This window comes from Nitrosomonas sp. HPC101, assembly GCF_009833125.1.
Lineage (GTDB): Bacteria > Pseudomonadota > Gammaproteobacteria > Burkholderiales > Nitrosomonadaceae > Nitrosomonas.
In genome coordinates, this window is the sequence record NZ_QRCC01000001.1 from 287300 (window position 1) to 344970 (window position 57671).

Genomic DNA, 57671 nt, shown 5'->3' on the forward strand with positions numbered 1-57671 from the left:
TAGAAGCTCGATTACAGCAACCGGAACGCCAGCGCGGCAACAAGAGTCGGAGCTGCTGCAGTCAGCAGCAGTCTGAGAGGGCGTACTGCCTGATCATCGAAATGATGACGCAGGATGGCCACCCCTGCCGGATTGGGAGCATTCGCAATGAGAGTCAGCCCACCTCCTGTCACCGCACCACTGACGAGGGCGTATTTGAGATCATCAGATAAGCCTTCAACCAGAGAACCCAGATAGGTCAGTGCCGCGTTATCGGTCACTGCAGTCAGCAGGGTTGCACCAAGAAACATCTGGTCGGTGGTCATACGCATCAACAACGGCTGCAGCCACCACTGTTGCTGACCGCCCAGCACCACCAGACCAGCCAGAAAAAAGGCAACCAGCAGACTTTCGCGCAAGATCAGACGATCCTGATAATGCTGATAAGCGTGGGCGATTCCCAGAAAAAACAGGAATAAACCCATAAATACGGCCAGATGATGAGAAAACATCACAACACCTGCCAGAAACGCCAAATGCACTCCTGCCAGCACTGGCGGTACAGCATCATGGTGCTTGTTACCGGTAACCGTTAACAGCCGCAGCTCTTCGCGAAACAGCAGCGTCACACCCAAGGCATTCACTCCTACGGCAATGGCTGCTTTCCAGCCGAAGGTCGTCAGCATGAAAGCCGTGTCCCAGCCCCACTTGCTCGCCACCATCAGAACAGGAGGTGCGGCAAAGTGTGTCAGCGTGCCTCCGATGGAAATATTCACAAACAGCACGGCCAGGATGGCGTACTTCATGTGTGCGGAAATCCCTTTTGCAAAAATATGTTCAGCCAGGATCAACGCTGCCAGCGTCATGGCGGCAGGCTCGGTGATGAACGAACCAATCAGAGGAATCAGAGTCAGGACGGTAAAGCAGAACCCCATGCTGCCCGGGAGAGGAATGAAGCGAGTGACTTGATGAACCGCAGCCATCACCGTCTGCAGGATTGGGCGGGTGCCCGCAATCACCATAATGGCAAAAACGAACATCGGTTCAGTGAAATTGCGGGAATCGACGTAATGTATCGCTGCGGTTTCACCTTCAACAATGAACAGAATCACCACCAACACCAACGCCCAAAAACCGAATACTATCTCCACCTCGCCCAGCAGATGCCACAGCCCGGCATGCGCAGGCTGAATACGCGCCAGACGCTTGAAGAGCCCGGTGCAGAATGTGTGCAGGATAGCAATAGCAAACAACCCCGCACCCACCAGTCCAATGAGGGTCGGTGTCATGTTTTATCCTGGAATATTAATCCGCATCATCGGCACACGCAGGCGGAACAAAGATCATATCCCTTGCTTGAGGCTGGCTTCGATGAATATATCCAGATCACCATCGAGCACGGCCTGGGTATTGCCAATCTCGATATTAGTGCGCAGATCTTTGATGCGGGATTGATCCAGCACGTAGGAGCGGATCTGGTGTCCCCAGGCGATGTCGGTTTTGGAATCCTCGATGGCCTGTTTGGTCTCGTTTCGTTTTCTCAGTTCTGCTTCATACAGACGGGATTTCAATACCGTCATAGCATCGGCACGGTTGCGATGCTGGGAACGGCCACTCTGGCATTGAACAACAATACCCGTTGGAATGTGCGTGATCCGGACAGCCGAGTCGGTTTTATTGATATGCTGCCCGCCCGCACCCGAAGCACGGTAGGTATCCACCCGCAGATCAGCCGGGTTGATGTCGATTTCGATGCTGTCATCCACTTCCGGGTAAACAAATACGCTGGCGAAGGACGTATGTCGCCGATTGCCCGAATCAAACGGAGATTTGCGCACCAATCGGTGTACACCAGTTTCTGTGCGCAGATAACCATAGGCATATTCACCACTTATCTTGAGTGTGGCACTCTTGATGCCTGCTACGTCACCCGGGGATTCTTCCAGCAGTTCCACTCCCAGACCACGCCGCTCACAGTAGCGCAGATACATTCTTTCCAGCATCGACGCCCAGTCCTGTGCTTCAGTTCCGCCTGAGCCAGACTGAATATCGACAAAACAGTTATTAGGATCCATGGGATTGGAAAACATCCGGCGGAACTCCATCTCGGCCAGCACCCGATCGAGTTTCGCGACATCATCCGCAATGCTTTGCAGGGTTTCTTCGTCGTTTTCCTCTTGGGCGATCTGCAGCAACTCATGTGTATCCCGCAGTTGGCGATCAACTGATTGCAGAGTGCATACGACATTCTCAAGGGATTTTTTCTCACGCCCCAGCTCTTGGGCGCGATCCGGATCATTCCAGATAGCGGGGTCTTCAGATTGGCGTTCCAGCTCTGTCAGCCGTATTTGCTTGGTATCGAAGTCAAAGATACCTCCGCAAATCAATATTTCTTTGCTTCATGCTTTCTAGCTGGTCGGTCATTACATTGATTTGTTCAGCTTCCATGACAGTGTCTCATCCAAAACTGGTGATTATACTGCAAGTCGAATCGGCACATATATTGGAGAGATCCAGTGCTGTTGCAATAACCGTGCAATGTATCTGAAGAAGGCTGGTGTTCCATTTCCGATCCACTGAACGGTCATTCTATCTATGAAAACTATTGATCCAAAGCTCAACATCAGGATCTGCCACATATTCCAATCAGCGGATTTTCAGCACAGACTCAATGTTTGCCGGTACTGCCAAATCCCTGTTCTCCGCGCGCGCTCGGCTGGAAAGCTTCCACAACATTAAACCGGGCCTGAATTACAGGAACGATGACCAGTTGTGCGATCCGCTCCATCGGATCGAGCATAAATCCAGTCTGATTCCGATTCCAGCAGGAAACCAGGATTTGCCCCTGATAATCCGAATCGATCAGCCCCACCAGATTGCCCAGCACGATGCCATGCTTGTGCCCCAGGCCAGAGCGCGGCAACACTACGGCGGCAAACCCAGGATCTGCTAGGTGAATGGCAATGCCGGAAGGAATCAGCAGCGTTTCCCCGGGACGAATTTCAGTTCTTTCATTGATACAGGCGCGCAAATCGATGCCAGCTGATCCTGGTGTGGCATAGCCGGGTACGCAGTCCATTAAACGCGAATCAAGCAGTCTGATATCAAACTGTTTCATTATGCAGATTTTCCTTTTTGTGTTTCATGAAGACGGGCGATATGCGCCATGATTATCCGGGCCTGTGCGTACTTGTCAGCCTGGGGCAAATAATGTGTTCCTTCTTCGTCCAGCAGTACCAGTGCACTTACATCTGCCCCGATTGCTTCAGCTGCATTATTGGCGATAATCAGCGGCAGCTTTTTCCGTCTTCGCTTTTCTTCCGCATACTGTTCAACCGCTTCTGTTTCTGCTGCAAATCCCACGCAGAACGGGGGTTCCGGCAAACTAGCGACATACTGTAGAATGTCCGGGTTGGGAATCAGCGTCAGCATCATGGCGGCTTCGGTTTTCTTTAGCTTGGAAGAATGGTATTCCGCCGGACGATAATCTGCAACCGCCGCCACACTGATGAAAATGTCACTGTTATCCACTTCCGCTTTCACCGCTGCGAACATTTCATCAGCACTGATAACGTGGATACATTTTTGTACCGGCGGAAGCGGTAAACCAACCGGACCGCATATCAGTGTGACTTGCGCACCTGCTGCAAGCGCTGCCTGCGCCATGGCGATACCCATTTTCCCGGAACTGCGATTGGTCAATCCCCTAACCACATCGATGGCTTCAAAAGTCGGTCCGGCGGTAATCAGCACTCGCTTTCCGGCAAGATATTCCAGCTGAAAGAAATGTTGAATCCGATGCAGTAGATTTTCCGGTTCAAGCATGCGTCCTGCCCCGGTTTCCCCACACGCCTGATAGCCGCTATCCGGTCCAAACACGGTAATACCATCCTGCCGCAAAATATCCAGATTGCGTCGCGTGGCTGCATTTTCCCACATCTGTAAATTCATCGCCGGCGCGATCAGTAACGGGCAGTTACGTGCCAGGCAAAGTGTGGAGAGCAGATCATCTGCCAGCCCATGTGCGATCTTGGCAATAAAATCTGCAGATGCCGGTGCAATCAGCAGCGCATCTGCTTCCCGGGACAAGCCGATATGTGCCATCCCGTTTGCCATATCCGCATCCCAAAGTGCAGTAAATACCTTGTTGCCCGTCAACGCCTGAAATGTAACTGCACCAATAAACCGGCAGGCCGATTCAGTCATCACGACCTGTACGTCAATACCTGCCTTGATCAGTAATCGGGCAAGTTCTGCAGCCTTGTAAGCAGCAATCCCACCAGTCACTCCCAGCAGCAAACGTTTTCCTGCAAATGCATCAACCAGCATCATATTAAGCAATAAATATTTAGGATTCAACAGGTTAAATTAATCCGCCAATACAAGGACAAAACAGCCATTCATTTTTGGCTGGAATAACCGTTCTACTCATATTACCGGAGTCAAACCTATTCACTTTTACAGGATTCATTCCAACATGGCAATTTCTGACTGGCCGGAAGCTGAACGTCCGCGGGAGAAACTAATCATCAAAGGTGCTGCAGCCCTTTCAGATGCGGAATTACTGGCTATTTTTCTGCGTACCGGTATTACCGGGATCAGCGCTGTCGAGCTGGCTCGTAAGCTGCTAACTCACTTCGGTAGCCTGACAAAATTATGTGCGGCAAATCTGCACGAATTCAGCGAACTACCTGGAATGGGGCCGGCAAAATTCGCACAGCTTCAGGCTGTTATGGAAATGGCCAGACGCGCATTGGCAGAAGAGCTCAAGAGTGGTGATATTATGAATTCGCCACAATCCGTACGAAGTTATCTCCGGCTCAGCCTGAGCGGAAGACCACACGAAGTTTTCGTCGGTATTTTTCTGGATGCCAGACATCGAACAATCGTTACCGAAGAATTATTTAACGGCACATTGACACAAGCCAGCGTTTATCCGCGTGAAGTCGTCAAACGTGCCCTCTACCACAACGCAGCCGCCATGATTTTTGCGCATAATCATCCTTCCGGTATCGCTGAGCCCAGCAAAGCAGATGAAACGCTGACTCAATCTCTTAAACAGGCACTGGCACTGGTAGATGTCAAGGTACTTGATCATTTTGTCATCGGCGGTAGTGAAGTCGTGTCATTTGCAGAACGGGGCTTGATTTAAATTGAAAAAACATATCTCTACAAGCTATAATGCAAGGCTTCAGTATTTTAATGACAGGAGTTAGTAACATGGCGCGTGTATGTCAAGTCACGGGGAAGCGCCCCATGAGCGGCCATCATGTCTCTCATGCAAACAACAAAACAAAACGGCGCTTTCTGCCCAACCTTCAGTCGCGCCGCTTTTGGCTGGAAAGTGAAAATCGCTGGATACGTTTACGTCTTACCAACGCCGCGCTACGCACTATAGATAAAAACGGTATTGATTCAGTCATTGCCGACATGCGGGCACGCGGAGAACGTATCTGATTAACACTCGGCAAAACGACGAACCCAGAAAGGTATATTCATGCGTGAAAAAATAAAACTTGAATCCTCAGCAGGCACAGGTCACTTTTATACCACGACCAAAAACAAACGTGCCAACCCGGAAAAGCTGGAACTCAATAAATTCGACCCGGTAGCGAGAAAGCACGTCCTATATAAAGAAACTAAACTTAAGTAGAGCCGTTTTACTTGGCCAATAAAAAACCCGCCTAAGCGGGTTTTTTATTCATCTTCTTAAGAAGACATGCTTACGCGTAACAGCGGAGCCTGCGAGAAAAATTCTCCAGAAATTCGATACCACTTTCCTCCGCACGACGACACCAGTCCTCCAGCTGCTTGAGCAACTCATCCTTGGTTGCCGCAGAACGTTCCCATATCAAAGACAATTCTTCTCTCATACGATAAAGCGTATCCAGCTTTTGAGTATGACTCAACGCCTGATCCAGCTTGGTACGCTCCTCTTCCTTCAGAGTTTTCGCATCAGCCAGTATCCAGCTCTTCAGTGTTGAACCATCCACACCAAGCTCGACTGCTGCTTTCTGTAAGGATGATAGTTCATTCTTGAATGCAACTTTCAATGACTTGGTATATTTCGCCAGTACCTCATAGCGATGGGAAATAACCGCCTGCAACGTTTCCAAGTCACATTGGGTCTTGGCTTTATTAAGTTGCAGCTTGGGAGCTGTTTTCTTCACCCGCGCTAATCCCATCATTTCCAGTAACCGGATATACAGCCAACCAATATCAAACTCATACCACTTGTTGGATAATCTGGCAGAGGTCGGATAAGCATGGTGATTATTATGCAACTCTTCTCCGCCAATCAGTATCCCCCAGGGGCTAATATTGCGGCTCGCATCTCCCGGGCGAAAATTTCGATAACCCCAATAGTGGCCAATACCGTTGATAACACCTGCCGCAAATACCGGCGTCCACATCATTTGCACAGCCCAGATCGTCAAACCAATCGGCCCGAACAACACCACATTGATAATCAGCATCAATGCAATGCCTGCCACACTGTGCTTGGTATATACATGACGCTCCATCCAGTCATCCGGGGTACCATGTCCGTAACGCTCAAGCGTTTCCTGGTTTTTGGCTTCGATCTTGTAAAGCTCAGCGCCTTCACCCAGTACTTTCCTGATTCCAAAAATTTGCGGACTGTGGGGATCATCCACAGTTTCACATTTTGCATGATGTTTCCGATGAATTGCCGCCCATTCCTTGGTTACCATCCCGGACGTCAACCATAGCCAGAAACGAAAAAAATGACTGGGAATGGGATGTAAATCCAATGCCCGGTGTGCCTGATGACGATGCAAAAAAATAGTAATGCTGGCAATCGTTATGTGGGTTAGCGCCAGCGCCACAACGATATATCCCCACCATGGCAGATCAATAAGCCCGGTCAACAATACCGATGCAATATCCATATCTGTAAGTCCCCTCCTTTTATAATCATAAATTATTCTATAACAGCCCAATCTAAATAGATGTCACTTATTAGTCAAGAAGTTTCATACAATCCCTGAAAAGAAAGTGAATAAAAGTACCAGTTACCGGGGTCGATTCAACAAAAAGCAGCAAGCTAATGTGCCTGATCCCAGTTTTTTCCAGAACCAATTTCAACTTTCAGCGGCACATCCAGCTTAAGGGTGTTCTCCATTAATATCAGTAGATTTTCTTTGACCACGGATAGTTCATTCTCAATCACCTCCAGCACTAATTCATCATGCACCTGCATAATCAATTTGCTTTGAAGCCGTGCTTCCATTAGCCACTGGTGTACAGAAATCATAGCCAGTTTAATAATATCAGCTGCCGTACCCTGCATTGGGGCATTGATTGCCGCCCGCTCAGCTCCCATCCGACGATTATGCTGGCTGCTGCGAATATCAGATAGTTGCAACCTTCTTCCCAGCACGGTTTCAACATATCCGTTCTGCTTCGCAAATTCTCTGGTACGCTGCATGTAATCCGCCACACCCGGGTAGCGCGCAAAATAGCGATCGATAAAGGTACGGGCGGCAGCACGCTCTATACCCAGCTGAGTGGCGAGTCCAAACTCAGACATACCATAAATTAAACCAAAATTAATAACCTTGGCGTAACGACGCTGTTCTGCATTCACCTGATCAACAGACGTGCCGAACACCTCGGCCGCTGTCGCACGATGAATATCCTGCCCTTCCAGAAACGCCTGTATCAATCCGGCATCCCGGGAAATATGCGCCATGATACGCAACTCGATCTGGGAATAATCGGCCGAAACGATATGCCAGCCATCAGGCGCAACAAATGCCTCACGGATGCGCCTGCCTTCCGGCGTACGCACCGGGATATTCTGTAAATTGGGATCATTACTCGCCAGGCGGCCGGTAACCGCTACCGCCTGAGCATAATTTGTATGAACACGGCCAGTCTGCCTGTTCACCATCTGGGGCAGTTTATCGATATAAGTCGACCTGAGCTTGGCAAGACTCCGATAATCCAGCAATACCCTGGGCAGCGGATAATCCAGAGCGAGCTGCTGCAGCACTTCTTCATCTGTAGATGGAGCACCCTTGGGTGTTTTTTTAATGACTGGCAACTGATGCTGCCCAAACAAAATTTCCTGTATCTGTTTGGTCGAGTTCAAATTAAAAGTATGGCCTGCCAAGGAATGGGCCTGCTGCTCCAACACTACCAATTGCTGCGCAAGCTCACCACTTTGCACCTGCAAGAGGTCGGTATCGAGCAATACGCCATTACGTTCGATCCGGAACAGCACTTCCAGCAACGGCATCTCAATCTGCTGGTAAATATATCCAAGGCGAGTGCCATGACCGATGATCGGATATAAAAAATGATGCAAACGCAACGGAATATCGGCATCTTCGGCTGCATAGATCCCCGCCTGATGAATTTCCACCTGATCAAATCCAATACGTTTCGCGCCCTTTCCGGTGACATCATCATAGCTGATGGTCTGGATATCCAGGTGTCGACGAGCCAGGCTGTCCAGATCATGTGGCAGATGAGATTCGAGCACATACGATTGCAGCAGGGTATCGTGCGTGATTCCGTTCAGTGCGATTCCGTGGTTGGCAAATACATGCCGGTCATATTTCAGATTCTGCCCTACCTTGGGCTTATCCCCATTCTCCAGCCAGGACTTCAACCGTTGCAGTACCCGCTCACGGTTCAGCTGTGAAGCTACACCCGGGTAGTGATGGGCGAGTGGTATATATGCTGCACGTCCTGGCTCCATGCACAATGAAAGCCCTACCAGTTTCGCCTCCATTGAATTTAGGCTGGTTGTTTCAGTATCGATTGAAACCAGCTCGGCAGATTCACATTGTGTCAACCACTCTTCCAGTTGCAAATCAGTCAGAATGATCTGGTAGTCACGCTCATTATCATTTTTCCCTTTTGGCAACAGTGGATTGCTTGCCACTGCTGTCGCAGTACCTGACTCAACCTTTCCATTCTCCTCTATGCTGGGTTGCTTGAGTTCACGCAACCAGCTGCGAAATTCAAGGTGCTCATAAAGTTCCACCAACCTGGCCGTATCGGGTGGAGCAGCGACCAGATCCTGCCAATCCACTGCAAGCGGAACATCGCATTTGATTGTCAGTAACTCTCGTGAGACCTGCAACCAACTCAGCGCCTTGCGCAAATTCTCACCCACCACCCCCTTTATCTCATCCGCATGCATAATCAGATCATCCAGCGTGCCGTATCGATCGAGCCATTTCACCGCTGTTTTGGGGCCAACCTTATCCACTCCGGGAATATTGTCCACGCTATCCCCCACCAGTGCCAGAAAGTCGATAATCTGTGCAGGTGTCACACCAAATTTCTGCAGAACACCAGATTCATCCAGTGATTCGTTACTCATAGTGTTCACCAGCCGAATACCCGGCCTGACGAGTTGTGCAATATCCTTGTCACCCGTCGAAATTACACACTGTATCTGCCTGGCGAGTGCACGCTCCACCAACGTTCCGATAACATCATCAGCCTCGACTCCCTCTTCTATCAGCAGCGGCCAACCCATCGCCCGGATACAGGCATGCAGGGGATCGATCTGGCTGACCAAATCTTCCGGCATCGGTGGACGGTTTGCCTTATATTGCGGATAGATATCTTCCCGGAATGTTTTACCTTTTGCGTCAAACACACACGCGCTATAATCTGGCTGGTATTCTTTATACAGGCGACGCAGCATATTCAGCACGCCATAAATTGCACCAGTAGGTTCATTAAGGCGATTACGCAAATCGGGCAGAGCATGGAAAGCACGATACAGGTAGGAAGAGCCGTCGATCAGCACGAGTGTTTTCATCAAACAAGGACCTTTATGAGTTTACAAGCAAAACTGGGGGATGCCCTTACCCTGGAAAAACCCTGGTCAGCCAGGGAATCATGGCGGGTTTTCGGTATCGTGGCAGAATTTGTTGAAGGTACAGAGAGACTCGAATGTATCCAGCCTGCTATCAGTATTTTCGGCAGTGCCAGAACCCATCCCGATCATCCACATTATCAATTAACCGAAGCAGTCGCAAGACAATTGTCGGACGCCGGGTTCTCGGTCATATCGGGTGGAGGGCCAGGTATTATGGAAGCCGCCAACAAAGGCGCTTTTTACGGCAAATCCCCCAGTGTGGGCCTCAACATTCAGCTTCCACACGAACAGCGCCGTAATGTCTATCAAGATATCAGCCAGACTTTCCGCCATTTCTTTGCTCGCAAATATATGTTCATCAAGTTTGCGACCGCTTACGTCGTGATGCCAGGCGGATTTGGAACGCTGGACGAGCTGATGGAAGCATTGACTCTCGTCCAGACCGGGAAAACCCGCAAGATGCCGATTATTCTGGTTTGTTCGGACTTTTGGGCAGGAATAATCGATTGGTTTCACCAGGTACTCATCCGAGATAATTTTATCTCTCCGGAAGACATGGATCTCATTCAAATTGTAGATGAACCCGCTCAGGTAGTAGATGCAATCTTTCGCTACTATGAAACATCCGGATTTGAACCCTCAGCCGCCGAACGTAACATACAACTCAATCTTTGACACCGGCAAACCCAATCCGCCAGGAAAACACCAGAATGTTACAACTATCCGGATACATAAGGGAATCTCTGATTACGTCCCCCATAAGCCGCATTGCAGACAAAATGGCGATGATCGCAAGAAGCGCGACGAAGGTCGCAGCTATTCTACGATGCCAAAAAGTACGACATAGCGAGCGCATGATTTTTCCGCAACTCTTTGGAACACTGGTTTTACAGACGGACTGCAGCGTTAGGCTCGTTGTGAAGGGAAGTCAACCATTCACCATTTCGCCCGCCTCGCATTCCACCCGCAAAACACAGTGTGCGACCACGCAAAACTTGATCAGAGGTTTCCTAGCATGAGGTCGGCAACGCTTTTATTTCTCTGCGGAAACCTGATCTGGATATCCTCTCTGGTATCAGCGCAAACCCAGTCGCAACCGGATAACCTGATTCCGTTACCGGAAATTCCAGATCCGCCTTCAACCGGGGAAGAACACGCTCTTCCTCCCGAATTAGAGCTGGATCCATCACTGGAGCCGGAAATCACAATCCATGAAGGAAAAGATGAAACAATTGAGGAATATCGTGTTAATGGCGAACTATACATGATCAAGATCACCCCCCGAATCGGAAAACCATATTATCTTCTGAACCGGCGCAGTGCTGCCGGAACAACTCACCGAGGCGACATGGAATCGGGTGTAAGTGTCCCAATGTGGCAGATCTACCGCTTTTGAGCAGAATTTGCCGGAATCCAGGCGATCTCCAGCAAATTCACCAATTTGCCCGCCATTCTTTACAAACTGCCTTTTTAACGCTTCATTCATGTCTGTTTTTACCCCGGTTACCAAAGAGCAGCTAGCTGTCTGGCTGCAAAACTATTCACTTGGATCGCTGGTTGATTTGCAGGGCATTTCATCTGGCATTGAAAATACCAATTACTTCGTGACGACGGTACAAGGTCAATTTATTCTCACACTGTTCGAAAAACTGAGCAGCGTTGAATTGCCCTTTTATCTCAACCTGATGGCGTATCTTTCCAGGCAAGGCATTCCCTGCCCCAAGCCTGTTGAATCACACAATCACAGCCTGCTGGGACAGCTGAACGGTAAACCTGCTTCCATCGTAACCTTCCTCCCCGGACGATCCATAGTACAAGTTACAGAAAAACAATGTGCACAGGTCGGAGAAATACTCGCCAGAATGCATCTGGCAGGGCTGAACTACCGTGGTAAAAATAAAAATCCACGCGGATCGGACTGGTGGCAGGCTACAGCCGGAACAATCATGCCTTTTCTTTCCCGTTCCAGGCAAAATCTGCTCAATGAGGAATTGCAATTCCAGGCGACACAAATGACTGTCTGTCTCCCGCAAGGAGTCATACATGCCGATCTTTTCCGGGATAACGTCTTATTCACATCCACCGGCATTGGCGGAATTATCGACTTCTATTTTGCCTGTAACGACGCTTTGCTATACGATCTGGCTATTACTGCAAATGACTGGTGTACACTGCCGGACGGCGCGATGGACAAGATACGTATGCACGCTCTTGTCGAGGCCTACCAGGTTATCCGGCCACTCACGACAGAAGAATACCCCGCCTGGCCAGCCATGCTGCGAGCAGGAGCGCTGCGTTTCTGGCTATCACGTTTATATGACTATTATTTGCCTCGTCCAGGCGAGCTGACACATAAAAAGGATCCAGATCACTTCAGGAAGATTCTGGAATGCCATCTGACCAGTCCAAGTGTGCTACGACCTCCTCAGACTTGAAGCCAGATAAATTATTGTCATCCTTTTTACATGCGCTCTTCAAACAATTAAAATTCTGGCCGGGCGTACTTTAATTACGGGAGAAAACTATGGAAGCACGATATGTACGCGGCAAGCAGGGATTACAGTGGATTTTAAGTGGCTTTTATTTTTTCCGCCAGGCACCCCTTCACTGGATCCTTCTGTGTTTTACTTATTTACTGATTGGAACAACGCTGGGGCTTATCCCATATCTGGGAAGTCTTGTTGGCATATTGACTGTACCTGTCTTTGTAGCCGGAATTATGGCCGGATGCAGACAGCTGGATTTAACCGGAAAACTTGAGCTGGAGTACCTGTTTTATGGATTCAAGAAACATACTGTACCCCTTATCACGATCGGCGGAATTTACCTGATCGGTGACGTGCTGATTACTGGTTTTTTCATGTTACGCGGAGGAGATGCCGCCATTGATATGTGGCTGCATGGCAAACGATTTGATGAAACCGAACTGGCCGGAGTCATGAATAACATCTTATCCGCCGCCTTATTTTCCCTGCTGCTCAGCATACCACTACTGATGGCAATCTGGTTTGCCCCCATGCTGGTGATCTTTGAGAAGATGCCTCCCCTCATTGCCATACGTAAAAGTTTTTTCGCATGCCTGAAAAATCTTTTTGCCTTTCAGATCTACTTTATTATTCTGTTTATTCTTGCCATGCTCTCAGCTATGCTCTACGGACTGGGTTTCATTATATGGTTCCCGATTGCATTCACTTCGGCTTATGTCAGCTACAAAGATATTTTTCACTACGAACAGGACGAAAGTACTGGATCTGATCAGAACAAGGATGAAAACAAGGAAAAAATCAGCCAGGGCGAGAATGATGAATCCCAATAGCCGAACTCGCGGAATCAATACAGCGTCGTAATATAAACAGCATGGTCAGAAACCACAGTTGACGCACACTTTATCATCAGGGTTTCCAAAGACTCATATTAGCAGGGTGATCAGTTCAAGGCAGAAGTCGGCAAAAAAATGGAGTTATACGTAATAAATTGAGTATTTTGAGCCGACTTTTAACGTAAAACAGCAACACAGATCGTTTTGCAAAGACTTCCTAGGATAGGGGAACCAGTTTTGCATAGGCAAGTGAAAGCCATTTTGTACCTGCCTGACGGAAATTCACCTGAACCCGCATATCGTGTCCGCTGCCCTCGTAATTTACAATCGTGCCCGTCCCAAATTTTGTGTGTGATACCTGCTGGCCAATATGGAAGCCTGCCACGTTCAGCCCTTGCACAGCCATTCCGGTTGCAGCGACCGGTGTATTTTTTCCGCCTTGACGGGAATACGTGGTGCCGACAACATTTTGCCCCGCTCGCGGTGGCCTCTGAGCGTATCCTGATCCGGAAAACCCAGATCGTAACCTTTTCAATAAATCATTCGGAATTTCATCCACAAACCGGGAAGGCACATTTACACGCACCTGACCGTGCAGCATGCGGCTCTCCGCATGACTCAGGTACAGTCGCTGCCGTGCACGTGTCATCGCCACATACATCAAACGCCTTTCTTCTTCCAGGCCATTCGGTTCATTACGGCTGTTTTCGTGAGGGAACAATCCTTCCTCCAGACCGCTGATGAATACCGAATGAAATTCCAATCCTTTTGCTGCATGCACCGTCATCAATTGAACTGCATCCTGATAGCCTTCTGCCTGATGCTCGCCGCCTTCAAGTGAAGCATGTGCCAGAAAAGCTGTAAGACTGTCATCTTCGGATTCATGTACAAAACTGATCGCAGCATTAACCAGCTCCTTAAGATTCTCCAGGCGCTCATTGTTACCCTCACGCTCAGCCTGGTAATGCGCCACCAATCCACTTTGATCCACTACATACCGGATTATTTCCGGCAATGGCTGCTCTGCACATGCCTGTTGCATAGATAAAACCAGGCTGACAAAACCCGCTATTCCTCTTCCGGACTGCCCCCCCCTGGCAGCAGCAGCTTTCCCGCTCTCATACACCTGGAGTGCTGCTTGCCAAAGACCGATTCCAGATGTTCCCGCCTGATCCTGCAACTGCTCCAGCGTACGCGTACCAATTCCTCTGGGAGGAAAATTAATGATCCGCAGCAAGGCATTGTCATCATTCGGCAAAGCAATCAACCGCAAATAGGCTAGTGCATGCTTGACTTCCTGGCGATCAAAAAAACGCATGCCACCATAAACGCGGTAGGAAATAGATGCATTGAACAAACCATGCTCCAGTACCCGTGATTGCGCGTTAGAACGATAAAGCAGCGCCATCTCGGAAAGAGACAAGCCTTCAGCGTGCAGTGCCTTGATCTCATCAATAATAAAACCGGTCTCATCCATATCCGTAGCAGCGTGATAAACCCGCACGGATTCTCCTTTCTCCGCCGCAGTCCACAGATTCTTGCCCAGGCGCTGCTTGTTGTTCTCAATCAGTGCATTGGCAGCATCCAGAATATTGCCTTGCGAGCGGTAATTTTGTTCCAGCCTGATGATTTTCGGTACGCTGAAATCCTTTTCCAGATCACGCATATTTCCAACACGCGCTCCCCGAAATGCATAGATGCTCTGGTCATCATCCCCAACCGCAAAAAGAGCAGCATGTTGTTGTGAATTCGAACCTGCCAGCAATTTGATCCACTTGTACTGCAACTGATTGGTATCCTGAAATTCATCTACCAATATGTGTTCAAAACGGTTACGGTAATGATCACGCAGAATCTGATTGCGGCTCAACAGTTCATAGCAACGCAGCAACAGTTCGGCAAAATCAACAGTGCCCTCCCGCATGCTGATGACTTCATATGCCTGATAGCATTCAGCCAGGATCAGATTGAAACTGCCACGCGTATTAACCTGCGATGCCCGTAATCCCTCTTCCTTGGCGTTATTGATAAACCATTGCAGTTGTCTGGCTGGCAAAGCCTTTTCATCCAGCAAACGCTCTTTCAGTATCCGTTTGATGACAGCCAGCTGATCAGCCATATCCAGTATCTGGAATGCCTGCGGCAATCCTGCATCTTCATGATGGGCACGCAGCATACGATGACATAAGCCATGAAACGTACCAATCCACATATTATGGATATTGACAGGCAGCATCGCACTGATACGCGCGCCCATTTCTCGTGCAGCTTTATTCGTAAAAGTAACTGCCAGAATATTTTGCGGTTGAGTAAAACCTGACTGCAGCAAATACGCAATCCGTGTAGTCAACACACGGGTCTTGCCACTTCCTGCGCCTGCCAATACCAGAGCGGATCGGTGTGGCCAGGTGACGGCTTCCAGTTGTTCAGGGTTGAGATCGGTAAGTAACTCAGTCATATACAAAGGAACATCCCAGTTGCTGTCAGGGCAGAGGGGAGAAATATCAGAACCTGCTTAATATTCCGCTAAAGGACGCACCACAATGTTAAAACCGGACCGGAAGCCCAGCTTTTGTTCAACCTTGAACTTGTACTGCCTTTCTTTGACGAAATTTTAAACAGGCTCCCAGAAAAACTACTTCTTACTCTTTGCTACCAAATCCAGAATCAGTGGCGTCAGAATCAATTCAATTGCCATACCCATTTTGCCACCAGGCACAACGATGGTATTGGAGCGGGACATAAACGATCCACTCAGCATGTTCAGCAGGTAAGGAAAAAAATCAGCACCGTGATAATCGCGAAAGCGGATAACGACCATGCTTTCATCCAGTGTCGGAATATCCCGGGCAATAAATGGATTGGAGGTATCCACTGTTGGCACGCGCTGAAAATTAACATGCGTACGTGAGAACTGAGGGGTGATGTAATGGACGTAATCATGCATACGACGCAGAATAGTATGCGTTACCGCCTCACACGAATATCCTCTGGCAGCAGTGTCACGGTAGATTTTCTGAATCCACTCCAGATTAACAATTGGAACCACACCCACCAGCAAATCTACATACTGACTGACATCCGCTGTATCACTCTTCACACCCCCATGCAGACCTTCGTAGAACAATAGATTTGTACCGGGCACAATTGTTTTCCACGGCGTAAAGGTACCCGGCTTCTGATTATAGGGTTTGGCTTCCTCTTCATTATGCAGATAAAGGCGCGTTTCTCCGGAACCGCTTTCTCCATACGTTCGAAATAAAGTTTCCAGTTTTTCAAACTCATTGGCTTCCGGACCAAAATGGCTGATTGGCCGCCCACCGCTCTTTTCCGATTCTTCAACCGCCTGCTTCATGGATTCACGGTCGTAACGATGGAAGCTATCGCCCTCAACCACAGCGACATTCAGCCGCTCACGCCGAAAAACATGCTCAAAACTTGCCTTGACAGTGGATGTTCCGGCTCCGGAAGATCCGGTTACAGCTATAACAGGATGTTTCTGCGACATTTGCTTTTATCTCCTAAATACAAAAATAATCTCTAAAAATCAACAAACAGCTATTCATATTCAGAACTGCAAGCCAATAATTCTGCATCCGCTTACAGTCGCCAACAAATCCGGTATTCTTCATTTAGTACAATGCGGGTTCTTTCCTGCAGCATTCGCCTGTTGCTGTAATTGCTGCGTTTTTGGTAAATATGCCTGCAGATTCTGGATACGAGATGCGTGCGAAGGGTGAGTGGAAAGAAATTCCACTGGTTGCGCACCCTGGCTGGCCTGCTCCATCTTTTGCCACAGTTTTATACTTTCTGACGGATTGAAACCTGCTTTGGCCATCAAATCCAGACCAATCATATCTGCTTCGGATTCCTGCAATCTGCTATACGGCATGATAATTCCGTACTGTGCTCCAACTCCCAGCAAACCGATTGCAGTTTGCCCCAACGCAGATTCAGGCGCAGTAACTGCCTGGATAAGTGATATGCCCAGATTGGTACCCGTCTGCTGGGATAAACGTTCATTACTATGGCGAGCCATCACATGTCCCACTTCATGGCCAATGACAGTTGCCAGCTGATCCTGGTTATCCACCAGATCGAGCAAGCCGGTATGCACACCAATTTTACCGCCAGGCAACGCAAACGCATTCAGTGACTGGTCTTCGAATACAACAACCTCCCATTCACCCTCCACTTCCCGCGTAATTGCGCTGGCCACACAACTGACAAACCGGTTATTCTTCGCGTTATGACTGATCTTGTTCTCACGCTTCAAGGTGTCAAAAGCCTGCAGGCCCATGCTGTTCACCTCAGCATCCGGCATAAATACGAGTTGTGTTCGGCCGGTAGGAGAAGTCGCGCAGGCGGCCAGAACATTGACAAATAGGAAAGCGAACAACAACTTCATCCATGGTGCATTCATTCTTTTCTCCCAATTGTAAAATGTATCAATCATTCTTCTGCTCCCAACTCCAATGCTCGCTTGCGTGACTGCTCCATATCCCCTTTGGCAGGCTGTCGGGTACCCCAGCCTGTCAAATGTGATTGAATAATATCCCCGATCGTCTTAATCCATTCCGGATGTTCATTGAGACTGGGGATGTAATGAAATTCACCTCCTCCGGCCTCGATAAAGGTTGTTTTTCCTTCTATGGCGATTTCTTCCAGCGTTTCCAGACAATCTGCGACAAAACCGGGACAGACAATATCGATTCGCCCGGTTTTCTGTTTACCCAGTTCTTTCAGAATATCTGAAGTATAAGGACTCAACCACTGAGAGAAACCAAAACGCGACTGGAAACACACTTGATATTGGCCCTCTGTCAACCCCAGTGCTTCAGCCAGTAACCGCCCGGTTTTCTGGCATTCACAGTGATAAGGATCGCCCATTTCCAGAGTTTTGTGCGGCACACCGTGAAAACTGATAACCAGCTTGTCAGGTCTCCCGTGTTTCTCCCAGTAATCACAAACATTCTGTGCCAGTGCTGCAATATAGCCCGGATCATCGTGATAGTGCCTGACAGTGCGAATATCAGGAATATTACGCATCTTGCTCAGCTCAGTAAAAACGCTGTCCAGCGCGCACCCGGCACTGCTAGCAGCATACTGGGGAAACAGCGACAACACCAGAATCCGACTGCAGCCCTGCTCTTTCATCTGCTGCAACTTCTCTGCAATAGACGGGTTGCCAACAATCATCGCATATTCGATCACCGGAGCCAGATCAAACTGTTTCTTCAACAAGGCCGCAACAAGTGCTGTCTGGCGCTCGGTATGTACTTTCAATGGTGAACCTTCCGACGTCCAGATCTGTTCATACTTTCTGGCAGATTTAGCTGGCCGGATATTGAGAATGATGCCATTCAGAATAAACCACCACAGCCAGCGCGGAAACTCAACGATACGGGGCTCACTCAGAAACTGCTTCAGATAGATCCGTAGCGCTTTGGCAGTTGGAGCATCCGGTGTGCCCAGATTAATCAGCAGAACGCCAGTTTTATCAATTGAACCGTGTCGATAGGCCGGCTCCGGCAACATGACTCGTGACATAAAATAAGATACGGGATATTACGACAGGTTGTTTGAAAGCAGACGGGCGGTTATATCGACAATAGGAATAATGCGCTCATAAGCCATACGTCGCGGACCGATTACTCCCACAGTACCCACAATTTCACCTTCCATTTCATAGGGTGCGGTTACCACGCTGACTTCTTCCAGCATGGTGCCATCGGATTCTCCACCAATAAAGATTTTAACGCCTCGCGCCTGACGACTTAATTCCATTAACTGCAACAGCTTTGATTTTCGCTCAAATAACTCAAACAATTGTTTCAAACTGGACAGATTATCCGATAAATCACGGACGTCAAACAATTTATGTTCTCCCGCTATCACCACTGCCTCACTACTTTCCTGCAGAGCGTCATTCCCTATTTCTATCGCTGCATTCATAAGATCAGTCATATTCCGGCGCAACTGTGTCAATTCGTGCTGCAGCCCGGAACGAATCTCTTCCAGCGTGCAACCAGCATAGTGCTGGTTAAGAAAATTCCCGGCTTCAATCAAATCAGACTGGCCATAAACTGTTTCAGTAAAAATAATCCGATTCTGAACATCCCCTTCCGGCGTCACCAGAATCAGGAGGATCCGTTTTTCAGACAATGGTACAAATTCAATATGGCGAAAAACTGCACCTCCCACTCGCTTGGGTGTCACAACGACTCCAACAAACTGGGTCAGGTCCGACAACAAGCGAGAGGTAACATTGATCAGACGCGACGGATTATTGGGGTGCATTCGATTTTCCAGCAGCGTAATCTGTTCATTATCCAGAGATTTCACCACCAGCAAGGTATCCACAAAAAAACGGTAACCAAGTGCAGTCGGCATACGTCCGGCAGATGTATGCGGGCTGGAAACATAGCCCATTTCCTCCAAATCAGTCATTACATTACGAATCGTGGCTGGACTCAGATCCAATCCAGAAAATTTGGCGAGCGCACGCGAGCCAACAGGCTGACCTTCATGAATATATCGTTCAACCAGAGCTTTAAGCAGAATTTTCGCGCGTTCGTTAAGCATCTGTTTATTTTACACGAATCAGTCTTGCTACGAGCAGGCACCATGAGCAGAAACAACCTGAAGCTAGAATTTCAAATCCCGCATACAAACGAAATACTGTTTTTTAACTCATTTCTACTTTTCCGGGATAGGCTGCGGTAATATCCAGTACTTACAATCACTTGAATTCATCCCAATCATCTGAAGCGGAAATCCGGATATTTTTTACTGTTCCACCTCTTTTTTTCCATACATGGGCAGCACTTTATTCAAAACAATCGCATTAATCGGAAAACATAAAACTCCCGATATCATGACGCCCCTGCTGGATCTGGCAGAATATTTAACCGACCGAGGCACCTGCGTCATACTGGATGCTTTAACTGCCACACATATCGGCAAAAGCCAATATCCTGTAGCAGATCTGGAAGAAATCGGCAAACAGGCTGATCTTGCAATTGTGCTGGGAGGGGACGGTACCATGCTCAATATTGCTCGCGCACTCGTCCCATTCAGTGTTCCGCTAATCGGGATCAATCAGGGAAGATTAGGATTCCTGACGGATCTTACAGTCGATACCATGTACGAAACACTGAACGACATGCTGGCAGGCCAATTCATTGTGGAAAACAGGATGCTGCTCACCGCCGAAGTTACCCGCCATGGAAAAAGTGTCTTTAAAGAACTGGCTTTCAACGATGTAGTATTTCATCGTGGTATCAGCAGCGGAATGATCGAACTTGAGGTTCATATCAATGGAGAATATGTTTATTCTTTAAGATCGGATGGCCTCATCATTGCGACCCCTACCGGATCAACCGCCTATGCACTTTCCTCTGGCGGACCGATTCTGCACCCTGGGCTGAATCTGATGATGCTGGTTCCTGTCTGTCCGCATACGCTCAGCAACCGCCCGATCGTAATTGGCGCAGATGCAGTCATTGAAATCAAAGTACTTCACTATACAACTGAGACAAAGATCTACACAGACAGCCATTCCTGGTTTGATCTGGGCGAACATGACAGAGTACTGCTTCGGCGCTGCCCGGAAACAATAAAACTCCTGCACCCCGTCCATCACAGTTACTACCGTATGTTGCGAGAAAAACTCGGTTGGAGCAGTATTCTTCAGAAAAACAGCCGTTAGTATTCATGTTGCAAAATTTATCTATCCAGAATTTCGTTATCGTTGATCACATTGATTTGTGCTTTAAACCTGGTTTTACAGTTCTGACAGGTGAAACGGGTGCAGGAAAATCCATTTTGATTGATGCACTGGAACTTGTATTAGGCAGACGTGCCGATACCAGCCAGATCAGGCATGGCTGCAAACGCGCCGAAATCACCGCACAATTCGATGCAAGCACCCTTCCCGCACTACAGGCATGGCTACAGGAAAATGCTCTGGAAGACGAAACAGGTATTTGTCTGTTACGCAGAATCATGGAAACCAACGGACGTTCACGCAATTTCATTAATGGACATACTGCTACCCTTCAGCAATTGCGGACAGCAGGCGAATGGCTGATTGATATCCATGGCCAGCATGCCCATCAGTTATTGATGCAAAATCACAAACAGTGTGAACTGCTTGACACCTGGTCAGGTGAATCGGATCTTGCCCGGCAAGTTGCTTCCTCCTATCGTCACTGGCAAAGTCTATGCCAGCAAAGACACTCACAAGAGCAGCAAAACGAGCAAAACACGCGCGAGTACGAACTTCTATCATGGCAACTGCAGGAGCTGACTGCTCTGAATTTTTCACCTGAAGAATGGGAAACCCTGCAGGCAGAACACAACCAGCTAACGCATACAGCAAGCTTGCTGGAAATTGCGCGACTCAGCCTGGAGTCATTATCGGAAAGTGAAATCGCAGTATTGCCACAACTCAGCACAGTGATCACCCGTCTACACAGCCTGGTGAATATCGATAAAACGCTTGAGCCGATTTGCAGCCAGTTGCAATCATCACAAATACAATTGCAGGAGGCAGTGTACGAGCTGAAACACTATCAGCAACACCTGGATATTGATCCTCGTAAACTGCAGGAAGCCGAAGCGCGTATTGCTGCGATACATGGAGTAGCCAGAAAATATCGCACCCGCCCGGAAACACTGCCGGAGCTACTGGAGGTAACCAGGCAGCGTCTGGAAATACTGGAAAACAGCTCAAATAATGAAGCACTGATCAAGGCAGAAAAATCTGCCCGCACTGATTATGAAAATCTTGCAGGCAAATTAAGCCAGGCAAGGCAGCATGCGGCAAATCAACTATCCGGGCAAGTCACAGAATCCATGCAGACCCTGGCAATGGCTGGGGGACGCTTCAACGTAGCAATGATACCCGTACCATCCGGCAACCTGCACGGCCTGGAGCAAATCGAATTTCAGGTATCCGCTCACAAGGATCTGCCGTTGCGGCCGCTGAATAAAATAGCCTCTGGTGGAGAACTATCGCGTATCAGCCTGGCGATTCAGGCTATTACCAGCAAGATCAGTTCCATTCCTACGCTTATTTTTGACGAAGTCGATACCGGAATTGGAGGCCGTATCGCTGAAATCGTCGGAAAACTGCTGCATCATCTGGGGGAAACACGGCAGGTAATCAGCATTACCCATCTTCCACAGGTAGCGGCCAAGGGCGATCATCACTGGTGTGTCTCCAAGACTGCCGGAACACGTGACAAACAATTGCCAGCGAGCCATATTGCAGAACTGGATGAAGCAGAGAGAGTTGAAGAAATTGCCCGTATGCTGGGCGGTGAAAATCTGACTGCTGCCACTCACCGGCACGCAGCAGAAATGCTGGATGCCAGCAAATAAAACCAGCGCCTGCCCAACATCTGAATATCGGATAGCTGTAACCCAATCACTCCGCTCTTTCTTTCTGTTCCTCGGCAGATACAACGTAGGTGATCAGCTTCTCTGGCTGCGGGTTCTCACGACAAACCATCTTTCCTTCAACGACAGCTCCTTGATGAATTTTTATAGTCTTATAGTAAATATCCCCGGTAATTTTTGCACCAGGCTGCAGTTCAAGATTTTCATTGGAATGAATCGGCCCCTTTACGGTTCCATTAATTACCAGATAGGGCACCTTGATTTTTCCTTCGACTACTCCCTGCTCACTCAATACAAGCAGAGAATGTTGCTTGTTGCCCGTTGTCATAATGCTGCCGCTGATACGGCCATCAACCCGTAACCCGCCAGCAAACTGGATATCACCGGTAATCACGGTATTTGCTCCGATTAATGTATCGATGTCGCTGACTACCTTACGTTTTTTTCCGAACATGCTCCGATTCCTTGTGAGATAACTGAATCGTTTTCGTCAGCACCGCTTCATTTGAACCGTTTTCATAAATAAGAACCTGCAGATTCTTCACTACCGTATCTGCTGGTATCTGGAAGCTTTTCTCCAGTCTGTGATAGAAGCGGAAATTTATGGGAAATTCTTTGGATGCATTCTCGTCCACAAGGGAAATAAATTTTTCTTCGCCATCCTGAAGCAATCCAACCACAAACTCCAGTTTGCCATTGAACTCTTGGGAACGCTGGCTCCCCTGGGCAAGTAATAGCGTATACAGATATTCACCGGGAAGCTGGCCTTGTTCAAGAGCAAAGCGATGAATAATTAGCTCGACATCAGGCAATTCTTCATTCCCGGAAATCATCTGCTGAAACAAATTCAAATCCTCTCTCAGGCGCTCGTTTTCTTCATCCAGAGACTTAACCTGCTTTACCAGATCGACACGCGTCGCATTGCTGATTTGCAACTGCCTGACAAGCTCTGCAAGCTGTGCACAAAGAGCAGAGTCATATTTTTCCAGGCAATTGTTTGATTCCAGTATCTGTTCAAAAACCGGATCAGCTGCAACACTCTCGGCTGGCTGAGCTGTTTCCTGTCCGATTACATACATTCCATAAGCAAGCACAGCTACCAGTAATAGCCCGATGGTTGCTATCAGCAAACGTCGATACCAGGGAACATGAGGACGCACAACGACTCTGGGTGCGCTGATATTTTTTTTATTATGCAGCAATTTTTCCCTCATTCTTTAGAAACTTCCGGGTATATTATCTGCAGTTGACGCTTTTCAGTTACTTCATGCTCCAATCACAAACTATCAGGGCAGCAGTGGAATATGCTGAATACCCATCGTCTCCAGCAGGCCATACATAATATTCATATTCTGAACGGCCTGCCCAGCAGCACCTTTAACCAGGTTATCTGTAACTGAGAGTATTACTGCAGTGTCACCATCCCGGGGACGATGAATTGCGATCCGACAAAAATTTGAACCACGTACAGAACGTGTTTCCGGATGACTGCCCGCCGGGAGCACATCCACAAAAGGTTCATTGACGTACCGGTTTTCGTACAATGCCTGTAAATCAACATCTCGGGTAAGTCTTGCATACAGAGTGGCATGGATTCCCCGAATCATTGGAGTCAAATGGGGCACAAAAGTCAGATCAACCGGCTTATCCGATCTCTCGGACAATCCCTGTCTGATTTCAGGCAAATGACGATGTCCCGCCACAGCATATGACTTAAAATTATCTGATGCCTCTGCATACAGAGTATGTATTTCAGCCTTGCGTCCTGCTCCGGAAACACCTGATTTGGTATCCGCTATCAAATGATTCACATCGACAGCACCTGCCTCGATCAGCGGGATAAAACCCAGCTGCACCGCCGTCGGATAGCAACCAGGATTAGCAATCAACCTTGCATTCCTGATTTTTTCGCGGTTAACTTCGGGCAAACCATAAACAGCTTCAGCCACTAATTCAGGAGCTGCATGCGACATGCCGTACCATTTCTCCCATTCCGTGACGTCCTTGATTCTGAAGTCGGCAGACAAATCAATAACTTTTATTCCGGATCCAAGCAATGCACTTGCCTGCTGCATGGCAATGCCGTTGGGTGTTGCGAAAAAAACAACATCACATTTACCAAAATCCACTTTGGCCGGATCGCTGAATTTAAGCGTGATCTGCCCGCGTAAACTGGAAAAAAGGTCGTCTACCCCGGTTCCAGCTTCTTGGCGGGAAGTAATGACCTGAAGCTTGACTTTCGGGTGCTGTGCAAGAATACGTAACAGCTCAACACCTGTATAACCTGTCCCACCCACAATACCAACATTGATCATCTCTAGGAAACAGCAACCAAAAAATTAATTATTTATTAAATAAGCAGCAGTAAATAGCAGGGTACTTTGTGTTGCAGACCCAATACGAAAAAGCCGCCCGATAGAAAGGGCGGCTTTTTCGTATTGTTCAAAAAACAACAACAATCACCGTTTAGAAAACTGTTTACGTCGTCTTGCTTTACGTAAACCAACCTTTTTTCGCTCTACTTCACGTGCATCTCTTGTCACAAAACCTGCTTTACTTAAAACCGACTTCAATGTTTCATCATAATCGATCAGCGCGCGGGTAATACCATGCCTGACCGCACCAGCTTGCCCAGATTCTCCACCCCCACATATATTGACCATAATGTCCAGATTAGCTGTATTTCCAGTCAATTCCAGCGGTTGACGAATAATCATACGCCCTGTTTCACGAGAAAAATACTCATCGGCGGGCTTACGATTTACCGTAATGACACCCGTACCTGGTTTAATAAAAACCCGTGCAACTGCACTTTTTCTGCGCCCGGTTCCGTAATTATATTGAATAGCCATGATTTATCAGATTAAGCGTTAATTTCCAGTGGTTGCGGCTGCTGAGCCGCATGAGGGTGTATATCTCCAGCATAAATTTTCAGTTTTTTTATCATGGCGTACCCAAGCGGCCCCTTAGGAAGCATACCTTTCACCGCTTTTTCAAGCGGCCGGGCAGGAAAACGCGCATGCATCTTTTTAAAGGTAGTCTCATAGATTCCCCCAGGATAACCACTGTGACGATAATATTTCTTGTCTTCGGCCTTGTTACCGGTCACTCTCAATTTATCTACATTGATAACTACAATATAATCACCCGTATCCACGTGCGGCGTATAAATAGGCTTATGTTTGCCACGCAGACGATGAGCAATAGCTGCTGCCAATCTACCCAGAATTTTATCGGTTGCGTCAACCACAAACCACTCGTGCTCTACTTCATGTGGCTTGGCAGAAAAGGTTTTCACTGAATTTCCTTTGTTTTTATAGTACAAGATAACCGCGAATTATGAGTTAGCACATTCAGAATGTCAAATCTGCATCCAGATAAAATTGATTTGGATTCAAAAAATCCACACTGCAAAGTCAGAGTATAATAAAGCTTTTCCTGACCCTCATGAAACAGTTTATTTTCTTTCTGTTCCTATTGATGCCAGTTTTTCCGGCATGGTCACAACAGCCGGAACTGGCTATTGCTGCCAAATCGTTCATCCTGACCGACTTTCACAGCAATCAAACGCTTGCCGAGTCCAATCCGCACGAACGATTGGACCCTGCCTCACTCACCAAATTGATGACAGCGTATGTCGTCTTCTCTGCTCTGAAGCAAGAGCGTATAAAACCGGATCAGATCGTACCCGTATCCAAAAAAGCCTGGCGCACGGCAGGATCACGCATGTTCATCGAACCAAACAAACAGGTCACTGTTGATGAATTGATTCATGGAGTAATCGTACAATCAGGAAATGACGCCTGTGTTGCTCTAGCAGAGCTAATTGCCGGCTCGGAAGATCTGCTTGCGCACATGATGAACGAGGAAGCAAAGCGTCTGGGCATGCACAACACGCACTTTACCAACTCAACCGGACTGACCCATCCTGATCATTACAGCACGGCTTATGATCTGGCATTGCTGGCAGCTGCAATTATCAGAGACTTTCCGGAATACTACCCGCTCTATTCTTTACGCGAATATACCTACAACGGCATCACCCAGCAGAACCGCAATCGCCTTCTGTGGACGGATCCCAATGTTGATGGCATGAAAACGGGATGGACGGAAGCTGCCGGATATTGCCTGGTCACTTCAGCAAAGCGTGATCACCGGCGCCTTATTTCTGTGGTAATGGGGACTGCCTCGCCCAATGCTCGCAGCATCGAAAGCCAACGCCTGCTGAATTATGGATTCCAGTTTTTCGATACCGCTCATCCCTACAAGAAGGATCAACCTGTCGCCAATGTCCAGATCTGGAAGGGTGCACAAAATAAACTCAAGGTTGGATTTGACCAGGATATCTATTTTTCGCTTCCCAAAGGCAAGGTTGATGGATTGAAGGCCCGGATGGAATACCGCCAGCCACTCGTTGCTCCGATCAATCGTGGTCAGGAAGTGGGAATGGTAAAATTCATCCTGGATGGACAGGAAATAGCGACCTATCCGCTGGTTGCGCTGGAGACAGTTGATACCGCCAACTTCTTCGGGCGTGCATGGGACAATCTGAAAATGCTGTTCAACTAATCTCTAATAATTTCGTGACAATAAAAGCATGATCTATCTCAACGGAAAATTTCTACCAATAGAGCAAGCTATGGTTCCGGTGCTGGACAGAGGCTTCATTTTCGGGGACGGAGTCTATGAGCTCATACCGGTCTATTCACGCAAACCATTCCGGTTGAATGAACATCTTTCCCGTCTGCAGTATAGTCTGGACAACATCCGCATCCAGAATCCGCATACCGAAAAACAATGGGTTGACCTGATTGCACGCGTTATCGAACTGAACGAATACGATGACCAGTATCTTTATTTGCATATTACGCGTGGCGTAGCAAAACGTGATCACGCATTCCCTCACGGAATAACACCCACTGTCTTCATGATGAGCAGCCCACTACTGACACCTCCGGAAGAATTACTCGTATCCGGAGCATCGGCTGTCACCGCATCTGACAATCGCTGGGGGCGCTGCGATATCAAGACCATTTCTCTCCTCCCTAACATATTATTACGCCAGCTTTCGGTAGACGAGCACGCCATGGAAACTATTTTGCTGCGTGATGGATTATTGACCGAGGGAGCCGCCAGCAATATTTTTATTGTAAGAGGCAACCAGCTGCTGACTCCGCCAAAAGATCATCGCATATTGCCCGGTACTACCTATGATGTGGTATTGGAGCTGGCTGTAACCCATGATATCCCTCACGCAATAAGAGATGTCTCAGAGACTGAATTACGCACCGCACAGGAAGTCATGCTCACTTCTTCCACCAAGGAAATTCTTCCCATTACCCAGCTCGACGGACAGCCAGTCGGCAATGGTGTTCCCGGTCCGATATTCCAGCAACTCAACCGGCATTATCAGGCATACAAACAGGCTGTGATGCGTGGACACGCCTCACGCTAGTAATCCAATCCCATGACAGAAGAATCACTTATCGAATATCCTTGTGACTTCCCGATCAAAATCATGGGAAAATCGCAGCAGGGATTCACTCAATCCATGTTGACTATTGTCAAAACACACGCCCCTGACTTCGATGATACAACCCTCGAAGTTCGCACCAGTAAAAATGGTACTTATCTAAGTCTTACCTGCACAATTCAGGCTACTTCTCGCGCGCAACTGGATACTCTTTATCAGGCACTGCATGCTCATCCGATGGTCACCATGCTGCTTTAGGCAGCTCAGTACCGGCAATCTTCATTCCCGTTGCTGCTATAGAATCAATCTGCAGAAAAATAAATATTCAGCGCTGAACGATTTACTCACGGGCTGAATCATGAATTGGGCAACAGGCAACATGTTCACCGTTACTGTAAAAAACATGAGGATCACTGAGTACCTCATTGCCTGGCAGGCAATGAAAGATTTTACACAACAGCGCACCCGTGAAACCACTGATGAGATCTGGCTACTGGAACATCCGCCTGTTTACACCCAGGGAATCGCTGGAAAACCCGAGCATCTACTTTTTCCGAGCGATATTCCCGTCATCAGAACTGATCGAGGGGGACAAATCACCTACCATGCTCCCGGGCAGATTATCATGTACTTACTATTGGATTTGCACCGCCGGCAGCTTGGTATCAGGCAGCTGATCAGAAAAATGGAAGGAGCCGTGATAGACTTGCTGAGTGAGTACGATGTTGCTGCACAAGGCAATGAGAATGCACCCGGCGTTTATGTCAACGGCGCCAAAATCGCCTCTCTGGGACTGAAAATCAGGCACGGAGCCTGCTATCATGGCATAGCCTTCAATGCTGACATGGATCTTACGCCCTTTACCGCGATCAACCCCTGCGGCTATCATGGTTTGCGCGTTACACAGGCAAAAGACCTTGGCATACTAGACAACAAAAAGGTGCTTGCCGCCAAACTGGCGCAGAATTTTATTGCCCAATTAACCGATGCTTAACATACAGGATAACCGCTACCCATGACCGCTGACACCCATCAACGAGGCACCGCCAAAACAGCGCGCAACCCGGTCAAAATCGATCTGGAACAATCCGGACAGTTGTTACGCAAACCTTCCTGGATTCGCGTACGCTCACCCAACAGCCAGCGATATCAGGAAGTAAAACGTCTGCTGCGCGAAAACAGGCTACATACCGTTTGTGAGGAAGCCTCCTGTCCGAACATCGGAGAATGCTTTGGCCGCGGCACGGCAACGTTCATGATACTGGGTGATTTATGCACCAGACGCTGTCCGTTCTGTGATGTGGCACATGGCCGGCCGCATGCACCCGATCCGGACGAGCCGATACATCTGGCCAATTCTATTGCAGTGCTGAAGCTCAATTATGTTGTCATTACCAGCGTGGATCGTGATGATCTCAGAGATGGTGGTGCGCAACACTTTGCAGACTGTATCCGCGAAATTCGCACTCAGTCTCCACAAACACGGATCGAGATCCTTGTCCCCGATTTTCGCAGCAGACTGGAAATAGCACTGGAAAAGCTGTCTGCTTGCCCACCTGACGTGATGAATCATAACCTGGAAACCGTACCGCGCTTGTACAGACAATGCCGGCCGGGTGCTGATTATGCACATTCATTACAACTGCTGCAGGATTTCAAAACGGCATTTCCGCATATTCCAACCAAATCAGGCCTGATGCTCGGGCTGGGAGAAACCGACGAAGAAATCATCGAAGTCATGCGCGATTTACGCGCACACCAGGTTGATATGCTGACCGTTGGCCAGTATCTGCAACCCAGCAAAGGGCATCATCCTGTCATGCGTTATGTTTCACCCGAAGATTTCAAAACATTCGAGCGCATCGCTACCCATCTTGGATTCAGCCATGCTGCTTGCGGCCCAATGGTGCGTTCAAGCTACCATGCCGACCAGCAGGCACATGAAGCGGGTATCGAATAAATAATATTCTTATACCACCCCACCCTGGGCAGCCTCGGCATCACATCCAGCTTCCAGCTCAAAAACGGAATCATCGTCATGATCCATATCAACAACCGAGGCACCGGGAAAGGACTCTTCATCAAATGCCTTGTCACCTTCTTCAGTTGCGATACCGTGAGGCCTGATTCCGATAAAATCATATCGACTGGTATCCGCCAGGTGCGAAAGCTGAATATTCTGTAAGGCAGTGAATATTGTTTCAAGTCGCCCTGGATGTCTTTTATCCCATTGCTGCATCATTTCCTTGATTACCTGCCGCTGCATATTCGGCTGTGAACCACACAAATTACAGGGAATGATAGGAAACTGAATAAGCTGAGCATAAGCAGCCAGATCCTTTTCCTTACAATACGCTAACGGCCGGATCACCACATGACAGCCATCATCGCTCACCAGTTTGGGAGGCATTGCTTTCAGCTTGCCCCCGTAAAACATGTTCAGAAAAAAGGTCTCCAGAATATCATCACGATGATGTCCCAAGGCAATCTTGGTGGCACCCAGCTCAGTCGCCACCCGGTACAGCACACCTCTGCGCAGACGGGAACACAGGCTGCAGGTCGTTTTCCCCTCTGCGATCACCCGCTTTACAACACTATAAGTATCCTGTTCCACAATACGAAAGGGCATCTTTATTTCTGTCAGATAGCTCGGCAATACATGTTCAGGAAAGCCCGGCTGTTTCTGATCCAGATTGACAGCAATCAGCTCAAAATTCAATGGTGCATGCGCCTGTAGATTGCGCAGAATATCCAGCAATGCATAACTATCTTTGCCACCAGACAAACATACCATGACCCGATCATCCTTCTCGATCATGTTGAAATCAGCGATAGCAGTTCCAACAAGACGCCGCAATCGCTTGCGCAATTTGTTGGCGTTATAATCGGCCTTTCTGGAAAATGCTTCTGTAGCCATATTGGATTCCGGATATACGTGATAAAGAATACAAATGAAAACTAAATGAGGATAAATGGAATCAGAATGCAGAGAAATGTTCGTGTAGCATTAACATCTCTTCAGGCGAAACGACACCTGGTAATTCCGGTGTTCTGTCCACAACAGAGGAACATATGAAGACAACTTTGATCGTATCTCTCATACTTTCTTGTTTAGGATTCGCCGGTGCTTATGCTACAACAAACCACAGCCACGCGGCAATTGGTAAGCCTGGCGTTCAGGAAAACGTCACACGCACCATTAGACTCGAAGTATACGAATACCGCTTCTCACCCTCCGAGATCGATGTCAAACAAGGTGAGACCATCCGATTCATCGTCAAAAACACAGGGAAAAAGAAACATGAAATGATGATAGATACTATGCAACGTCTTAGAAAGCATGAAAAAATGATGCGCGAGCACGATCATGGGGCACATACTGAACCCAATCAAATAATACTCGAACCTGGTGAAGAAAAAGAGTTGATATGGCATTTCACTCAAACAGGGGCTGTTGACTTCGCTTGTCCAATCCCCGGTCATTTCAAAGGAATGCGAGGCAAAATCATTGTGGAGAGCAAATGAAAAAACAATTTAACAGATTCTTTACCCGTTCCTTGCTGACAATCGCACTAACAGGCATTGCCAGCACAGCAGTTGCTGCAACCATGGAAGTATATAAAAGCCCAACCTGCGGTTGTTGTGCTAAATGGGTGGACATTATGCGCGACAACGGATTTACCGTGAACATCCATGATACAGGTAATGATGATGCCAGAGCAGAAGCCGGTATCTCCACCGAACTGGGCTCGTGTCATACGGCCATGGTGAATGGCTATGCCATAGAAGGACATGTTCCGGTTGATGACATCAAACGTCTGCTGAAAGAACGTCCGAGAGCAGTCGGTCTGTCAGCCCCTGGAATGCCTCATGGCTCCCCCGGCATGGAAACCGGGCGTGTTGATTCTTATAATGTATTGCTGATCAGAAAACCCGGAGATAAACGCAGCGCAGCAGAAATCTATAACCAATATGGCCCGGGTAAATCGCAGCAAATAAATAAAACACCCGAGAACAGCACCACTGAATCAATTCTAAGACTTAAGTAACGTGATATCTGCAAGAGCCGTAGCGCTTATATCATTGCTGCTTATCGCCGCCTGTTCGGAACAGACTGATACCCATCCGACAGGCGGCAATACCCTGGATCGCATTCTTGGCAGAAACGTATCTCCGGAACAAATCACGCGCAATTTTGACCCTGACCAAATTGCGCGTGGCCAAATACTTTTCCAGAAAAATTGTGCGGTATGTCATGGCCGGAATGCAGAGGGTACTCCAGATTGGCGCAAGCCACTGGAAAACGGCAGATATCCGCCACCGCCACTCAATGGCACAGCACACGACTGGCATCATTCCACCGAAGAACTAAAGCGCTTCATACTGAAAGGCGGTCCTCCGGGAGAAGGACGCATGCCTGGCTGGGAAGGCATTCTTAAAGACCAGGAAATTGATGACATCCTGGTATGGATCAAGTCCCTGTGGCCGGATGAAGTCTATCAGGGCTGGTATACCAGAATCGAAAACAGACCATAATTTAACCCGGTGCAAGAATTCCGGGTTATTCGAAAAATCCAGTACAGCAATCGGATACAATGCATAAAATGTTCTATGACCGGACGATTAAAAGAATGCATTTCATAGAAACCCTCTAAAATTCGATTGCCCAGAACATCACTAAATCGAGAGGTCAGGTATCGAAATTTGCCTGAAAACAAATTTCTAACGATACTCATACATTAATTATTTTACGGATAAACGATATGGACTATTCCTACGAATCGGAGCACACAAAATTCATGCGGGAGTTGCTTGCCAGCCGACCCGACCTCATCAAGAAACAGGAAGAAGCACGCGCGATCTGGTGGGATAAAAAGGTCGATCGGGAAGCATTAAAACGCTTCAAGGAAGCTAGAACGCCACAAAAGAGCTATGTTTATTTTTCATGGCCGGAACCGACCAAGGAGCAGACGAAGCAGGAGAAAAAAACAGAGGAATAATTCCCGATAATATCTTTCTCTCCAATGTGCCCGAGCGACAATCGAAAGGTAATAGTATAATACCCACACATGTAACCCCCAATCCAATGTCATTTCAGACTGCCGTTCTCCAGACGCTTTGGGTACAGCATAAAACAGCAAATCAGTAAATCGTTTCCCTTACGCGCCCATAGCTCAGTGGATAGAGTACCGCCCTCCGAAGGCGGGGGTCGCACGTTCGAATCGTGCTGGGCGCGCCACACCCTTCCCGGTCAATGCCGTTGCTGAAGGCTGAGACGGTAAGCACTCAATGTGTGGGGATCGGCTCGTTGTTGGAAAGACTCTCTTTGAGGAAGATTGAAACCCGCCGGTATTTAACCTCGCCACACGAAAAATTATTTTCTCTCAGCCTGCAATTCCAACAATGCTACATAGTGGGATAATACGTCCTGGCCGGGAACATCCAACATTTCCTCAATGAAGTGCTGTCGATGCGATTCGATGTAATAAGACTGGTAACCGTTTGCAAGAAACTCACTTATTTTCTCATAAACATCATCACGACACCGCAGCTCGGTTTCCGGCATATATAGCGCTGCGGCAGAGCGGCCTGTATGCAAATAATCCGCAGCCAAGACAGGTTTTCCTACTCGAATGGCTTCATACGCAACCGAAGTCGCCAGATCGATGATGACATCAGCCCATGCCAGCAAATGCACAGAATGAGTCCCATCTTCAATCATGGTGACATTCTTGAGTCGCCGTAATGCGGCACTCTTCGTCAAGGATTGCTTCCAACCACCGCGGGTGTGCGGTTTAATCGCCAATTCCACACCAGGAAAAGCTGCGATCATTTGAACCACCTCTTCCACCTCCTCCCAGAATGTCGTGAAATTGGCTTTTCTCAAAAAAATCACAATTTTCAGTTGACTATCGGAACGTACCAATGGCGATGAAGGCATAAGGGTGACTAATTTAGTCAACCATTCCTCGCAGTAGCGCGGCGATCCTAATACAGTGAGTTTCTGATCATCCATAAAAGGACGAAAACGCTTGGCACACAATTCATTGGGCACAATGACCTTATCAAACATTCCCGCTGCTGAGAAAGATCTATCCGGCTTTAGTTGCCATTCACCACGCCTGATTAATTGACTCGCATGAGGACTATCACCGTGAGGAAGCGATACTGTTCCCAATCCTTGATTACGTGCTACGCCTACCAGAATTTCCACCCATTCAACACAGATTTCTGAATTTCTCTCAATCCAATCGAAAACAACCACCCCTTTCCCGAGATCGGGGAAGCTTCTCTCCAGCAAACGCCAGGTAGTGGACAACCAAATCGCTTCACGTCGTTTTGCGTTATACACATGTGCCAATAACTTGACGAGTGGCCCCAGAAATGATTGATACGAACTTCTAACAAGTAATAGTGTTTGTAAACGCCATTTCGTAAATTCCGAAAATGACAATAAATCCCGAAGATGAGCAAACCGAACACCATCCAGTTGTTTTAGAAACTCGATACGATAATCTCCATCAAACCGTTTCTTACCGATCATAACAATATCGCATACATAGCCACGTTCGATCCATTTAGAGATCACCGGCGTAATATGATCGATATCGTTATAGTGGCGTAGAAAAAAAAGGGCTTTCATGGTGACTTCATGCGTTTGTGAGAATTGATAGAAACGAAAAAATCCTGGAAATCTTATTTTTTCTCAAACACAAAACACGTCTCCCCCCAGTTCCTGGTTGATTTTTTCTTCAACTCGAGCCCCGCTTGCTTCATAATGGCCACAGCCTCTTGTTGTTCCACAGGCGTGCCCAGTTCAACGATAACGGACTTGAGATTGGGATGTTTTAAAACCTGCCCTGCTGCCTTAAGAATAGCGATTTCAATGCCATCGACATCAATTTTCAGATAGTTTGGGTAGGGAAATCCCCATTTCCCACAAAGATCGTCCAATGTCGCACCGAACATACCCTGAATATGAGAAGCAGGCCTCTTCATGGCAGCAAATGATTCCTCCCCAAATTGAGAACGATTCCCCCCTGGAATGAATTTGGGAACATACAATTTGGAAAATTCAGTTTTCCCCGACACCGCAATACAATACGCACTAATGCGATCTTTAAGATTGTTATAAAAAATATTTTTATTGAGCGCGTAGTAATTGTTACTTTGTGGCTCGAAGGCATATATCTCAACTTCACTGCTATATTTTTTCGCAGGATAAAGCGAATACTGGCCGATATTAGCACCGATATCAAAATAACATGAGCCCGGCTCAAAATCATCGATCCAGTCCAAGGTATCTGGCTCTTTGATGCTATAAGTCTTAGCCCGTTTGAGCACCCGCCAATGATCTACCGTGATCAGAATCGAATGTCCTCTGATATTGGTCTTAGTGTATCCCCCTTTAGCCCAGTAAGCGGCCACCACCAAATTTTTCAGAAAATCAACTGAAAAAATATACTTTACCGTAGCCCATAAAGATCGCATAAGTGCATTTACCCTATCAAAAATCTACCAACCGTCTCTATTGCCTTTGACACCACTCTCAAGCAAGACGATATAACGAGACAGCACATTTGGCCCGGATACATCGAGCATTTCTTTCAGGAAACGTTGCCGATGCGCTTCAACATAAAAATCATTACAACTTCCTGAAAGAAATTTATCTATTTTTTCATATACATCATCACGGCAACGTAATTCAGCTTCTGGCATATAAACCGCTATAGCGGAACGCCTGCATGTAGGTAATCTGCAGCTAAAACGAATTTCTTAAGCTTGGCAGCTTCAAACACCACGGAATAATGCAGCTATCATATGAACCACTGCATTTACTGTTTCCCAGAAGGTCGTAAAATTAGCTTTCCTCAGAAACATAATCTTACGCATAAAGGCAGACGCTCACCTCCTCTTTTATTATCCCAAACTCAGGTTCAGTGTAGGATACAAACATTGGCGTACTGTAAAGGAGTGAGAAATGTTTCAGGATCGCACGGAAGCGGCCGTTCAGCTGGCGAAACGGCTCGATGCCCTGCGCGGACAGAATCCGCTGATACTGGCGATTCCGCGGGGAGCGGTGCCAATGGCCCGGATCATCGCTAACAGACTGGAAGGTGAACTGGATGTCGTACTGGTACGCAAGCTGCGCGCACCGGGAAATCTGGAATTTGCAATCGGCGCCATTGATGAAACCGGGCAGGTCTATCTGGCCGATTATGCCGCTCACAGTGGAGCCACCCCTGAATACATTGAAACTGAAAAGGCTGTTCAGCTTGAATCGCTGCGTAAGCGACGAACATGCTATACACCAATTCGACCGGCTATCGATCCGCAAGACCGAATCGTGATTGTAGTGGATGACGGTCTGGCGACCGGCGCCACCATGATTGCAGCGTTGCATGCTGTACGTATCCAGCAGCCGCGGAAGCTGATATGTGCGGTGCCAGTCGCACCCGCTGACACGCTTGCCCGCATCCTCCCCCTTGCAGATGAGACCATCTGCCTGGAAACGCCCCCGCAATTTCATTCGGTAGGGCAATTCTACCGCGCATTTCCACAGATCGATGATCAGGAAGTGATCGCTGCTCTAACAACGTAACAAAGAAACACCCTATCGGATTGAAGAGCAACCATAACAGCCTCAGCACAGAACCCCGATAACATCCGACCACTTCACGTCTGATCAGGTTATGCATCAAATCCCAGTGAATTGAACGGTCTTCAAACAGTTCCGGAGAAACGCATGGATAAATCGGCGGCCTGTATATCCTTGGTCAGGCTGCCGATTGAAATCCGGTTCACCCCTGTTTCAGCTATCGCACGCACAGTATCAAGCGTAACGTTGCCGGAAGCTTCGAGTACAGCAGCTGCACCCGAAAATTGTCGGTTATACGCAACGGCGTCCCGCAGACCGGCCAGATCAAAATTATCCAGCAGAACCATGCGTGCTCCGGCAGACAGGGCTTGTATCAACTCATCCTGCGTTTCCACCTCAATCTGGATAAATACGCCGGGCGGTGCGATTTTGCCAGCCCGATGCAAAGCAGCTTCAATACCGCCGGCAGCAATAATATGATTTTCCTTGATCAATATTCCATCATAGAGCCCGGTACGATGATTGACCCCTCCCCCACACCGCACGGCATACTTCTGCGCAAGGCGTAATCCTGGCAAGGTTTTACGGGTATCGACAATCTGTGCGTCCGTGCCTGCAACCGCTTCGACAAATTTCCGGGTACGTGTCGCCACTGCGGAAAGCATCTGCAGAAAATTCAATGCTGTACGCTCTCCGGTTAGTAAAGATCGGGCCTCACCACTAAGCACACACAATGTCTGACCGGCCCGAACCCATTGCCCATCCTTGACTTGCCAGTCAACGCTGACAGACGAGGATAACTGGCGGAAACTTTCATCAAACCACGGCGCGCCGCAAACAATAATGGCTTCGCGGGAAATTACTTTCGCATCAAGCTGTTTTTCAGCCGGGACGAAAGAAGCAGTCAGATCACCGGTACCAATATCCTCATCCAGTGCGGCACGAACCTGACGGCAGATTGCTTTGTTCTGTAACATACGATTCAATTTTAGATAATCAAGGAGCCATACATCATGTCCGACAGTATGACCAATCTGACCCATCTGATTATTTTCAGCTTTGGTACCGTTCTGGGACTGATCGCAGTCGGCGCTCTCGTAGCGTTCTTCATTCGTGATGTCACCCAGAAGAAACATACCATTTTGCGTAATTATCCCATTATTGGACGGCTGCGCTATTTTTTTGAAACCCAGGGTAAATATTTCCGCCAGTATTTCTTTGCGGGTGACCGTGACGAAATGCCGTTTAATCGCGCTACCCGAAGCTGGATATACAAAAATGCCAAAAACAAAGGCGGTACGGTTGGTTTCGGCTCCACTTATGATTTAAGCAAGCCGGGCGCATTTATCTTCACCAGCAGTGCCTTTCCCATCCTGGAGGAAGATCAGTTGCCTGTTCCCGCTGTTATTATCGGTGAAGGCTATTGCGATCGACCTTTTCTGGCCAGATCCATTATCAACATCAGTGGCATGAGTTTCGGAGCTATTTCAAAACCTGCTGTACGTGCCCTTTCACTCGGCGCAGCCAAGGCCGGATGTTGGCTGAATACCGGCGAAGGCGGGTTATCACCCCATCATCTGGAAGGCAATTGTGACCGCATCATGCAAATAGGCACTGCAAAATACGGCATCCGTGACGAATACGGCAACTTTTCTCCGGCCCGTGCCCGGGAAATTGCCCGGTCTGTCAACGCATTTGAAATCAAGCTTTCTCAGGGCGCAAAACCCGGATCGGGAGGCATACTTCCCGCCTGCAAGGTGACGCCGGAAATCGCCGCCATCCGGGGAATCCCTCCCTACCAAACCTCCATCAGCCCTAACCGACACCATAACATCAGTAATATCGAAGAACTACTGGATCGGATCATTTTTGTCCGTGAATTAACCGGGCGGCCAGTTGGAATCAAAATGGTTATTGGTGGCTGGTATTTCATCAACGAGCTGTGTAATGCGATTCTGCGTCGCGGCTTGGAATATGCACCTGACTTTATGACAATTGATGGTGGCGAAGGCGGCAGCGGTGCGGCGCCACAAACACTGATTGATCATGTCGGTCTGCCGATTACCGAAGCACTGCCACGCGTTGTCGATTCCCTGATCGAATCCGGCCTGAAGCAGCGTATTCGTGTTATTGCGTCTGGCAAACTGGTCACCCCTGCACAAGGGGCATGGGCATTATGCGCCGGCGCAGATTTTGTCAATACCGCACGCGGATTCATGTTTTCTCTAGGCTGCATTCAAGCAATGCGCTGCCATCTGGATACCTGTCCCACCGGCATCACCACACATAATCCACGATTACAACGCGGTTTGGTCGTAGAAGAAAAATATCTGCGTGTCGCCCATTACGCGACCAACGTCAACGGTGAAATCAATATGATCGCCCATTCCTGCGGGCTGCGTCATGCTCGTGAACTGCGCCGGGAGCATATCCGCATTGTGGAAACAGCCGGCAAGAGTACTGCGCTGAACATGCTGCATCCTTACCCTGAGACAAAGAATAAAACTACTTCAATTTGAGAAACTATTAAGTTATCAAAATACCTTGATCAATAAAATCCAATCTATAGGGTACATGGAATGAGATTATTATATTTACCAGCCGCACTAATTATGACTTTGGCATTCCCCGGGGCATACGCAGAAGAATCGCTGAATGTCTGAGACAGAAAGCCAAAAACCGGGCAAATGAAACCTGTGACACAACCAGGGACAAGATTTCTGAAATCAAAAATAAAATTGATTAAATTTCCTTTCATCACCGGCCCTACTGCTGCCTGCAGGCATGAGGTAATTCCCTCATCCGAATCGGCAGCAATCTCCTCAAAAAAGCACGCTGAAAACGGAGGATCATATTTGTTCATGCATACCCTCTTCCTGCTGCTAAGCCACTTTTCCCTGATCCTGCTGACGGCATGCAGTACTGCTCCCGCTGTTCCACCGGCAAATATTCCATCTGCATCACAGACCGTGGCGACAGCAACGACCTACGACTGGGATATGGATATATTCCATCCGGTTGTGGCACGTCACGGCATGGTGGCAACCGAACAAAGACTGGCTTCCGGAATCGGGCTGAATATCCTCAAGGCCGGTGGCAATGCCATCGATGCCGCCGTAGCGATTGGTTTTGGCCTGGCAGTAACACTGCCCAATGCAGGCAATATTGGTGGTGGCGGCTTCATGCTGATTTATGATGCCAAAACCGGGCGATCAACTGCACTGGATTTTCGTGAAACCGCTCCGACAGCCGCCAGTCGCGATATGTATCTGGACATGGCCGGAAATGTTATTGAGGGCAAGTCACTTTTCAGCCATGCGGCGGTCGGCGTTCCAGGCACCGTTGCCGGAATGACTCATGCACTGGAACGATGGGGCTCCATGTCTCTGGCAGAGGTAATGCAACCGGCAATCGCATTGGCAGAGCAAGGTTATACGGTAAGTGAAACCCTTGCCAAGGGATTACAGTACGCTGCCGGTAATATGAAAAAATGGCCGGCTACCCAGGTAATCTTCTGGAAAAATGGCACTCCCCTGAAAGCCGGTGACATGCTGGTGCAGAAAGATCTGGCAAATTCACTGCGGTTGATCGCGCGCGACGGCGCCAAAGCATTTTATGAAGGAGAAATTGCGCACAGGATCGCCGCCGACATGACTAATAACGGCGGCCCGATAACGCTTGCGGATTTGAAAAGCTATCACGTGATTGAGCGAACGCCGGTACATGGTATTTATCACGGTTACGAAATCGTTACCATGCCCCCCCCTTCTTCGGGCGGCATCCATCTGGTACAAATGCTCAATATGATGGAACACTGGCCACTCAGAGAGTGGGGGCATAACAGCGCTCTGGTCATCCACCATATGACTGAAGCTATGAAACTGGCTTACGCAGATCGATCCGAATATTTGGGAGATCCGGATTTTACCCGGATCCCACTTATCGGTCTGACCAGCAAATCCTATGCCGAGACGCTGCTGTCACACATTAACCCGGATCACGCCCGCTCTGCGGACGACATCAAACCTGGTCAGCCGCAACCTCATGAAAGCAACCAGACCACTCATTTTTCAGTGGTTGATTCGGCTGGCAATATGGTTGCCGTCACTTATACGCTCAACACTAATTTCGGCAGCGGCATTGTTGTACCAGGCACAGGCATTGTGCTCAATAACGAAATGGATGATTTTTCGATCAAACCAGGGAGACCCAACGTCTACGGTGTCATCGGTGGCGATGCCAATGCCGTTGAAGCAGGCAAGCGACCTCTTTCATCCATGACCCCCACCTTTGTCTTCAAGGATCGCCAGCCCAGACTGGTTACCGGCAGCCCTGGTGGGCCACGCATTATTACTACAGTTCTGCAACAGATCGTAAACAATATCGATTTTGCCATGAACCCTGCTGAAGCGTCATCGGCTGCACGATTTCATCACCAGTGGACACCGGATGAATTGCGGATGGAAAAAGGCTTCTCACCCGATACCTTGCGGCTTTTGCAGGAGAAAGGCCACAACATCGTTATCAAGCCCACCATGGGCCGTACCCAGACCATCCAGTTACAGAATAATGAACTCTGGGGTTACTCCGATCCGCGCAATCCAGATGGAGCAGCCATGGGGTTCTAGGAACCTCACTTCATACATCCGTATGCCTGCATCCTGAATACTCGCTTCGACACTCCAGTTCCAATAACGATTTCACACACCAAGTTGTTCAAGAACTGTTTTCGCTTCAATCAAGTCGAGGTTGTCGGCACATTCACCGAATCTGGAGTACACAGCATTCAAGATGCGTTTGGCATCCTCCGTTTTATTGAGTTTTTTCCAAAGCCTCGCCAGGCTCGTGGCAGCTCGAAGTTCAAGCATTGTTGCATGCTGATTCTGCGCGATCTTTAAGGCTGCACACAAGCACTCTTCTGCTTCCCGGACTGATTTACCGGATTGCCCCAGCAGCAGTTCGCCTTTCAGTCGAAATAATTCTGCCTGCCAGAACAATGCTCCTTCAGTAACAGCAAGATTCTGCGCTTCCTCAATAGCAACCAGGCCTTCATCGATTCTATTCCTGCGTAAATAGACCTCTGCCAGCAACGCCAGAGTACAAGTGTCATGGATACGCGCTCCTGTGGCCCGGGTAGCGGAAAGTCCGTCCATCAATTTGGCGATACCTTCCTCCTGCCCGGTGTCGGCCAGTGCCCAGCCCTGCGAGGCGGTCGCCCATGCCAATCCTAATTCAAACGAGTATTGTGTTGAAATTGCGATTGCTTCATTGGCGATCTCCAGTGTTTTCTCCGCGTTGCGGGCACTGGAATAAATCCAGGCAAGAAAAATGAGCGTAAAAACGCGCGTAAATGGATGCTCCAACTCTCTCGCCATACCCATCGTCTCCAGTGCCAGCGCTCCAGCCTGATCGACTTCACCCAATATCCATAATGTTCTGGCCAGCAGAATCCGCGCGGTTATTCCAGAATCCTGACCATAGAAAAAAGCCCGTGAATAATGTTGATTTGAATCATCCAGAGATTTTGCAGCGAGCAACTGGGTTTTGGTCTCGTCAAACCGGCCAAGGTAGAAACAGCTTGCACCCAAGGCATGGTGAGCTTCAATCAGCAGCTCGGGGCTTTGCTCGCGGCGAGCCAGCGCAAGAAGTTCCTCGGCCAGGCTATGCGCATTGGCGAGTTGCCCTTTGACCAGATGAAAGACCCACAATCCCCGAATAGCCCCGAATTGATGCATGGAACTGCTATTTTCTTGCAGCAGATCCTTCGCTCTCCGATAATTGTGTTCTGTTTCGTCAGATGCATATCCTTTGACGGACAGCAACGGGACACCGCGTGCAAGCAAGAGCTCCAGCTCCAGCACATTTCGCTCCGGGTTTTGTGGCAGCTCCTTCAGCAGCTCCAGTGCTCGACTAAAATGATTGAGCGCTTCGATACTGGCTGACCGCTTCACATCGCGTCGAGCCGCACGATGATAATATTCAATCGCCAAACCAGCTAATCCCGCCTGTTCATAATGATAAGCCAAGAGCTCCGGCTCTGTGCTCACCCGTTCGGGGAACCTGCTTTCCAGAGTTTTGGCAATACGGGCATGAAGCGCGCGCCGGGATTTCCTGGGCAGCATGTTGTAGGCAGCCTCCTGAACCAGCGCATGCTTGAAATAATAGGTTGCAAGAGGGATCTCGCCTTCTTGAAGCACCAGTCCGGAAGCAACAAACAGATCAAGTGCATTCTTCAATTCGCTATCCGGCACTTCCATAATGGCCTGCAATAGCTCGTAAGTAAATTCACGCCCTATTACCGCACCGGTTTGAACGATTTCCCTAGCTGCCCCCAACCGATCCACCCGCTCCATGAGCAGAGCCTGCAGACTGTCCGGGATAGGCAATTCTTTTAACGGATCCTTCAAGGTAAATGAATCGTTCCCCTCAGACAACAATTCGGATCCAAGTACATTTTCTGTCAACGTTTCGATATAAAGCGGTATGCCATCGGCCTTGGCCAGAATCGCCTGCTGTACTTCAGGCGGAAGCACTTTTCCGCCTGCCATCATCGCAACGAGTTCAGCGCTATGTCGGCGTGGAAGCCGGCAGAGTGTCAAAGATGTTACGTAACTGTATTCTGCCCATGCCGGCTTGAAGCCAGGTCGGCATGTGATCAGCAATAACACACGCATCTGCCGGATACGGCCAATGATCCGTGTTATGAGTTCCAGCGTGGTTGGATCAAGCCAATGGGCATCTTCCACAATGAATAATTGGGGACAGTGATCAGCCAGCCTTTGCAGATGCTGCACAAGCGCATCCAGTGTCATGTCTTTACGTTTTTCAGATGACACATTCAGGGATGGGTCGCGATGATCTCCCCGGATCGAAAGCAAATCTGCCAACAGTGAAACAGTTTCCGGGTCATCAATTCCACTTTCAGTGACCAGGGCATCAAGCTTGTTCAGTTGTACCTCAGCATTGTCCTGACTTGTCAATCCTGCTGCCTGCCGCAAAAAATTGATCGCCGGATAGAGCGCCGTATTCGTGTGATACGGTGAACATTGAAATTGAATCGTCTCGTGCTGCTCATCTGCAAGGTGGTCGCACAAGCTACAAGCGATTCTCGATTTCCCGATGCCAGCTTCGCCGTTTAAGAGCACGACCTGTCCTTCGCCACTGACAGCCTCACGCCAGCGGTCCAACAGGAGTGCAATCTCCTGTTCCCTGCCCACGAGTTTGGCCAACTGGCCGGATCGATAGGACTCAAACCGGCTAGCTGATGGCTTAATGCTCAGAACCTGCCAGGCTTGAACAGGGGTGTCAAACCCTTTCAGTGAGGAAACACCAAGATCCGAAAGCTCGAATTCATTTCCGACAAGCCGTTTTGTCGCCAGATCGATGATCAACTGACCGGGTTTGGCCAGCGTCTGAAGACGGGCGGCAAGATTCGGGGTTTCGCCGAACACCGATCGTTCTTTCGCGATATCCTGTCCGATGAGCTCACCGACTACGACTGTACCGGTAGCAATCCCGATTCGGGCAGCGATACTTAGCTGCGGATGGGGATTGTCCAGAATAAACGCCTTCACTGCATCCAGAATAGAGAGGCCGGCATGTACCGCCCGTTCCGCATCGTTTTCATGGGCATGAGGATACCCGAAATAAGCCAGTATCCCGTCTCCCATATATTTTGCGACATAGCCATCGAGCTGGCCAATCACCTGGCTACAGGCACCTAGAAACTGCCGGATCACATCCTGGAGATCTTCAGGATCCAGCTGGCAGGATAGTGCTGTCGAATCTACAAGATCACAAAACATCACCGTCAGTTGGCGACGTTCCGCCTGATTTCGTTCGAGAGAGAACGATTGCTCTTCCGAAACAACACCAGCAGGTACGGATTCCGGATTCGCAATTGCGGCACTCTGTGGTAATTGTGCGATCGCACGCAAGAGTATTTTCCGATGTCCCAGTAAGACACCCAATGCCTTCAGATCGCCCTCATTCAGCTCGGGCAAAACATCCCAGGTGATCGCGTTGTGCTCAAACAATTCGTGATATACACTGAGGCCAAGGCTATCCAGCCATGTTGATACAGGATCATTCATCATAGCAGTGCTGATGGTGGGCATCCGGTCGACTCGTTATGAAATAACATTAAGCGCAGAAAGTTGCGCATCGCGGATCGTATTTCTTCAATTGATAACAAACCCATGATGGAGAGTGCTTCCATGAGTACAATATCTAAGAGGTCTTTGACTCGAAAAATAGAACACTGGTTGATAGGTACGACAATGGCGGTCATCGCCTACCTGATCGAGAAAGCCGTCTTACATTCAATCAAGCGCAGTGACACAAAATCTTCGACACAAGATAATTCTGCATCGTAAACTGTTTTATCTCAATGTCCTCGCAACAGATCGATAATCAGGCCAAGAATTAGCAGACCTGCAACCGCCCCAAACGTTACTGGCACCCACTCGGCAACAACAGTTGACGTAGTTGTGAGCCCGCTAGCCAGGACACTTGCCGCAGCAGTCAGACCAAGCGCCAATCGTCGTCCCGTGTGACGCACGATATCCTCCAGCGAATTGGCCTTGAAGTTCACTACAAGTTTTGGGCCACCCGGACGGACACCGACAAGATTTTCAAGTGCTTCGATCATGCGCGCAGTCCGTACCTTCAGCTTCTGTGATTCATACATAAGTGTTTTTGGATTGAGTGCAGTACCGACGCGTTTGATCATCAGGCGCGTCAAGTACTTACCTGCCACCTCGTAAGGATCAAGTGTCGGATCGAGCTCGGCAGTCGCCAGCTGTACCTGCGCAAGCGCTTTGGTGGCGAGCGTGAGCGAAGCCGGTAATGGCACCCCGTTCCGTAACGAGACCGTGCTCATTTCTTGCAGAAGCGGCCCAATCTGCATCTCGGCAAGCGAGGCAGCACGATATTTTGCCATCACCTCCCCGATCTCGCTCTGGAAACGGGCCATATCGAAATCACTGTTATTGACGGTATTTGTCATCATCAATGTGACATCGGTGAGAAATCCAGCATCTTCCCGCCACAGAGCCATCAGCATTAACAAAAGATGCTCGCGAAGATCAGCTTCTACTGCGCCGACCATTCCGAAATCGAGAAAATAGATGGAATTTTTCCACCACATCAGGTTGCCTGGATGAGGATCAGCATGAAAGAAACCATCGACAATAATCTGCTTGTAGTAGCTCTCCAACAATTGGCGAGCAGCCTGGATACGCTCTGAGCCGGCCGGTGCCTGCTTGATCGGAATGCCCTGGATTTCTTCCATCACCAATAATCGGGACGTGGACAGATCCCAGTGCACTCCAGGTACTGCAAGGCGATCATAGCCTGCAAGCACCGTCCGCATCCGCTCGATATTGTCGGCCTCCTGACGGAAATCGAGTTCACGATGGAGCGAAGTAGAAAGATGTTTGAACACATCCTCCATATTGATCACCTGATTAAGCGCAGGACGCTTCCCGACTTTCTCCGCAAATATTTTGAGCAGGGCGAGATCCTGTTCGATATCAGCACGAGCGGTGGGGCGTTGAACTTTAACCACGACCCGGTCACCGGTTTCGAGTACTGCACGATGGACCTGAGCAATCGTGCCAGCAGCGAGGGGTTTCGGATCAAACGACTTGAATACATCCTCCCACGGGACACCCAATTCCTGTTCGGAAACCTGCACGACCTCGCTCTCGGACATTGGTGGGACGCGAGACTGCAACAGGACAAGCTCCTCAATGTATTCGGCTGGCAGGAGATCCGGGCGGGTTGACAACACTTGTCCGAGTTTCGAGAATATTGGGCCCAGCTCTTCCAGGGCGCCGCGTAAACGCCTGGCCTGCTGGCGGCGGATGGATATATCTGGTTCGCCGGATTGACCAAACAACTCCGTGAGGCCATGTTTTGCCATTACGGCTGCAATATGCGCAGCGCGTGCTGCCAGCCGAGGCTCAAAAGACGGAGCTTCATCCTTGGACAGATAAGCTCGCTCCGGACTCGATACACGCTCACCAATAGCATGCGCAGCATTTACAATAATCACGGTACAGTGAGCATTGTGACTGATACGATTGGGTATATTACCGAGCAAAAACTCTTTTCGACCTGCCATGCCAAGATTACCCACCACCAGAACATCGACTGCTTTCTGCTCAGCAGCGCGGACGATCGCCAATGCCGGATCAGCATCCATAACAACCAGGGCATGCCCGCGATCTCCTGCAATTTGCTGCGCAAAGTGCGCCAGGTCATTATTGGCAGCAACAACACTTGTTTGTTCGGACTCGCCGAATTCCGTGGCAGATGGATATTTCGGTACTATCACCTGTATCATGAATAGCTCTGCGTCGTAGCGGTCTGCCAGTTCGGCAGCCCACTGAACAGTCCGGTCAGCAGTTTCAGAACGGTCAGTGCCCACCATCACGCGCCGTATGACACTACTCTCCAGAGAATTTTTCATAAATAAATGAGCCGTTAGGTTAGTAAGGCGGTCGTTATTACAAGAACAATTATTGCAGCTGCATAAGGTTTTTATGGCCTTTATGGATACTGTCGCTATTGATCCAACCTCATGTAGCAAAATGATGCTGAATATACCATCTATGAACTGCAATCAATCATTTGAGCTTTACTATACCACCTCATCCCCTACAAATATTCGTATTCAAGAGATAACGTACAACCTATTCCAGAAATCCAGCAAGCAGTCGGGTTGAAATTTCATAGTTACCCCATATAAATAGGGACATTCCAATCTTTATTTCAGGAGACACCATGCGGTTTGACAAATTCACCACCAAGTTACAGCAGGCGCTCGCCGATGCGCAGAGTATGGCACTGGGGCAAGATCATTCGTACATCGAACCGCAACATCTGCTGCTCGCACTGATGCAACAGGAAGACGGCAGCATCACTTCTCTACTGCAGCGTGCCGGTGTCAATACCCAACCATTGCGCCAGGCACTGGCACAGAGTCTCGAACGCTTGCCAAAAGTGGAAGGTACCGGCGGGGAAATCAATGTTTCCCGGGATCTGGGCAATTTACTCAATCTGACTGATAAAGAAGCACAAAAAAGAGGAGATCAGTACATCGCGTCGGAAATGTTCCTCCTATCCGCACTGGAGGACAGGGGAGAAACCGGGCGACTGCTGAAGCAATACGGCGCTACACGTGCCGCGCTGGAGCAGGCAATCGATTCTGTACGTGGCGGAGAAAAGGTGATCGATGCTGAGGCGGAAGGCAGCCGCGAAGCACTGAAAAAATACACACTGGATCTGACCGAGCGCGCCCGTTCAGGCAAGCTGGATCCGGTGATTGGCCGTGATGATGAAATCCGCCGGACGATTCAGGTGCTGCAGCGGCGCACCAAGAATAATCCGGTTCTGATTGGCGAACCGGGTGTTGGTAAAACTGCTATTGTGGAAGGACTGGCGCAGCGCATCGTCAATGGTGAAGTGCCCGAAACACTGAAGAATAAACGGGTATTGTCACTGGATATGGCAGCACTGCTGGCGGGCGCCAAATACCGTGGCGAATTCGAGGAACGGTTGAAAGCTGTACTAAAGGAACTGGCACAGGATGAGGGCCGTACGATCGTGTTCATCGATGAACTGCACACAATGGTAGGAGCAGGCAAGGCAGAAGGCGCGATCGATGCCGGAAATATGCTCAAACCGGCACTGGCGCGCGGAGAATTGCACTGTGTCGGAGCCACCACGCTGGATGAATATCGCAAATATGTCGAAAAAGATGCCGCACTGGAACGCCGCTTCCAGAAAGTGCTGGTCGGTGAACCTGACGTAGAGGCGACGATTGCCATTCTGCGTGGCCTGCAGGAGAAATACGAGCTGCATCACGGCGTGGAAATCACCGATCCGGCCATTGTGGCAGCCGCCGAGCTCTCGCACCGCTATATCACCGACCGCTTCCTGCCGGATAAGGCCATCGATCTGATCGACGAAGCAGCGGCACGCATCCGCATGGAACGGGATTCCAAACCGGAAGTAATGGACAAGCTCGACCGGCGCCTGATCCAGCTGAAGATCGAACGCGAGGCGGTCAAAAAAGAAAAGGATGAAGCTTCGAAAAAACGCCTGGCGCTGCTCGAAGAGGAAATCGACAAACTCGAGCGTGAATATGCGGATCTGGATGAAATACTGAAAGCGGAAAAATCCCGCGCACAGGGCTCACAGGAAATCAAAGAAGAACTGGATAAACTGCGGCGCGAGGAAGAAGCTGCACGGCGCAAGGGTGATTTGCAGCGGGCCTCGGAGCTGTTGTACGGCCGTATTCCGCAGCTGGAAGCACAGCTGGCGGAACAGTTGCATCACGATGAATCCGCTGAAGAAGCTGCGCAGCCGAAATTATTCCGCACCCAGGTGGGCGCCGAGGAAATTGCCGAGGTAGTTTCGCGTGCAACCGGCATTCCGGTTTCCAAGATGATGCAGGGGGAACGTGAAAAACTACTGTTCATGGAAGACAAGCTGCATGAACGTGTCATCGGTCAGGATGAAGCGGTACGGCTGGTTTCCGATGCGATCCGCCGTTCCCGTTCCGGGCTGGCTGATCCTAATCGCCCCTATGGATCTTTCCTGTTCCTGGGGCCAACCGGTGTGGGCAAGACTGAGCTGTGCAAAGCGCTGGCTGGCTTCCTGTTCGATTCCGAGGAACATCTGATCCGGGTAGACATGTCTGAATTTATGGAAAAACATTCGGTCGCACGTCTGATTGGTGCGCCACCAGGATATGTTGGTTATGAGGAAGGCGGCTATCTGACCGAGCAGGTACGGCGCAAGCCCTATTCTGTCATTTTGCTGGATGAAGTGGAAAAAGCACATCCGGATGTGTTCAACGTTCTGCTTCAGGTACTGGATGATGGGCGGATGACGGATGGCCAGGGACGCACGGTGGATTTCAAGAATACAGTCATCGTCATGACTTCCAACCTGGGTTCACAGATGATTCAACAGATGAGTGGCGATGATTACCAGGTTATCAAGCTGGCGGTAATGGGCGAAGTTAAAACCTATTTTCGGCCGGAGTTTATTAACCGCATCGATGAGGTGGTTGTTTTCCACGCGCTGGATGAAGCACACATCAAATCGATTGCCCAAATCCAGCTGAGTAACCTGGGGGGTAGATTGGCGCAAATGGAAATGAAGCTGGTGGTTTCGGAATCAGCGCTTGCAAAACTGGCTGAAGCTGGTTTCGATCCGGTATTCGGTGCACGTCCGCTGAAGCGTGCTATTCAGTCTCAAATTGAGAATCCACTGGCAAAAGAGTTACTTGAGGGCCATTTCTCTGCTGGAGATACTATCCTGGTTGAATACAATAACGATGGCATGCAATTTTCAGCACAACATTGAACCAGACGCGTGACCAACAGTTGAAATTGAATGAAATCAGACTATTTCGGGTAGAATAATGATTGTTATTTTTTATGCGGATAAAGTGTCATGTTTAAAGGCAGTCACGTAGCTATCGTCACTCCCATGCTAGAAGATGGGGCGCTGGATCTGGACAAATTCTGCGCTCTGATCGATTTTCATATCGGACAAGGGACAGATGGTATCGTCGTGGTTGGCACTACAGGGGAATCTCCCACCGTAGATTTTGACGAGCATGATTTGCTGATTCGAACGGCCGTCTCCCATGCGGCCGGCCGAATTCCGATTATTGCGGGCACAGGCGCCAATTCGACACGAGAAGCAATAGAATTAACGGTATTTTCAAAAAATGCCGGAGCAAATGCCTGTCTGTCCGTTGCGCCCTATTACAACAAACCGACTCAGGAAGGATTGTATCGACATTTCAAGGCGATCGCCGAGGCAGTCGATATCCCGATGATTTTATATAACGTGCCAGGACGAACTGTGGCGGATATCGGTAATGAAACCACATTACGACTCGCACAGATTCCCGGTATCATCGGCATCAAGGATGCAACTGGCAATATCGCACGCGGATATGATTTATTACAGCGTGTACCGGAAGATTTTGCCGTTTATAGCGGAGATGATGCCACTGCGCTGGCGCTGCTGTTGCTCGGTGCAGATGGCATTATTTCAGTTACCGCAAACGTCGCCCCTCAGCTAATGCATGAAATGTGTACTGCTGCCTTATCCGGCGACCTGATCCAGGCACGGGCAATTAATACCAGACTATTCAAACTGCATACCGACTTGTTTGTCGAGGCCAATCCCATTCCAGTCAAATGGGCCGTAGCAAAAATGGGGTTGATCAATGAGAGCATACGCCTGCCACTGACGGCTTTATCCAGTCAGCATCACGAATTGATCAGAAAAGCCATGCTGCACGCTGGCATCACGATTTAAAGGTTTACCATGCTCAATAAGCGTCCCGGGAGGCGTCTGGGAAAACTTCTGATTGCAAATATTACGCTGGCGATCCTTGTTTCGGGTTGTAATCTGCTACCCGAAAATAAGAAAATCGATTATAAGTCGGCAGGAAAACTTCCTCCACTCGAGGTCCCGCCTGATTTGACCAGCCCTGAAACAAACGAACGATTTGCCATCCCAGATGTAGATGCATCTGGTAGTGCTACATTCTCGACTTACAACAGCGCACGAAGCGGACAATCAAGGGAGCGGGCGAATTTACCTGTGCTCTCTGCCACAGGACTGCAAAACGGGGTTCATATCGAACGTTCCGGCACCCAGCGCTGGCTGGTTGTGCCACGTGAACCTGCCGCAGTATGGCCAGTTATCAAAGAATTCTGGCAGGATCTGGGATTCCTGCTCAAAGTGGAAGCACCCGATCTTGGAATTATGGAAACTGATTGGGCGGAAAATCGAGCCAAGATACCACAAGATCTTATCCGAAGTGCATTATCAACTTTTCTCGACAGCCTTTATTCCACAGCTGAACGCGACAAGTTCCGCACCCGGTTGGAACAGGATCAATCCGGTTCAACCGAAATCTTTATCAGCCACCGTGGCATGATCGAAGTGCTGGCAGATCGCAATACCAATCGCACTATCTGGCAACCACGCAAATCGGATCCTGAACTGGAAGCAGAAATGCTGAATCGCCTGATGCAGCGCTTTGGTGTAGATGAAGAACGTGCAACAGCTGAGGTTGCTGCAAGCGGTATCACCGAGGAACGGACATTTCTGGATAAGACCCGGAAGGGTGTTTTGATTATAAAAGAACCATTTGATCGTGCGTGGCGTCAGGTAGGTCTTGAACTTGACCGGATCGGCTTTACTGTAGAAGATCGGGATCGTTCAAGTGGAATTTATTTCATCCGCTATATCAATCCAGATGAGGAAACTCGCAAAGCAGCCAAGGGAAAGGGTTTACTCTCTAAACTGGCTTTTTGGTCAAATGACACTGACAAAGACGCTTCAGCAGAAAAATATCAGATCAAAATAAGTGAAGTTGGTTTGAACAGCGAAGTTAGTGTACTGAGTATGGATGGAATTACTGAAGAATCGGAAACAGCCAAACGTATTCTTAGTTTGCTGTACGAGCGGCTCAAGTAAAGTAAAATTCAGGTAAAAAATAGCTATATAAAATAAGGTGCTTCCTGTCGCCTGCAGAAAAAATACACCACAGAAACAAAAAACCGCCTGGAAAGGCGGTTTTCCCCCTAATGCTTTTCAGCTTAGTGATTCGGGATACCAGTTTCACCTTCTTTCAAGCACTTACCATTTCCGTCAATGCCATGTGGACATTCTATTGATTGACCGGATATAATTTTTTCATAGTTTTCTCTTTCCGACTCTTGAACTGCCTGATGAGGACGTCCGCATGCCACTAGCAGAACTGCGGTGGCAATAATAGCTGCATAAGCAAATTTCATTATAAAAGTTCCTTTAAAAATTTCATAAAACCTTGCTGCGAACGGCAGTATATAACAAAAATATCTCCCTGCTCAAGCAGTAGAATAAAATTAATAATCCCTATGCCGGGCATGTCAAAAGTATCTGCTTTTTATATGCCTTACAGAAGCAGACCCACTGAAACACTCCCCTGATACAGGCATTATGAAAACAAGGTTGTACTAACGTACAATAAATTACTGCCGCGAGAAATCATGCAGTCGAAACCCCAACACCCACAGGCACGCAAAATAGCTGGCACCTCCCTGTACCACCATCAATCCCAGCTTTACCGCTCGCTCGGCTGCTGTAAGCGTAAACCATCCAGCATCACTCCCGGCCGTCAACCATAACCCCACGCTCATCATAATCAGGGCAATCAGAATTCTGAATAGAAATAATCCCCAACCCGGTAAAGGTTGGTAAATTCCCTGAGAACGCAACTTGGAATAAAGCATACCGGCATTGAGACAAGCACCCAAGCCAATGGCCAGTGCCAGACCAGCATGCTTCAGGGGGATTATGAACGCAAGATTCATGAGTTGCGTCGCTGCCAGTGTCAAAATTGCAACTTTAACCGGGGTTTTGATGTTCTGCCGGGCATAAAAACCTGGCGCCAATACTTTTACCAATATCAGCCCAAGTAAACCGATACTGTAAGCTATCAGCGCCTCACGAGTCATCCACACATCCTCCGTGGTAAAAGCACCATAGTAAAACAATGTCGTTATAAGGGGCATTGCCAACAATGCCAGTGCTACAGCAGCTGGCAGCGTCAATAAGAAAGTCAGACGCAATCCCCAGTCCAGTAACCGGGAAAACTCCTCTGTACAATTTTCCGCATAGTGACGTGATAATGAAGGCAGAATAACGGTACCCAACGCCACACCTAGCATGCCAGCCGGAAATTCCATCAACCGGTCAGCATAGTACAACCACGAAACACTCCCAGTTACCAGCAGCGACGCAAAAATAGTATTGATCAACAGACTGATTTGCCCGATAGAAACACCAAATACAGCTGGTCCCATCAGTTTGAGCACACGCCATGCTCCGCTGTTACGAAACCCGAAACGCAGTCGTGGCATTCTTTTCAGGCGCAATAAAAAAGGAACTTGGAAAGCCAATTGCAGCACGCCACCAATAAATACTGCCCAAGCCAGTGCCAGTACAGGCGGATCCATCAGCGGCGCAAGCCATAAAGCACAACCAATAAAGGAAAGATTCAGTAAAACCGGCGTCAAGGCCGGTACAGAAAAATGGCTGTAGGTATTCAGGATGCCGCCCGCCAGAGCCACCAGTGAAATAAACAGAATGTAAGGAAAAGTAATCCGAAGCAGCTCGACCGTCAGTTCAAATTTATCCGGCACTGCTGCAAATCCCGGAGCACTAATATAGATGATCAATGGCGCTACCAGAATACCCAATAGCGTTACCACAAACAGTGCCGCACCAAGCAAAGTAGCCACGTGGTCGATGAATTCCCGTGTTTGCTCATCTGTTCGATTATTCTTGTACTCTGCCAGAACAGGAACAAACGCCTGAGAGAAAGCGCCTTCTGAAAACAAACGCCTGAGCAGATTTGGAATACGAAACGCTACAAAAAAAGCATCGGTAGCCACTCCAGCGCCAAATATTCTTGCAATGATCAGATCTCGAACGAAACCGAGAATACGTGAAACCAGCGTCATGCCGCTGACAGTAGCGAGAGCTTTAAGCAGGTTCAATTGTCAGAATATTTCCAGGATTGAGCCAGAGGTTCCAAGTTTGGAAATACGCCCAGATGGCCAAATAAAATTGATTTTGGCCGATTATCCCGGATTCTACGTTCAAGCACCAGAAATTTACTGATACTATGAATGCAGGATTGTTAAAGGAGCTCCGCTATTCTCCGGAACCGATTTTAAAGTAAAGCACCTGATAAAACGCTGTAAAAATATCAGACTGTACACACCTCCCCGATCTCGACCTCTTCTTGCACCTCCTTAGCTTTCCGAGCCGCTGCTTGTTTGGTTTTACCCGCACGTGAAGGAACATGACACAGTCCGCATACATGGTTGGATTGAATATCCAAACTGTGAACCAGGAAATTCCCAGTACATTTAACACAGGCCGTAACGGAAAGCACCTTGCTCTCCACAAAACGTACCAGTGTCCATGCGCGTGTGAAACTCAATATACACTGCAGGTGGTTAACCTCGACATGCTCCAGATACAGCTGATAACTCTTGACAATGGCATCAATATCCCGAATATGCGTGTACTGAATAATATAATTGTAAATATTGATAAACAATGACGAATGCATGTTGGGCTGCCAACCTGTAAACCAATCCTCGGAGTAAGGAAGCATTCCCTTCGGTGGAGAAACCCCTTTAACTTCCTTATACAGCCTCACAAGTCGCTCACGACTCAGCGTGGTGGATGCTTCCAGCACCTGCAGCCTTGCACCCAGCTGGACCAATTCAGTGGCAAGTTGAATCTGTTTACCTTCTGACAAGATACTTTTCACTTTCATGATGATTTCCTCTTTTATGTGAATACTCAGGAAATTTTTTCAGCAGGCTGCCCTGCCATAATTATTGCAGCGTGAGATTGTGTCAGCGCACGATCCTGTTTATGGCTCGTAAGTATTTCTGCAATCAGGCTGTCATCAAAACGGAACCGACACAACAACATGTTGGATCCAGCCATTTTAAGCACCTGGCTGTTAGTCAATTTAATCAGAATATCTGCTATGTCCTCATCAATCCCCAAACGATACATTGCAGCCACCCTGTCTTCACGCAGCATCTGTTGAGCCAACAGCAAATAACTGAGATTGACCTCCCTGATTTCATCTAAAATCTGACTTGTCCTCATTTTCACCGCTCCTTCTGATATACGAACTAAATCGGACTTTCCTAAAAAATGATATATGCATTTTTAATCGGGGAGTAAACCGGGTAAAGCAGACTGTTACCATATCAATCGTAAGAATTCGGCTTAAAGATTTGTAGGCGTTTTTCCTACAAACAAAAAGAGGTAAATCCCGGGCTTTTCTTTTTCGGAATAATGCTCAATCTGCCCCATCTACAGCGGACCATCTGTCATGCCAGAAACGGCGACCCAGCTCTCTCCAGGCGTCCATTTCTATGTTGCCCTGGACAAAACGCAATAATATAGCTCCATCATGATCACTACGCCGGAGCAGGCCACCCTGCTCCCGATAAAGTTCTACTATTTCCGGATGCGGATGCCCGAACCGGCTGCGGTAACCCACCGTAAAAATGACATAATCGGGGTTAACTTGCCGCACAAATTCAGGTGAGGATGAAGATCGGCTGCCATGATGCGGCACGACCAGCACATTGGATACGAGCGCATTGCCAGCACGATCCAGGAGTGCTGCCTCTGTTTTCTTCCCGATATCCCCCGGTAACAGCACGCTGCCATGGGCTGATGTTATTTTTATAACGCAACTCATTTCATTGGTTTTGTGTTTCTGTATCGAGAAATCCGTCTCAAGCGGGTGCAGGATTTCAAAATACACCCCATCCCACCACCACGCATCTCCGGCAAGACAGTGACGATTATCGAAAACAGCCTGTCGGATCGGATGATCCTTCGCAATCGATGCCAGCAACGTTCTGGTTTTGACTCCCGCCAAGACTGACAATGCCCCACCACTGTGATCCGAATCAACATGCGAAACGATCATTTTGTCCAGCGTCTGTATACCTTCTCCACGCAGAAATGGCAGAATCACATATTTTCCGCTGTCACTTTCACCATACCTTGGCCCGGTATCGTAAAGCATGGCATGATTGCGCGTACGTACTACCACGGATAACCCCTGCCCCACATCCAGCACCGTCAGCCAGAGTTCTCCCGCGGCTGGTTTTTCGGGAGCAATCAGAAATAATGGTATCCCTGCCAGAATTCCCAGCCATCTCGCAGGGAAACCTGCTGATATCCCCAGTCCCGGCCCGCCTGGCAGTAACAACCATATCACCCCAGCAATAGCAGCAATCACCGTCCACAAAGGTGGTGCATGCTGCTGCCAGGTCGCCAGAGGAAGCTCTCCCAGCCAGTGCAATACCATCATCGTAACCTGCAAAACAGGATGTGCAATCAGCAACAGAAATTCCAACCCAGGAATTGTCGCCAGCAATGCAAGCGGTACAATGATGAAGGTAATCACTGGAATCGCCACCGCATTGGCAATAGGCGATATCAATGAAATTTGCTGAAACAGGATCAACAGCAATGGAAACAAACCAAGCGTAATAGCCCACTGGATACGCATCCAGCTAACTATTGCACCTGACTGACCAATCCGGCCTGATATGACCAGGCAGATCAGCGCAACTGCTGCAAATGAGAGCCAGAAACCCGGCGCAATCACTGACCAGGGATCCAGCACCACAACCAGCAGCAGCACCCACCCCAGCACAGGCAGCGTACGCACGCGCTGGTTCCCCCAGAATGCCGCCACGATGATCGCCATCATAAATAACGCGCGCCTTACAGGCACTGCAAAACCTGCCAGTAAAGCATAGCCAATGGCAACAATCAGCCCGCATACCAGCGCAAACTTGCGGGCAGGCAACCACAATGACAGGCTCCCATATCGCCAGGCCCGATACATCAGTAGAAACACCATCCCAGCCAGCAGTGTAATGTGCGAACCAGAAATGGCCATGAGATGAGTGGTGCCAGTGCGGGCAAAAGTCTCCCACTGCTCCGATGGAATCGCCCGTTGATCACCGACTGTCAGCGCAACCAACACCCCCGCATACGGATAACCTGCCAGATAGTGTTGAAACTGACTGCGAATTTCATCCCGCTTGCGTTCAAAGAAATAGGCCGGATGGATCTCCTGAATCTCAGGCCGTTTGTTATCCTGCTCTGCACGTACATACCCTGTTGCGCGCACATTCCGTTCAAGCAACCTGGCCTCGTAATCCAGAACATGTGGATTGGCACTGCCATGCGGGCGCTTCAACCGAACCGTCAACTGCCAACGTTCACCCGCTGTAATTCGAGGCAAAACTCCCCCGTCATGACTGCCATCGCGATACCAGGAAAGTTGAACATGCTCAGGCACCACCGCATCCGCTGTCAGTACCCGCTCCACTTCAAACTGGAAACGCATACTTTGAGGGGTAAATTGCGGCATCTCCGAGATCAC

General features: G+C 48.8%; 53 protein-coding genes and 1 tRNA gene (1 of these 54 cut by a window edge). 25 read left to right on the forward strand and 29 right to left on the reverse strand.

All coding sequences use genetic code 11. The features are described 5' to 3' along the window. Window positions 1-11 precede the first annotated feature (11 nt). The 4 genes from ABO04_RS01290 to coaBC all read right to left on the reverse strand — a co-directional run bounded on the left by ABO04_RS01290 (window position 12) and on the right by coaBC (window position 4311). On the reverse strand, window positions 12-1268 hold the full coding sequence (locus ABO04_RS01290) for a putative Na+/H+ antiporter (RefSeq protein WP_160808801.1): 1257 nt from the start codon (window positions 1266-1268) through the stop codon (window positions 12-14). 54 nt (window positions 1269-1322) lie between these two features. Continuing rightward, window positions 1323-2427, reverse strand: a protein-coding gene (prfB, locus tag ABO04_RS01295; protein ID WP_160808802.1) for a peptide chain release factor 2 whose coding sequence is annotated in 2 segments (ribosomal slippage) — window positions 1323-2345 and window positions 2347-2427 — 1104 coding nt in all. Because the reading frame shifts where the segments join, the coding sequence is not laid out codon by codon here. 220 nt (window positions 2428-2647) lie between these two features. Then, entirely contained in the window at window positions 2648-3097 is a 450-nt protein-coding gene (gene dut / locus ABO04_RS01300; RefSeq protein ID WP_160808803.1) for a dUTP diphosphatase, read from the reverse strand. Beyond that, a complete protein-coding gene (gene coaBC / locus ABO04_RS01305) occupies window positions 3097-4311 on the reverse strand; it encodes a bifunctional phosphopantothenoylcysteine decarboxylase/phosphopantothenate--cysteine ligase CoaBC (protein WP_160808920.1) in 1215 nt (404 codons plus the stop codon). Before coaBC ends, dut begins: the two co-directional genes overlap by 1 nt. Before the next feature lie 145 nt (window positions 4312-4456). Between coaBC and radC the strand changes: the two genes are divergently transcribed. From radC to rpmG, 3 genes are all read left to right on the forward strand, one after another. Further along, the gene (gene radC, locus ABO04_RS01310) at window positions 4457-5131 is read left to right on the forward strand and encodes a DNA repair protein RadC (protein WP_160808804.1); all 675 of its coding nucleotides are present in this window, start codon (window positions 4457-4459) and stop codon (window positions 5129-5131) included. 68 nt (window positions 5132-5199) lie between these two features. After that, window positions 5200-5436, forward strand: coding sequence for a 50S ribosomal protein L28 (rpmB, locus tag ABO04_RS01315; RefSeq protein ID WP_160808805.1), 237 nt, complete (start codon window positions 5200-5202; stop codon window positions 5434-5436). A 40-nt stretch (window positions 5437-5476) separates the two neighbouring features. Continuing rightward, window positions 5477-5632: a 50S ribosomal protein L33 gene (gene rpmG / locus ABO04_RS01320; protein ID WP_160808806.1), complete on the forward strand. Its 156-nt coding sequence runs from the start codon at window positions 5477-5479 to the stop codon at window positions 5630-5632. Window positions 5633-5702: 70 nt separating this feature from the next. Here the strand turns inward: rpmG and ABO04_RS01325 are convergent, their stop codons facing one another. Continuing rightward, window positions 5703-6890 carry a fatty acid desaturase gene (locus ABO04_RS01325; protein ID WP_160808807.1) on the reverse strand — a complete coding sequence of 396 codons (1188 nt, stop codon included), beginning with the start codon at window positions 6888-6890 and terminating at the stop codon, window positions 5703-5705. A 155-nt stretch (window positions 6891-7045) separates the two neighbouring features. Beyond that, on the reverse strand, window positions 7046-9784 hold the full coding sequence (gene polA, locus ABO04_RS01330) for a DNA polymerase I (RefSeq protein ID WP_160808808.1): 2739 nt from the start codon (window positions 9782-9784) through the stop codon (window positions 7046-7048). Between the two features lie 15 nt (window positions 9785-9799). Between polA and ABO04_RS01335 the strand changes: the two genes are divergently transcribed. The 4 genes from ABO04_RS01335 (at window position 9800) to ABO04_RS01350 (ending at window position 13160) form a co-directional block, all read left to right on the forward strand. Next, on the forward strand, window positions 9800-10519 hold the full coding sequence (locus ABO04_RS01335; protein WP_160808809.1) for a TIGR00730 family Rossman fold protein: 720 nt from the start codon (window positions 9800-9802) through the stop codon (window positions 10517-10519). Between the two features lie 340 nt (window positions 10520-10859). Continuing rightward, window positions 10860-11240, forward strand: coding sequence for a DUF2782 domain-containing protein (locus ABO04_RS01340; protein ID WP_160808810.1), 381 nt, complete (start codon window positions 10860-10862; stop codon window positions 11238-11240). 88 nt (window positions 11241-11328) lie between these two features. Further along, on the forward strand, window positions 11329-12279 hold the full coding sequence (locus ABO04_RS01345; protein WP_160808811.1) for a homoserine kinase: 951 nt from the start codon (window positions 11329-11331) through the stop codon (window positions 12277-12279). A gap of 89 nt (window positions 12280-12368) precedes the next feature. Further along, entirely contained in the window at window positions 12369-13160 is a 792-nt protein-coding gene (locus tag ABO04_RS01350; protein ID WP_160808812.1) for a BPSS1780 family membrane protein, read from the forward strand. A 220-nt stretch (window positions 13161-13380) separates the two neighbouring features. Here the strand turns inward: ABO04_RS01350 and ABO04_RS01355 are convergent, their stop codons facing one another. From ABO04_RS01355 to hrcA, 5 genes are all read right to left on the reverse strand, one after another. Beyond that, window positions 13381-15621, reverse strand: coding sequence for a UvrD-helicase domain-containing protein (locus tag ABO04_RS01355; RefSeq protein WP_160808813.1), 2241 nt, complete (start codon window positions 15619-15621; stop codon window positions 13381-13383). Between the two features lie 177 nt (window positions 15622-15798). Further along, on the reverse strand, window positions 15799-16671 hold the full coding sequence (locus tag ABO04_RS01360; RefSeq protein WP_160808814.1) for a phosphoribulokinase: 873 nt from the start codon (window positions 16669-16671) through the stop codon (window positions 15799-15801). Between the two features lie 120 nt (window positions 16672-16791). Continuing rightward, window positions 16792-17586 (reverse strand): M48 family metallopeptidase, encoded by a 795-nt coding sequence (locus tag ABO04_RS01365; protein ID WP_160808815.1) that lies wholly within the window; start codon window positions 17584-17586, stop codon window positions 16792-16794. Window positions 17587-17615: 29 nt separating this feature from the next. After that, window positions 17616-18713: a ferrochelatase gene (gene hemH, locus ABO04_RS01370; protein WP_160808816.1), complete on the reverse strand. Its 1098-nt coding sequence runs from the start codon at window positions 18711-18713 to the stop codon at window positions 17616-17618. An 18-nt stretch (window positions 18714-18731) separates the two neighbouring features. Next, on the reverse strand, window positions 18732-19748 hold the full coding sequence (hrcA, locus tag ABO04_RS01375) for a heat-inducible transcriptional repressor HrcA (protein ID WP_160808817.1): 1017 nt from the start codon (window positions 19746-19748) through the stop codon (window positions 18732-18734). A 232-nt stretch (window positions 19749-19980) separates the two neighbouring features. Here hrcA and ABO04_RS01380 point away from each other — a divergent pair, with 232 nt between their 5' ends. Continuing rightward, entirely contained in the window at window positions 19981-20874 is an 894-nt protein-coding gene (locus tag ABO04_RS01380; RefSeq protein ID WP_160808818.1) for an NAD kinase, read from the forward strand. A 5-nt stretch (window positions 20875-20879) separates the two neighbouring features. Next, on the forward strand, window positions 20880-22550 hold the full coding sequence (recN, locus tag ABO04_RS01385; protein ID WP_160808819.1) for a DNA repair protein RecN: 1671 nt from the start codon (window positions 20880-20882) through the stop codon (window positions 22548-22550). Window positions 22551-22596: 46 nt separating this feature from the next. Here recN and ABO04_RS01390 read toward each other — a convergent pair whose 3' ends face one another. The 5 genes from ABO04_RS01390 to rplM form a co-directional block, all read right to left on the reverse strand. After that, window positions 22597-23022, reverse strand: a complete 426-nt coding sequence (locus tag ABO04_RS01390) for a polymer-forming cytoskeletal protein (RefSeq protein ID WP_160808820.1) — start codon at window positions 23020-23022, stop codon at window positions 22597-22599. After that, the gene (locus ABO04_RS01395) at window positions 23003-23782 is read right to left on the reverse strand and encodes a DUF6776 family protein (protein ID WP_240141362.1); all 780 of its coding nucleotides are present in this window, start codon (window positions 23780-23782) and stop codon (window positions 23003-23005) included. The genes ABO04_RS01390 and ABO04_RS01395 overlap by 20 nt, the downstream gene beginning before the upstream one ends. Window positions 23783-23854: 72 nt before the next feature. Further along, the gene (gene argC / locus ABO04_RS01400; RefSeq protein WP_160808821.1) at window positions 23855-24883 is read right to left on the reverse strand and encodes an N-acetyl-gamma-glutamyl-phosphate reductase; all 1029 of its coding nucleotides are present in this window, start codon (window positions 24881-24883) and stop codon (window positions 23855-23857) included. A 144-nt stretch (window positions 24884-25027) separates the two neighbouring features. After that, window positions 25028-25420 carry a 30S ribosomal protein S9 gene (rpsI, locus tag ABO04_RS01405; RefSeq protein WP_160808822.1) on the reverse strand — a complete coding sequence of 131 codons (393 nt, stop codon included), beginning with the start codon at window positions 25418-25420 and terminating at the stop codon, window positions 25028-25030. An 11-nt stretch (window positions 25421-25431) separates the two neighbouring features. Beyond that, on the reverse strand, window positions 25432-25866 hold the full coding sequence (gene rplM / locus ABO04_RS01410; RefSeq protein WP_160808823.1) for a 50S ribosomal protein L13: 435 nt from the start codon (window positions 25864-25866) through the stop codon (window positions 25432-25434). Window positions 25867-26015: 149 nt separating this feature from the next. Here rplM and ABO04_RS01415 point away from each other — a divergent pair, with 149 nt between their 5' ends. The 5 genes from ABO04_RS01415 (at window position 26016) to lipA (ending at window position 30001) form a co-directional block, all read left to right on the forward strand. Further along, entirely contained in the window at window positions 26016-27137 is a 1122-nt protein-coding gene (locus tag ABO04_RS01415; RefSeq protein WP_164504195.1) for a D-alanyl-D-alanine carboxypeptidase family protein, read from the forward strand. A gap of 28 nt (window positions 27138-27165) precedes the next feature. Then, window positions 27166-28023, forward strand: coding sequence for a D-amino acid aminotransferase (locus ABO04_RS01420; protein ID WP_160808824.1), 858 nt, complete (start codon window positions 27166-27168; stop codon window positions 28021-28023). A gap of 12 nt (window positions 28024-28035) precedes the next feature. Beyond that, on the forward strand, window positions 28036-28299 hold the full coding sequence (locus ABO04_RS01425; protein ID WP_160808825.1) for a DUF493 domain-containing protein: 264 nt from the start codon (window positions 28036-28038) through the stop codon (window positions 28297-28299). 121 nt (window positions 28300-28420) lie between these two features. Further along, window positions 28421-29035 carry a lipoyl(octanoyl) transferase LipB gene (gene lipB / locus ABO04_RS01430; RefSeq protein WP_160808923.1) on the forward strand — a complete coding sequence of 205 codons (615 nt, stop codon included), beginning with the start codon at window positions 28421-28423 and terminating at the stop codon, window positions 29033-29035. Window positions 29036-29056: 21 nt separating this feature from the next. After that, window positions 29057-30001 carry a lipoyl synthase gene (gene lipA, locus ABO04_RS01435; RefSeq protein WP_160808826.1) on the forward strand — a complete coding sequence of 315 codons (945 nt, stop codon included), beginning with the start codon at window positions 29057-29059 and terminating at the stop codon, window positions 29999-30001. A gap of 9 nt (window positions 30002-30010) precedes the next feature. On the opposite strand, the gene ttcA is transcribed toward lipA, so the two are convergent. After that, entirely contained in the window at window positions 30011-30958 is a 948-nt protein-coding gene (gene ttcA / locus ABO04_RS01440; protein ID WP_160808827.1) for a tRNA 2-thiocytidine(32) synthetase TtcA, read from the reverse strand. Window positions 30959-31113: 155 nt separating this feature from the next. On the opposite strand from ttcA, the gene ABO04_RS01445 reads away from it, so the two are divergent. The 5 genes from ABO04_RS01445 to ABO04_RS01465 all read left to right on the forward strand — a co-directional run bounded on the left by ABO04_RS01445 (window position 31114) and on the right by ABO04_RS01465 (window position 33280). Next, window positions 31114-31566: a cupredoxin family protein gene (locus ABO04_RS01445; protein WP_160808828.1), complete on the forward strand. Its 453-nt coding sequence runs from the start codon at window positions 31114-31116 to the stop codon at window positions 31564-31566. Then, window positions 31563-32090, forward strand: coding sequence for a DUF411 domain-containing protein (locus ABO04_RS01450; RefSeq protein WP_160808829.1), 528 nt, complete (start codon window positions 31563-31565; stop codon window positions 32088-32090). Before ABO04_RS01445 ends, ABO04_RS01450 begins: the two co-directional genes overlap by 4 nt. A gap of 1 nt (window position 32091) precedes the next feature. Continuing rightward, entirely contained in the window at window positions 32092-32577 is a 486-nt protein-coding gene (locus tag ABO04_RS01455) for a cytochrome c (RefSeq protein WP_160808830.1), read from the forward strand. 227 nt (window positions 32578-32804) lie between these two features. Continuing rightward, the gene (locus tag ABO04_RS01460; RefSeq protein WP_160808831.1) at window positions 32805-33041 is read left to right on the forward strand and encodes a DUF3460 family protein; all 237 of its coding nucleotides are present in this window, start codon (window positions 32805-32807) and stop codon (window positions 33039-33041) included. A gap of 163 nt (window positions 33042-33204) precedes the next feature. Further along, window positions 33205-33280, forward strand: a tRNA-Arg gene (locus ABO04_RS01465). A gap of 135 nt (window positions 33281-33415) precedes the next feature. Here the strand turns inward: ABO04_RS01465 and ABO04_RS01470 are convergent. The 3 genes from ABO04_RS01470 to ABO04_RS12300 are packed head-to-tail and all read right to left on the reverse strand — an operon-like array spanning window position 33416 to window position 35760. Then, window positions 33416-34684: a hypothetical protein gene (locus ABO04_RS01470; RefSeq protein WP_160808832.1), complete on the reverse strand. Its 1269-nt coding sequence runs from the start codon at window positions 34682-34684 to the stop codon at window positions 33416-33418. A 53-nt stretch (window positions 34685-34737) separates the two neighbouring features. Then, the gene (locus ABO04_RS01475; RefSeq protein WP_160808833.1) at window positions 34738-35532 is read right to left on the reverse strand and encodes an FkbM family methyltransferase; all 795 of its coding nucleotides are present in this window, start codon (window positions 35530-35532) and stop codon (window positions 34738-34740) included. Window positions 35533-35556: 24 nt separating this feature from the next. Next, entirely contained in the window at window positions 35557-35760 is a 204-nt protein-coding gene (locus ABO04_RS12300; protein WP_160808834.1) for a hypothetical protein, read from the reverse strand. 262 nt (window positions 35761-36022) lie between these two features. Here ABO04_RS12300 and ABO04_RS01485 point away from each other — a divergent pair, with 262 nt between their 5' ends. Next, window positions 36023-36643, forward strand: coding sequence for a phosphoribosyltransferase family protein (locus tag ABO04_RS01485; RefSeq protein WP_160808835.1), 621 nt, complete (start codon window positions 36023-36025; stop codon window positions 36641-36643). 122 nt (window positions 36644-36765) lie between these two features. Here ABO04_RS01485 and nadC read toward each other — a convergent pair whose 3' ends face one another. Beyond that, a complete protein-coding gene (gene nadC / locus ABO04_RS01490; RefSeq protein ID WP_160808836.1) occupies window positions 36766-37617 on the reverse strand; it encodes a carboxylating nicotinate-nucleotide diphosphorylase in 852 nt (283 codons plus the stop codon). Between the two features lie 36 nt (window positions 37618-37653). On the opposite strand from nadC, the gene ABO04_RS01495 reads away from it, so the two are divergent. Continuing rightward, window positions 37654-39159: an FMN-binding glutamate synthase family protein gene (locus ABO04_RS01495; protein WP_240141363.1), complete on the forward strand. Its 1506-nt coding sequence runs from the start codon at window positions 37654-37656 to the stop codon at window positions 39157-39159. Between the two features lie 44 nt (window positions 39160-39203). Here the strand turns inward: ABO04_RS01495 and ABO04_RS01500 are convergent, their stop codons facing one another. Then, complete coding sequence (locus ABO04_RS01500) at window positions 39204-39503, reverse strand: hypothetical protein (RefSeq protein ID WP_160808837.1); 300 nt, start codon at window positions 39501-39503, stop codon at window positions 39204-39206. Between ABO04_RS01500 and ggt the strand changes: the two genes are divergently transcribed. Further along, complete coding sequence (gene ggt / locus ABO04_RS01505) at window positions 39502-41268, forward strand: gamma-glutamyltransferase (protein WP_160808838.1); 1767 nt, start codon at window positions 39502-39504, stop codon at window positions 41266-41268. The two genes, ABO04_RS01500 and ggt, sit on opposite strands and share 2 nt — an antisense overlap. A gap of 72 nt (window positions 41269-41340) precedes the next feature. Here ggt and ABO04_RS01510 read toward each other — a convergent pair whose 3' ends face one another. After that, window positions 41341-44757 (reverse strand): adenylate/guanylate cyclase domain-containing protein, encoded by a 3417-nt coding sequence (locus ABO04_RS01510; protein WP_240141364.1) that lies wholly within the window; start codon window positions 44755-44757, stop codon window positions 41341-41343. Window positions 44758-45026: 269 nt separating this feature from the next. Further along, window positions 45027-47114: an AarF/UbiB family protein gene (locus ABO04_RS01515; RefSeq protein WP_160808839.1), complete on the reverse strand. Its 2088-nt coding sequence runs from the start codon at window positions 47112-47114 to the stop codon at window positions 45027-45029. 314 nt (window positions 47115-47428) lie between these two features. On the opposite strand from ABO04_RS01515, the gene clpB reads away from it, so the two are divergent. From clpB to bamC, 3 genes are all read left to right on the forward strand, one after another. After that, entirely contained in the window at window positions 47429-50020 is a 2592-nt protein-coding gene (clpB, locus tag ABO04_RS01520; RefSeq protein ID WP_160808840.1) for an ATP-dependent chaperone ClpB, read from the forward strand. A 90-nt stretch (window positions 50021-50110) separates the two neighbouring features. After that, window positions 50111-50989, forward strand: coding sequence for a 4-hydroxy-tetrahydrodipicolinate synthase (gene dapA / locus ABO04_RS01525; protein WP_160808841.1), 879 nt, complete (start codon window positions 50111-50113; stop codon window positions 50987-50989). Window positions 50990-50998: 9 nt separating this feature from the next. Continuing rightward, window positions 50999-52159 carry an outer membrane protein assembly factor BamC gene (gene bamC / locus ABO04_RS01530; RefSeq protein ID WP_160808842.1) on the forward strand — a complete coding sequence of 387 codons (1161 nt, stop codon included), beginning with the start codon at window positions 50999-51001 and terminating at the stop codon, window positions 52157-52159. Between the two features lie 122 nt (window positions 52160-52281). Here the strand turns inward: bamC and ABO04_RS01535 are convergent, their stop codons facing one another. The 5 genes from ABO04_RS01535 to ABO04_RS01555 all read right to left on the reverse strand — a co-directional run. Continuing rightward, window positions 52282-52479, reverse strand: a complete 198-nt coding sequence (locus ABO04_RS01535) for a hypothetical protein (RefSeq protein ID WP_160808843.1) — start codon at window positions 52477-52479, stop codon at window positions 52282-52284. 216 nt (window positions 52480-52695) lie between these two features. Further along, entirely contained in the window at window positions 52696-54225 is a 1530-nt protein-coding gene (murJ, locus tag ABO04_RS01540; RefSeq protein ID WP_160808844.1) for a murein biosynthesis integral membrane protein MurJ, read from the reverse strand. A gap of 212 nt (window positions 54226-54437) precedes the next feature. Then, complete coding sequence (gene flhC, locus ABO04_RS01545; protein WP_160808845.1) at window positions 54438-55016, reverse strand: flagellar transcriptional regulator FlhC; 579 nt, start codon at window positions 55014-55016, stop codon at window positions 54438-54440. A 26-nt stretch (window positions 55017-55042) separates the two neighbouring features. Then, the gene (gene flhD, locus ABO04_RS01550; protein ID WP_160808846.1) at window positions 55043-55360 is read right to left on the reverse strand and encodes a flagellar transcriptional regulator FlhD; all 318 of its coding nucleotides are present in this window, start codon (window positions 55358-55360) and stop codon (window positions 55043-55045) included. A 196-nt stretch (window positions 55361-55556) separates the two neighbouring features. After that, window positions 55557-57671, reverse strand: the 3' portion of a protein-coding gene (locus ABO04_RS01555; protein ID WP_160808847.1) for a DNA internalization-related competence protein ComEC/Rec2. Its footprint extends 285 nt past the window's final position; 2115 of the gene's 2400 nt are visible here — the last part of the coding sequence; its start codon lies beyond the right edge, outside the window; it ends in the stop codon at window positions 55557-55559.

Coding starts and splice junctions, on each gene's coding strand:
- rpmG (WP_160808806.1), top strand. CDS start 5,477: ATGCGTGAAAAAATAAAACTTGAATCCTCAGCAGGCACAGGTCACTTT.
- ABO04_RS01325 (WP_160808807.1), bottom strand. CDS start 6,890: ATGGATATTGCATCGGTATTGTTGACCGGGCTTATTGATCTGCCATGG.
- flhC (WP_160808845.1), bottom strand. CDS start 55,016: ATGAAAGTGAAAAGTATCTTGTCAGAAGGTAAACAGATTCAACTTGCC.
- clpB (WP_160808840.1), top strand. CDS start 47,429: ATGCGGTTTGACAAATTCACCACCAAGTTACAGCAGGCGCTCGCCGAT.
- ABO04_RS12300 (WP_160808834.1), bottom strand. CDS start 35,760: ATGCCAGAAGCTGAATTACGTTGCCGTGATGATGTATATGAAAAAATA.
- ABO04_RS01515 (WP_160808839.1), bottom strand. CDS start 47,114: ATGAAAAATTCTCTGGAGAGTAGTGTCATACGGCGCGTGATGGTGGGC.
- polA (WP_160808808.1), bottom strand. CDS start 9,784: ATGAAAACACTCGTGCTGATCGACGGCTCTTCCTACCTGTATCGTGCT.
- ABO04_RS01350 (WP_160808812.1), top strand. CDS start 12,369: ATGGAAGCACGATATGTACGCGGCAAGCAGGGATTACAGTGGATTTTA.
- hemH (WP_160808816.1), bottom strand. CDS start 18,713: ATGTCACGAGTCATGTTGCCGGAGCCGGCCTATCGACACGGTTCAATT.
- ABO04_RS01340 (WP_160808810.1), top strand. CDS start 10,860: ATGAGGTCGGCAACGCTTTTATTTCTCTGCGGAAACCTGATCTGGATA.
- rpsI (WP_160808822.1), bottom strand. CDS start 25,420: ATGGCTATTCAATATAATTACGGAACCGGGCGCAGAAAAAGTGCAGTT.
- ABO04_RS01335 (WP_160808809.1), top strand. CDS start 9,800: ATGAGTTTACAAGCAAAACTGGGGGATGCCCTTACCCTGGAAAAACCC.
- ABO04_RS01345 (WP_160808811.1), top strand. CDS start 11,329: ATGTCTGTTTTTACCCCGGTTACCAAAGAGCAGCTAGCTGTCTGGCTG.
- ABO04_RS01470 (WP_160808832.1), bottom strand. CDS start 34,684: ATGAAAGCCCTTTTTTTTCTACGCCACTATAACGATATCGATCATATT.
- ABO04_RS01290 (WP_160808801.1), bottom strand. CDS start 1,268: ATGACACCGACCCTCATTGGACTGGTGGGTGCGGGGTTGTTTGCTATT.
- ggt (WP_160808838.1), top strand. CDS start 39,502: ATGCATACCCTCTTCCTGCTGCTAAGCCACTTTTCCCTGATCCTGCTG.
- radC (WP_160808804.1), top strand. CDS start 4,457: ATGGCAATTTCTGACTGGCCGGAAGCTGAACGTCCGCGGGAGAAACTA.
- recN (WP_160808819.1), top strand. CDS start 20,880: ATGTTGCAAAATTTATCTATCCAGAATTTCGTTATCGTTGATCACATT.
- ABO04_RS01395 (WP_240141362.1), bottom strand. CDS start 23,782: ATGAGGGAAAAATTGCTGCATAATAAAAAAAATATCAGCGCACCCAGA.
- lipB (WP_160808923.1), top strand. CDS start 28,421: ATGTTCACCGTTACTGTAAAAAACATGAGGATCACTGAGTACCTCATT.
- dut (WP_160808803.1), bottom strand. CDS start 3,097: ATGAAACAGTTTGATATCAGACTGCTTGATTCGCGTTTAATGGACTGC.
- lipA (WP_160808826.1), top strand. CDS start 29,057: ATGACCGCTGACACCCATCAACGAGGCACCGCCAAAACAGCGCGCAAC.
- ABO04_RS01355 (WP_160808813.1), bottom strand. CDS start 15,621: ATGACTGAGTTACTTACCGATCTCAACCCTGAACAACTGGAAGCCGTC.
- ABO04_RS01450 (WP_160808829.1), top strand. CDS start 31,563: ATGAAAAAACAATTTAACAGATTCTTTACCCGTTCCTTGCTGACAATC.
- ttcA (WP_160808827.1), bottom strand. CDS start 30,958: ATGGCTACAGAAGCATTTTCCAGAAAGGCCGATTATAACGCCAACAAA.
- ABO04_RS01415 (WP_164504195.1), top strand. CDS start 26,016: ATGAAACAGTTTATTTTCTTTCTGTTCCTATTGATGCCAGTTTTTCCG.
- bamC (WP_160808842.1), top strand. CDS start 50,999: ATGCTCAATAAGCGTCCCGGGAGGCGTCTGGGAAAACTTCTGATTGCA.
- ABO04_RS01425 (WP_160808825.1), top strand. CDS start 28,036: ATGACAGAAGAATCACTTATCGAATATCCTTGTGACTTCCCGATCAAA.
- ABO04_RS01460 (WP_160808831.1), top strand. CDS start 32,805: ATGGACTATTCCTACGAATCGGAGCACACAAAATTCATGCGGGAGTTG.
- hrcA (WP_160808817.1), bottom strand. CDS start 19,748: ATGCTTAACGAACGCGCGAAAATTCTGCTTAAAGCTCTGGTTGAACGA.
- dapA (WP_160808841.1), top strand. CDS start 50,111: ATGTTTAAAGGCAGTCACGTAGCTATCGTCACTCCCATGCTAGAAGAT.
- argC (WP_160808821.1), bottom strand. CDS start 24,883: ATGATCAATGTTGGTATTGTGGGTGGGACAGGTTATACAGGTGTTGAG.
- ABO04_RS01420 (WP_160808824.1), top strand. CDS start 27,166: ATGATCTATCTCAACGGAAAATTTCTACCAATAGAGCAAGCTATGGTT.
- nadC (WP_160808836.1), bottom strand. CDS start 37,617: ATGTTACAGAACAAAGCAATCTGCCGTCAGGTTCGTGCCGCACTGGAT.
- ABO04_RS01360 (WP_160808814.1), bottom strand. CDS start 16,671: ATGTCGCAGAAACATCCTGTTATAGCTGTAACCGGATCTTCCGGAGCC.
- ABO04_RS01500 (WP_160808837.1), bottom strand. CDS start 39,503: ATGAACAAATATGATCCTCCGTTTTCAGCGTGCTTTTTTGAGGAGATT.
- ABO04_RS01390 (WP_160808820.1), bottom strand. CDS start 23,022: ATGTTCGGAAAAAAACGTAAGGTAGTCAGCGACATCGATACATTAATC.
- ABO04_RS01475 (WP_160808833.1), bottom strand. CDS start 35,532: ATGCGATCTTTATGGGCTACGGTAAAGTATATTTTTTCAGTTGATTTT.
- ABO04_RS01445 (WP_160808828.1), top strand. CDS start 31,114: ATGAAGACAACTTTGATCGTATCTCTCATACTTTCTTGTTTAGGATTC.
- rpmB (WP_160808805.1), top strand. CDS start 5,200: ATGGCGCGTGTATGTCAAGTCACGGGGAAGCGCCCCATGAGCGGCCAT.
- ABO04_RS01495 (WP_240141363.1), top strand. CDS start 37,654: ATGTCCGACAGTATGACCAATCTGACCCATCTGATTATTTTCAGCTTT.
- ABO04_RS01535 (WP_160808843.1), bottom strand. CDS start 52,479: ATGAAATTTGCTTATGCAGCTATTATTGCCACCGCAGTTCTGCTAGTG.
- flhD (WP_160808846.1), bottom strand. CDS start 55,360: ATGAGGACAAGTCAGATTTTAGATGAAATCAGGGAGGTCAATCTCAGT.
- ABO04_RS01380 (WP_160808818.1), top strand. CDS start 19,981: ATGGGCAGCACTTTATTCAAAACAATCGCATTAATCGGAAAACATAAA.
- ABO04_RS01365 (WP_160808815.1), bottom strand. CDS start 17,586: ATGAATGCACCATGGATGAAGTTGTTGTTCGCTTTCCTATTTGTCAAT.
- ABO04_RS01485 (WP_160808835.1), top strand. CDS start 36,023: ATGTTTCAGGATCGCACGGAAGCGGCCGTTCAGCTGGCGAAACGGCTC.
- coaBC (WP_160808920.1), bottom strand. CDS start 4,311: ATGATGCTGGTTGATGCATTTGCAGGAAAACGTTTGCTGCTGGGAGTG.
- ABO04_RS01510 (WP_240141364.1), bottom strand. CDS start 44,757: ATGCCCACCATCAGCACTGCTATGATGAATGATCCTGTATCAACATGG.